The following is a 55,216-nucleotide window of genomic DNA, read 5'->3' on the forward strand; positions in this document are numbered from 1 at the left end:
CCCACTCGTGCTCGCTGCTGTACTTCCGGTCGTCGGGAACTTCGAAGCTCATTGTTACTCACTCAGGAATGGCGTGTCCGCGATCTTTGCTTTTTTCGACTGGCCCCGGACCGTCACGCCGACGACCGTGCCGGCGTCGGCGTACTCGGTCGGGACGTAGCCCAGCGCGATGGGCTCGTTCAGCGTCGGGCTCATCGTGCCGCTGGTCACCTCGCCGATGACCTCGCCGTCGGCGTCGGTCACCTCGTAGCCGTGGCGCGGGACGCCGCGGTCCACCAGCTTGATGCCGACGAACTCCTCGTCGACCCCCTCGGCGTCGACGCCTTCGAGCGCGTCCCGGCCGACGAACTCGGTGTCGAGCTTCACGGTCCAGCCGACGCCCGCCTCGTAGGGGTTGCGGGGGTTCTCCTCGGCGTCGAAGTCCTGGCCCGACAGCAGGAACCCCATCTCCGTGCGGAGGGTGTCGCGCGCGCCGAGGCCGCAGGGCTGGCAGTCGAACAGGTCCCAGACCGCCCGGGCCCGGTCGACGGGGACGATCAGTTCGAAGCCGTCCTCGCCGGTGTACCCGGTCCGCGCGGTCCAGCAGTCGGCGCCCGCGAACTCCGCGTACGCCCCCTCGAACTTCGCGAGGTCGGTCACGTCGTCGTCGGTCGCCGCGTCCACGAGGGCCGGCGCGTCGGGGCCCTGGACCGCGTACATCGCGTACTCCTCGGTGGCGTTCTCGACGTCGGCGTCGAGGTCCCACTCGTCGCGGTGGTCGATCCACCGCCGGTACATCTGGTCGTCGTGGCCCGCGTTGGGGACGAAGAGGAACTCGGCGTCCCGGCCCTCGGGGAGCCGGTAGACCACGGTGTCGTCCAGAATCGTGCCCGCCTCGTCGACGATCATCGAGTAGTGGGAGTCCCCGCGGCCGAGCTCGGTCACGTCGTTGGTCGTGAGCCGCTGCAGCAGGTCGGCGGCGTCGGGCCCGCCGACCTCGATCTGGCCCATGTGGGACACGTCGAAGACGCCCGCCTCCTCCCGGACCGCGGCGTGCTCGGCCTTGATGGAGTCGAACTCGACGGGCATGTCCCACCCGCCGAACTCGGTGAACGTCGCTCCCGCGGCGGCGTGGACGTCGCGCAGTGGCGGCTTCCGAAGGCTCATGCGAGGTGAGTTAGACGCCCGGCACGTAATGTCTTTGTCTTCCGGATACCCATTCGGTCCGTTCGGCGCCTCACGCCGGTTCGACGACGATCTGGCCGTCCCGGAGCTTGTACACCAGCCGGTCGCCCTCCTCGACCTCGACGCCGTCCTCGGCGAACTCCTCGCGGACCGCCTTGATCAGGCTGATTCGCCACCGCTGGGTCACCGTCGTCGTGCCGAGTATCTTCTCCTCGGAGTCGTCGGAGCTCATCTACGGTCGTCTTGACTATCGGTGTTCTTAGGGACTCTTAGCTATTTCGACTATATCGACTAGAGCGCTCGTTTCCGGCAGTGTTTCAGGAATACGGCCGATTCGGTGACGATACGATGGCTCGATAGTCCGGAACCGGGGAATCACCTGCTTCTGTCCCGGCTAACTCGGAGAACTGCGGCCAGCGCACAGCTAATTTTCACACCCTCCACCGACACAGTTAACAAGGAGGGCTACGAGTGACTAAATAGTCGATAATGACGGAGGCGACTGAGTGGACGACGGACCGGCTCCGGTCGCGGCTCGAGGGAACCGGCGCGCAGGCGGCGCTGGTCGCCGCGGCGCGTCCGCCGCCGCGGCCGCCCGACGTCGTGACGGTCGCGCCGGGCGTCGTCGCGGTGTCGGGGCCCGCGGAGCGACGCGCGCCGCTGTACGTGACCGCCGGCCCGACGAGCGAGCGGTCCGTCCAGCGGTACCGAGTCCCGGACGCCGGCGTCGCGGCGGACCGCGTCGCCGAACTGCTGGTCGCCGACGACCGCCGTGCGGTGTGGCTCCGCGGCCGCGACCAGCTCCGCTCGTGGTGGAGCGAGGCGGTCACCGACCTGCTCGAACGCCGCCTCGCGGCCGCCGTCCGTCGGGCGGACGCGCGGCTGGTCGTCTGGACTCACGAGGTTCCGACCCGCGACACCGACGAGTCGGCCTCCGGAGACGGTGCGGCGGTCGGGGACCGCTACGACGTCGTGCTCGCCCCGTGACGCGCCAGCAGGTCCGCGGCCGCGACGCCGACGTCGGTGCTGTCGCAGGCCGGGCACTGGACCGCCAGCGAGCACTCGCCCGTCGGCGGGCGGACGTCGGCGGCGTCGGCGTCTTCGGCGTCGGCGTCTTCGGCGGACGGCGAGTCGTCGGGGTCGCCCGCGGACGCCGCACCGCGGCGGGGTCCCGACGAAACGTCGGAGTCCCGGTCGGCGTCCGGGGCGGACACCGCGAGCGCGAACTGGACGAGCAGGACGAACGTACCGGTGTGACCGCAGTTGTGGCAGTGAGTCATGGGTGTCGGACCGGCAGGTGCGTTCGGCGCGCCGGTCGGCCCGAACTGGTGCGGAATCGCATTTGAACCTTCGCAGCGATCGGTCGACCCCCGGGAGCGATGGCTCGGGCCGGTCGTGTCCGCGGAGCCCGGCGCAGCGGGAGGTCCCGCCCTCAGTCGTCGTCGGCCTGCCGGGGCTCGAGCGGGGTCTCCAGCCCGTAGTCCGCGGCGCGCGACCGCCAGAACTCCTCGTAGCCCTCCTCGCCCGCCCGGTCGGTGACCGTGCTCTCGCCCGACTGCACCCGGTCGAGCTTGAGGTCGATCTCCTCGATCAGCCGGCGGCCCACGTCGTCGCTGACGGTGCCGTTGCGCATCGCGTCCATCAGGGCGCTCTTCTCCTGCTTGAGCACGCGGCGCTCGCCGACGAGCAGCTCCTCCCGGCGGAGCGCGGGGTTGCTCTCCAGGAGCTGGGAGATGGCCTCGTTCAGGTCGCGCTTCTCGCGCTCGTACTCCCCGCGGAAGTCGTCGTACACCGCCCCGGAGAGGTCGCCGGCGGCGTGGAGCCGCTCGGCCGATTCGAGCGCGGCGTCGACCGCGCGGGCCCGCCCGACCAGCAGTTCGTACAGCTCCTCGGCCTCCGACCGGGTCACGATGTCGAGGGAGTTCATCACCCGGCCCATCGTGAGCCCCTGGACCACGAGGCTGAACGCCGCGACGCCGAACACCATCGCCCGGAGCTCGTCGCGGAGCGGGAAGTTCGGCGGCAGCCCGAGCACCAGCGCGATGGGGATCGAGCCGTGGAGCCCGCCCCACACCATGATGTGCTGGTAGTCGACCGGGACGGGCCGAGTGACGAACTGGTTGACCAGGTTCGTCAGGGGGTAGACCACCGCCGCGCGCGCGAGGACGACCAGCGGGACGGCCAGCAGGATGAGCCTGCCGTGGGCCAGCATCTGGTTGATGGGCGTCTTCGCGCCGATGAGCAGGAAGATGAGCGTGTTGACCAGGAACGCCGCGGTCTCCCACGTGTTGAACACCGAGATCTTGGTCTGGGCGCTCATCGCGCGCTCGGCGCCCCGGTTACCGATGAGCAGCCCCGCGGTGACGGTCGCGATGACACCGCTGAAGTAGAAGCCGCCGACCGCGTCGCTCAGGGTGTGTTCGGCGAGCAGGAAGCTGCCGTACGCCAGCACCAGCGTCAGCACGATCTCGGTCATGTGCTCGTCGAGGCGGTACATGACCTGGTACACCGCGAGGCCGGCCACCAGGCCCACGACCGCGCCGCCGACGCTGGCGACCAGGACGTCGGTCGAGGCCGAGACGATGACGTCGGGCGTCACGAGCTGGGCGAGGTCGGTGCCGGCCTCGGTCGACCGCAGGACGAGGGTGTACAGCGTCGTGAAGATGACGACGCCCACGCCGTCGTTGACGAGGCTCTCGCCCTCGACCAGCACCGAGAGCCGCTCGGGGGCGCCGAGTTCCTCGAACAGCGCCAGCACCGAGACGGGGTCGGTGGGCAGGATCATCGCCGCGAACAGCAGCGCGACGAGCAGCGGGAAGCCGAAGGCGTAGTGGCCGACGACGCCCAGCAGGAGGATGGCCGCTATCAGCCCCGCGACCGCGAGGGTGAGGATGTGCGAGAAGTTCGTCCGGAAGTGCTCGAGGTCGGTGGTCGCCGCCCCCTCGAACAGCAGCGGCGGGAGGAAGACCAGCAGGATGAGGTCGTGGGACAGTTCGATGTCGATGGCGACGCCGAGGACCGAGACGGCGAGCCCCGCGAGCAGCAGCGCGATCGTGTAGGGGAACCGGCCGATCTTCGCGACGAAGACGCCGACGCCCGCCGCGATGACGAACACCGACAGCAGGTCGATGAGCTCCGCGGCGATGCCAGTCTCTGCGACCATGCCCGGAGGTAAGTCGCCGGCGTCATTAAACGTCCGTGGCCCTCCGGGCGACCGGACCGGCGCGGGTCCGAAAAGCGGGGTCCGAGCGAGGTCCGCGGTCGATTACTGGTACTCGGTGATGGTCAGGTCGTAGCTGCCCGACCCGCTGTAGGAGTCGACGTCGATCTGCAGCGCCGTCGACGTGTCGGGGCTGTCGATGGTGATGGACTCCTGGCTGTCCGTGCTGATCGACCGGTAGTCGTAGTTGCTCGGGGACGCCGCGGTCGTCGTGCCCTCGTTGACGTAGAGGTCGAAGTCCGCGTCGCTCGGCCCGTCGAGCTCCACCACGACCTGGCTCGGCGAGCTGTACTCCCACGACCACGAGTAGTCGTCGTAGTCGGCCGAGCCGGACAGCGAGTCGCTGACGGTCTGGGAGGTCGAGCCGCCGTCACCGCCGCCTCCGCCGCTGCCGGGCTGGGTGGTGACCGCGTTGTAGGCGTTGACCTGGCCCGCGCCCTGCTTGTCCGACGAGAGCCCGATGTCCTTCGCGGTGCTCTTGAGGTGGCTCCGCAGCTCCGAGTTGGTGAGGTCCCACTTCGCGAGCGTCAGGCCGGCCACGCCCGAGGTGACCGGCGTCGCCATCGAGGTGCCCGACAGCTTCTCGTAGGAGCCGCGGGCCTCGGTCGTGGTCGAGAGCACGTCGACGCCGGGCGCGCAGAGCTCGACGCTGCTGCCGTACTGGGAGAACGACGCGAGCTGCTCGTCGCTGTCCACCGCCGAGACCGCGACGCACTCGCTGTAGGCCGCGGGGTACGAGACGCCGCTCGTGCCGTCGTTGCCGGCGGCCGCGATCACGAGCGCGCCGTTGTCGGTCGCGTACGAGACCGCGTTCTTCATCGTGGAGGTGTACCCGCCGCCGCCGAGGCTCAGGTTGATGACGTCCGCGCCCCGGTCGGCCGCCCACTCGACGGCGTCGGCGATGTCGGACGTCGACCCGCTGCCGCTCTCGTCGAGCGCCCGGCCGTTGATGAGCGTGGAGTTGCCCTGGCCCGCGACGCCGGTGCCGTTGTCGACCACGGCCGCCGCACATCCCGAGACGTGGGTCGCGTGGTACTCGTCGCTGGGCGCGTCCGGGGCGGGGTCGGAGTCGTCGTCCGCGAAGTCCTTCCCGGGGTCAGAGGCGTAGTTGGCCCGGAGGTCGGGGTGGTCGTACTGGGCGCCGGTGTCGACCACGGCGATGGTGACCCCGCTGTCGCCGAACGTGGTGTCCCACGCCCGGTCGGACTCGACCTGCTGGGGCGCGTACTGGTCGCCGAACCTGGGGTCGTTCGGGGTTGCGAACGCGGTGTGGGTCGCGTTCGGCTCGGCGTACTTGATGCCGTCGCGCTGGGTGATGGCGTCGATGAAGTTCTGCTTGGCCTTCTCGGGGGCCCGGCTCGGGAACTCCACCGCGGCGTACCGGAGGTTGTCGTTGGTGTGGACGACCTCCGCGTTGCCGGGCAGGTGGCCGGCGACCGTCGCCTCGACGTCGCCGTGGCCCGCGGAGACGCCCACGAGGATCTCGTCCTTCTTCGGGCCCGGCTCGCGGCCGGGAGTCGCGGCCGCGACGCCGCCGACCGCCGCGGCGGCGCCGACCGCACCCGTCGCCTTGAGGAAGTCGCGTCGACCGAATCGGTTGGGGGTTTCGTCTGACATGCTGCGTCGTGATACAAACGACCGTAGTTATTTATTCTTTTTCCATACTGAAATAAACTGTTTATTTAGTTTAATTAGCTACTCAATTAGTGGTGTGGCGAGCGGGCCGGGCGAACCGCCGGGCGAGGGCCGGCTCTGCGCCGGCGGGAACGACCGGCCGGGGCGGACCGCCACCGCTATGGTCCGAGGTCGGCTACCGGCGGGTATGCAACCGCTGCGCTCGCTCCTCGACGGGGCGACGACGGTCGCGCTGTTCGTGGACGGGCCCAACGTGCTGCGCGAGGAGTTCGACGTGGACCTCGACGACGTCCGGGCGGCGGCCGAGGAGCTCGGCCAGCTCTCGGTGGCGCGGCTCTACCTCGACGAGCACGCCACGCCCGGGCTCATCCAGGCCGCCGAGGCCAGGGGCTTCGAGGTGACGGTCACCAGCGGCGACGTGGACGTGAAGCTCGCGGTCGACGCGACCGAGTTCGCGCTGACCGAGGGGCTCGACGTGCTGGCGGTCGCCTCGCGGGACACCGACTTCAAGCCCGTGCTGGAGAAGGCGGCCCGGAACGGCGTCCGGACCGTCGCCATCGCGCCGGGCGAGCACGGCCGGTCGGACGCGCTCCGGAACGCGGCCCACGACACCGTGGTCCTGGAGGAGTGAGCGTGTCGGACGGAGAAGGGACGAACTGGCCCTCGATTCGTCCGGGCTACTCGCCGGGACCGCCGGCGTCGCCCAGCGTCGCCACCGCGACCCGGTGGTCGTCCCCGTCGAGCCGCAGGACCACCGAGTCCGCGATGGCGTCGGCGACCGCCTCGCGCCACGCCTCGACCGCCGCGACGTGGCGCTCGCGGTGGCGCTCGACCGTGAACTCGGCGTCGGGGTCCGCGCGGAGCGCGTCCTCGGTGTCGTCCGGGGTCGGGTAGGCGGGCACCGCGCCCTCGTCGACGAACCGCGCCGGCGGGACGTGGACCGCGCCGGTCTCGGGGTCGCGGTCGTCGCCCTCGCGGGCCGCCGCGCCCGGCCCCGGGTCGTGGAGCCTGGCCCGCATCCGGCCCGAGAACGGCGGAGTCGCCCGCAGGACGGGCCGGCGGTCGCTCCGCCGCCGGGCCTCGTAGGCGGTCACCACGTCGCCGGTCGTGACCGCGAGCGACCGGACGTCCCGGGGGTCGGTGCTCATGTGGTGGCGTGCGGGCCGGAGCCACTTGGCGTTCGCGCTCCGGCGCCGCGCTACGGAGCCGAGCCGCGCCGGAGCACGGACCGATTCACAGCCGTTTTCTCCCCGCACACCCAACGGACGGCCATGAGCGAGGACCTCGGCACGCCGGTGCTCGACGACCACCTCCACCTCGACCCCGACCACGGCCGGGGCATCGAGGCGGTCAAGGACTTCGCCCGGAGCGGCGGCACCCACCTGCTCGTGGTCAACAAGCCCTCGTGGCTGCTCGGGGTCGAACCCGAGACCGGCGAGGAGTTCCGCCCCGTCTTCGAGACCACCATCGACGTCGTCTCGCGCGCCGACGAGGTACTGGACGGCCGGGCGTGGCCCGTGCTCGGGGTCCACCCCGGTCTGGTCTCGAAGCTGGTCGACGACCGCGGGTACGCCCCCGAGGAGGCCCGCGACCTGATGCAGGCGGGGCTCGACCTCGCGGCCGAGTACGTCGACGCGGGCGAGGTGGTCGCGCTCAAGACCGGCCGGCCCCACTACGACACCACTGACGCGGTGTGGGAGGCGTCGAACGCGGTGCTGCGCCACGGGCTGGCGCTGGGCGCCGAACGCGGTTGTGCGGTCCAGCTCCACACCGAGGCCAGCGAGGACCTGACCGAGATCGCCGAGTGGGCCGAGGACGCCGGGCTCGACCCCCTGAAGGTGGTCAAGCACTACGCCGCCGGAGAGCTGGCCGGGCCGACCCCGAGCGTGATGAGCGAGAAGGACCGGCTGGAGCGGGCGGCCGAGCGCGGCGAGCCGTTCCTGATGGAGACCGACTTCGTCGACGACCCCGACCGGCCCGGCGCGGTGATGGGCCCCAAGACGGTGCCGCGACGTGTCAGGTGGATGCGGGAGGAGGGGTACGACGACGCGGTCCGGACCGCCCACGTGGAGACGCCGAAGCGGGTGTACGGCCTCGATACGGAAGAAACGTGGGACCGGTAGCGCAGCCCAAGCAGAAAGGCATATGAAGCGGGCAACACTCGGAAAGGATATGAGCGCGCCTCCGGAGGAATTCTACTCCGACGAACGCTGGCAGAACTGGCTCGACCGCATCCGGGAGGAGGAGATCGACCCGGAGGACGAGGACTCGGCCCGACTGCTCCTCAACCTCCAGGACGACGTCGCCATCGCCGTCGCCAAGATCGTCACCGCCTACGACGACGGGCAGGTCGAGGAGGAGGAGGCGCTCGAGGAGCTCGCCGACATCCGCGAGGTCGTGCTCGACGAGGTCGAGTTCGACAACGACGAGAAGGCGATGCTCATCGACGGCGTCCAGACCAGCCTGGTCTGCGTCTTCTACGCGGCCGAGCAGTACGTCGCCGACGGACCCGCCGAGGAGGGCAGCGTCGAGGAGTACGTCGTGGAGGCCGGCCGGGCCGAGGAGGGCGAGGACCTCGACTCGGCGCTCGGCCTGGTCGCGGCGGCCGGGACGCGCATCATCGACGGCGAGGAGCTCGACATGACGGTCACCGAGGACATCGAGTACGGCCTCGTCACCGAGTGGGTCAACGGGCTCGACAGCCTCCAGAGCGCCATGAGCGACCCCGAGGTCGTCGAAGAGGAAGACGAGGCCGACGAGTAGCCGCTCGCAGCGCTATTTTTATCTGTCCGCCCTGAAAGGAAGCGGGTAGTGCGACTGCGAACCGACGACCGCGGCGTGACGGTCCAGGTCGGGACGGTGCTGCTGTTCGCGGTGGTGGTCGTCCTGCTGTCGACCTACCAGGCCTCGGTCGTCCCCCAGCAGAACGAGCAGGTGGAGTTCGACCACAACCAGCGGGTCCAGGGCCAGCTCCAGGACCTCCGGGACGAGCTCCTCCGGACCGCCGCCACGGGCAGCGGCGGGTCGTCGTCGGTCGCGCTCGGGACCCGGTACCCCGTCCGGGCCGTCTTCGTCAACCCGGCGCCGCCGTCGGGGACGCTGTCGACCACGTCGGCGGCGGACATCGTCGTGAAGAACGCGAAGGCGACCGGCGAGACCGGTGACTACTGGACCGGCGACGACAGAACCTTCGCGACGAAGGGCCTGACCTACGAGCCGAACTACCACGTCTACCAGAACCCGCCGACGACCGTCTACCGGAACAGCGTGCTCTACAACCGGTTCGAGAACGGTGCGCGGCTGACCGTCGCGGGTCAACAAGTAGTCGAGGGTGACAGCATCACGTTGGTCACGCTTGACGGCAGCCTCTCGAAGTCGAGCAGCGGAACCGCGAGTGTGAACGTCGAGGCGGTCAGCACCGCCACCCGGACGATCACCGTCCGGAACGAGAATCCCGGCGAGTCGGTGACGGTGGTCGTTCCGACCGTGCTGAGCGCCGGCAAGTGGGAGCAACTGCTCGCGGACGAACTCGACCCGGACTCGAACGACCCCGAACGGTACGTCTCCGCGGTGGAGAACGCCGGGGCGGGCGCCGTCAGAATCGCGTTCGAGCCCGGCACCTACGAGTTGCGACTGGCCAAGGTCGGAGTCGGAACGGGTGTTCCCGACGTCGACGCACACTACGTCACCGACGTGCGAGGGGACGGGACCAGCGTTCCGACAGGCGGCACCCAGAAGGTCGTGGTGGAGGTGCGGGACCGGTACAACAATCCCGTCGCGGGCGCGACGGTGGAGCCGATCGGCGTCTCGGCAGGGTCGGTGTCGCCCGCAGCGGTCGAGACGGACTCCGACGGGCGAGCGACGTTCGTCTACCACGCCCCCGCTGACGCGGGCACGGAGACGGTGACCCTCGCCATCAGTGACAGTCCGGTCCCCCGAGAGAAGGCCACGGTCGAGATCGACATCGAGGGAGGCGCAGACGGCGGTGGGACCGACGATCGGGACGACGGCGCTTACTGGACGCGCTGGGAGAACGAGACCATCCGCGCCCAGCCCGGCATGACCTGCTACGCGAACGACACCTGTCGGTACGACCTCGCGTACGGCAACTCGGTAACGCTGACCGCGAACACGACCCCGGTCGCGGACGGCGCGACGGTCGCGTTCAGCGTGAACGACACGGACACGGGGCAGTTCGCCGTCGACCGGGCGAGGACCGCAAGCGACGGGCGCGTCGAAGTGGACCTCGACCAACTCAGCCCCGGAAACGTCACGGTCTACGCCTCTAGCGGCGGGACCGGGGACAGGTTGGCGATCGAGACGTACGACTCCGGCGGAGGTCCGTCGAACACCCTCGCGTACAACGACGACGGAGAGGCCGTCGATTCACCGGAGGACAGCGACAGCACCGAGTCCTCGCTCACGTTCAGCGTCAGCAACGAGTACGATCAGGACGTGACGATAACTGACGTCACGGTCGATCCGCAGAACGGCTTTATTAACCGACTGAGCGACCCGTCGACCGACGAAGGCAAGTGGCACAGCGAACTGTACGTCGAGGCCGACGTCCGGAACGGCGGAACCGACATCCCGGGCGGAACCGACCTCCCGACGACTATCGACGTCGACGCGGACGGCCACTCCGGCGCCAGCGTCGAACCGGTGGCGTCGAGCAACTCGGACGCCACGATATACCTCTACAAGTTCCGGAGGGAGAACGGTGGCGGCGTCAGCGACGTGGCCATGAACGACAGGAGGGTCGAAATCACCCTCCGGTACGAACTCGCCGACGGCACCACCGATTCGGTGACGTTCACCGTCGATCCGTCGTGACGCCACAGTTCGACGTTCGTCGAATCCCTTATCGACAAAATCTTATAGCCGGTCGCCGGAGCTAGGGACATGACAGCCGTCGGTATCGACGCAGTCGAAATCTGGACGGGGAAACTGAAGCTCGACCTCCCGGGGACGTTCGCGCCGGAGAAGGGCGAGGACCCCGAGAAGTACACCAAGGGGCTGGGGCTGCACGCGAGTTCGTTCCCGGACGCCCACGAGGACATCGTGACGATGGGCGCCAACGCCGCCAAGCGCCTGATGGACCGCAAGGGGCTGACCCCCGACGACATCGGCCGCATCGACGTGGCGACCGAGTCGGCGTTCGACAACTCCAAGCCGGTGTCGACGTACATCGCGGGCTGCCTCGAGCAGGTGTACGACGGCGACTTCCACCACGCCAACAAGGGCGAGCGCAAGTTCGCCTGCATCGCCGGCACGCAGAGCCTCGACGACGCCTACAACTGGATCAAGGCCGGGCGCAACCGCGGTCGGGCGGCGCTCGTGGTGGCGACCGACACCGCGCTCTACGAGCGGGGCGACCCCGGCGAGGCGACCCAGGGCGCGGGCGCGGTGGCGATGCTCATCGACGAGGACCCCGACCTCGTGGAGCTGTCGACCGACCAGGGGTACGGCAGCGCCGACGAGACCGACTTCCTCAAGCCCAACCAGCAGTTCCCGAGCGTCGACGGCAAGCGCTCGATGCAGGTGTACCTCGCCCGGATGCGCGAGGCGCTGGAGGACTACGAGTCGGTCGCCGGGGCCTCCCACCCCGAGGACTTCGCGTACATCCCGTTCCACACGCCGTTCCCCGGCATGGTCCGGCGGGCCGCGCTGCTGGCCTACCGCCACATGATCCGGGACACGCCCATCGAGGAGGAGCTGGCCGAGGAGATCGGCTTCCAGCCCCGCGAGGAGGAGTACGACGACCGCGAGGCCTACGAGGAGGCCATCCGCGACCACATGGACGACCTGAAGGCGACCGAGGCGTACCGCGAGTGGTACGCCGACACGGTCGAGCCGACCCTCTCGATCTCCCGGGAGGTCGGCAACTGGTACACCGGGTCGGTCCACATCGCCCGCGCCGCCGCGCTCAAGGGGGCCGCAGAGGAGGGCCTCGACCTCGCGGGCGAGAAGCTCGGCGTCGGCTCGTACGGCTCGGGCGCCCAGGCCGAGGTCCACGCCGAGACGGTCGCCGACGGCTGGCGCGAGGAGATCGAGCAGCTCACCATCGACGAGCAGAACGAGCGGCGCTACGACCTCTCGTTCGCGGAGTACGAGGACGTCCACGACCGCCACAACCACGACAAGACCGTCGAGATGGAGGAGTTCACGGTCCCCGACGGCGAGTTCGTGTTCACCGGCCGCGGCCGGATGAACGAGCGGCTCTACGACTACGTCGAGTAGCGGGTTCGGGCGTTCCCGTTTCGGTTCTGCGTCGATTCCCGGTTCTTCTGCCTCCTTGCTGTTTATTCCTGTCAGAGATGAGTTCGTCGGTGTCGGCGGACAGAGGACTGTCGCGAGAGCTAGCGACTCCCGTCACCGATGAATTACCGCACCGCGACAGCCTCACGCCTCCCCAGCCTCGGCGGCCGCATCGACGCGCCCGCCTCCCTCGCACGCTTGGCGGACCACGAGGGTCCGCCGTGGGAGCTTCGCTCCCACGAGCCTGCACTCGTTCTGCTCGTACAGACGCCAGCGCGCGCCGGAGCACAGAGACCACGTCTCCCCTCCCTCCAGTTCTCCCCGATACTGCGGTCCAAGCCGGCCGAGTCCTTATAAACGAGCGCCCCCGAGTACCGGGGCATGAGCGACGTTGGCACGGAGGGCGCGAGCGAGCCGACCGGCGGCGGAGGCCCGGCCGAACTCGAATCCCAGAAGGCGGTCGAGTCTGAGCCTGACGAGACGAGAGCCGCCGACTCCGGAACCGAGACCGAGGCGCCCGACCCGGAGGTCGAGTCCGCCGCGCCCAGCGACGCCTTCGAGGCGCTGGGCAACGAGGTCCGGATGGCGGTCCTGCGGGCGCTCGTCGACCCCGAGAGGGACGACGAAGGCGGCGAGGGCGGCGCCGTGCGGACCATGACCTTCTCGGAGCTGTTCGAGGCGAGCCCGGCCGACACCACCGCGGGGTTCGCCTACCACCTCCGGCAGCTCACCGGGCTCTTCCTGGAGAAGACCGGCGAGGAGGGCGACGAGTACGGGCTGACCTACGCCGGTCGCCGGGTCGCCCGCGCCATCGCCGCCGGGACCTACACCGACCGGGTGTCGTTCGGCCCGGTGCCGACCGGCGACGCCTGTCCGCTCTGCGCGTCCGGGGACCTCGCGGCGGTCTGCGAGGCCAACTACGTCACGGTCGCCTGCGGGGACTGCGACCGCGCGGTCCTGACCCTGCCGTTCCCGCCCGGCGCGCGCCGGGACCGCGACCCCGAGCGCCTGCTGGCGGCCTTCGACCGCCACCACCGCCACCGGCTCTCGGTGATGTCCGACGGGCACTGCCCCGAGTGCGCCGCCACGATGGACGCCGCGCTGGCGTCGCCGCCCGACTCGGTGACCGAGCGCCTGCCCGACAGCGAGGCCCGGCGGGCGCAGGTCCGCCTCGACTGCGCGCAGTGCGGCTGTCGCCTCCACGCGCCGGTGACCCTCGCGGTGCTCGAACACCCGGCCGTCGTGGCGTTCTTCCACGACCGCGGGCTGAACGTCCGGGACCGCCCGATCTGGAACGTCGGCCCGGAGTGGGCCGAGACCGTCGTCTCCGACGATCCGTGGTGCGTCCGGGTGAGCGTCGAACTCGACGACGAGGTGCTGGAGCTGTTCGTCGCCGCGGACTGCTCGGTCGCCGCGACGCGGCGGCGGTCCGTCGAGGAGGTCCGGCAGGCGTCGTAGCTGTCGATCGAGGACACCTTTTCCGCGTTAGAGCGCCGAGCGACGCCGCCGCGAGATGGAACAGACCGTCGCGGCCGTCACTAATAAACCAATTATCGCAATATAAAATTCCGGCGAGGCCGTTCACGGACTGCGTAGTGCAGTCTCCGTTCGCGGGCGTGTCCGGCGGTCTAACTGAGCTCACGACGCTCGTGACCGGGCGATACGGGTGACCTGTCGACGTGTCGAACCCGAGAACGCCGGTACTCCGACGCGCGACGGCCTGTCGGGCGTTCGACGCTGGAGAAGGGAGTGGGACGGGCCGACCGAAGCCCGGGGCTCGGACTACTCGTCGGTTCCGGGCGACTCCTCGTCCGATTCGAGGAACCCGTGGTACGGGCAGACGTGCTCGTCCCGGATGATCTGCTCGTCGACGATGTCGAGTCCGAGCTCGTCGAGCTCCTCGGCGATCCGGTTGAGCTCGTCGTGGCTCCGGCCGATGGCGTTCACGTACACGTTTCGCTTGCCGGTCATGATCTCGCGGACGGCCGTGACGCCGTGTACCTCCCGGGCCCGGTCCGCGAGCTCGTCCCGCTCGGTGACCGGTGCGGTGCAGATGATCTTGGTGTAGAGGGGATAGCCCGCCAGGTCGTAGTCGATGTCGAGGTGGTAGCCCCGGATGATGCCCTCCTCCTCGAGTTTGTTGATCCGCGTTCGGACGGTGCTCGGCGACAGGTCCAGCTTCTCCGCGATGTCGTTCGAGGACGTCCCCCGGGCGTCCTGCTGGAGGTAGTAGAGGATGGACTTGTCGACCGAGTCGAGTACGCCGTCTCTCATCTGGCGAGCGGTTCGGCGCCCGGTGTAATATGGCTCCTGATTTCGCCACGGCCCGGCGGACCGGCTGGCTCCGTGCCTGATCTCCCCCGGGCGTGACGGCACGGGCCACCGGGACCGTCGGGCGACCCTGCAAGTCGGAGAGAGACGGCAGGCCGTCGTCCCCGGACAGGAACCGGACGTTCAGAAGACGAAAACGCGTTAGAAGTCCCTAATTTTGACGATACGTCATTAGAAACCACTAGTTTATGGTGTTCCGTCGGTTACGTCGGAGTACACGCCCGCACCGGGCACCACTCACCATGTCCACGATCATCGACGGAATCTCGACTGCGAAGCAGAACCGTCCCGCGAAGGAGGAATCGCTCCATGCGGAGGCCCAACCCCACGTCTACGCCCTCAGTGGCGACCGGCCGGGAGCGCCGAGAGCCCGGCGTCCCCGGTCGACCGGCGATTCGCTCGGTTTCGCAGGCGAAACGCAGGTGCCGGCGGTCGACGCGGAGGCGCCCGCATGAAGGAACTGGAACGGGACCTCGGACTCCCGTCGGTCCTCGCCATCAGCATCGGCGCGATGGTCGGCAGCGGCATCTTCATCCTGCCCGCCCTCGCGCTCGAGATCGCCGGCCCCGCCGTCATCGTGGCGTACCTGATCGCCGGGCTGCTCGTGGTGCCGGCAGCGCTCTCGAAGTCCGAGATGGCGACCGCCATGCCGGAGGCCGGCGGGACGTACATCTACATCGAGCGCGGGATGGGGCCGCTGCTCGGCACCGTCGCCGGCGTCGGGACGTGGTTCTCGCTGTCGTTCAAGGGCGCGCTCGCGCTCGTCGGCGGCGTCCCCTACCTGCTGCTCCTGTTCGACCTCCCGCTGAAGCCGGTCGCGCTGGGGCTCGCTGCAGTGCTCATCCTGGTGAACCTCGTCGGGGCGAAGCAGACCGGGCGACTCCAGCTCGCCATCGTCGTCGTCATGCTGGCGGCGCTGGGCTGGTTCGCGGCCGGGAGCGCGCCCGGCGTCCGGTCGGCCAACTACGTCGGCTTCTTCGACGCGGGTATCGGCGGGCTCCTGGCCGCGACCGGGCTGGTGTTCGTCTCGTACGCCGGCGTCACGAAGGTCGCCAGCGTCGCCGAGGAGGTCGAGGACCCCGGTCGGAACATCCCCCTCGGCATCCTGGGATCGCTGGCGTTCACGACCGCGCTGTACGTGGCGATCGTCGCGGTGCTGGTCGGGATAACCGACCCCGGGAGCGTCGCCGGCTCGCTGACGCCGGTGGCCGTCGCGGCCGAGGTGACGCTCGGCCAGGCCGGCGTCGTCGCCGTCATCGCCGCGGCGCTCCTCGCGCTCGTCTCGACGGCCAACGCCGGCATCCTCTCCTCGTCGCGCTACCCCTTCGCGATGAGCCGGGACAGGCTGGCCCCGCCGTCGCTCTCGGCGATCAGCGATCGGTTCGGCACGCCCGCGGCCTCGATCACGCTCACGGGCGCGGTGCTGCTGGTGCTCATCGCGTTCGTCCCGATCCTCGAGATCGCGAAGCTCGCCAGCGCCTTCCAGATCATGGTGTTCGCGCTGATCAACGTGGCCGTCGTCGCCTTCCGAGAGGGGGACGCGGCGTACGACCCCGAGTTCACCTCGCCGCTGTACCCCTGGGTGCAGGTGTTCGGCGTCGTCACCGGGGCGGTGCTCCTCACCCAGATGGGGACCGTGGCGCTCGCGGGCACCGCCCTCATCACGGTCGGCAGCGTCGCCTGGTACCTCCTCTACGTCCGCCCGCGCGTCAGCCGGGAGGGCGCAGCGACCGACGCCATCCGGCGCCGGGTCGGCCGGAACGCGCTCACGGACGTCGAGTCCGCCATGGCCGAGGACACCCGCGAGGTCCTCGTCGCGCTCACGAAGAACGTCGACGAGGACCGCGAGCGCTCGCTCGTGGCGATGGCCGCCGACCTCGTCCGCGAAGACGACGGTCGCGTGGTCGCCGTCCGGTTCGAGGAGATCCCCGACCAGGCGCCGCTCACCGAGGACGCGACCGTCCAGTCGGCGTCCGACATCTCGTTCGAGACCCGGACGGAGGCGCTCTCGGCGGAGCTCGGCGTCGAGGTCGAGGCCGACGAGATCGTCAGCCACGACACGAAGCACGCCGTCGTCAACTTCGCCGAGCACCGCGGCGTGGACGCCGTCGTCGCCGAGCACGAACCCCTCCGGCTCCGGTCGCGGCTCCTCGGCGACCCGATCGACTGGATCGTCCGGCACGCGCCGTGCGACGTGCTCCTGGTGGACAACCTCGGCTACGACCGGCCGGAGCGCATCGTCCTCTCCGCGGACAGCGGCCCGTATCCGCCCGCGGCGGTGACCGTCGCCGAGACGATCGCCGCGGCGAACGACGGCGCGGTCTCGCTCTGGCACCCCGGGGACCGGCGGGGGACCGACCGACGCCGGGACGCGATGGACGCGTACCACGCCGAGCTGTCAGAACTGCTCTCGGTCCCGGCCCGCAGCGAGTCGGTCCGGACCGATGGCGGACGGCAGTCCCGTCCCGACCTGCTGGTGCGCCGGGGCGCCGACGGCGGGCTCCGGCACGCGCTGTTCGACGACCGGCCGGTGGTCCCGAGCCCCGGCTGCACGACGGTCACGGTCTACCCCCACGAGTCGCGCCGGCCGTCGTTCGCGCGCCGGCTCCTCGAACGGGCGACGTTCTGACGGGAGCGGCGGTAGCCCCGCGGCGGTCCTGCGGCGGTCCTGCGGCGGCGGTCTCGCAGCGGCGGTCCCGCGGCACGTCGTCTCTCTCCTGCGTCGGGTCTCCCGCGAGTCGCCCTATCGCGGATGGTCCATCTCGGGCTTCAGGACGCCTGCGGATTCCCTTCCTCGTCCAGGAGGCCGAGCGCGTCGAGCGCGCTCCGGCGCTCGTCGGTCGGAAGAACCCGGTAGCCCTCGCCGACCGCGACCGTCGCGACCGCCACGTCCGCGGGCGAGAACGACGCGTCGTCGGGGGCCGCCAGCGCCGCCAGCGCGAGGTCGACGCCGGCGTCGAGGTCGGCGTCCGCGGCGTACTCGGCTTCGAGGAACTCCCGGATGTCGGCGCTGTCGCGGCCGACCGCGGCGGCGCGCCACGCCGAGGGCGTCCCCGAGGGATCGGTCTCGTAGAGCGCGGGCTCGCCGTCGGTGACCCCGCCGACGAGCAGCGCGGTCCCGAACGGCCGGGCGCCGCCGGACTGCGTGTACTCCTGGACGCGGTCGGCGACCGCCTTCGCGAGCGGCTCGACGCCCATCGGCTCGTCGTAGGTCAGCCGGTCGCGCTGGGCGGTCTCGCGGGCGAACTCCACGAGCTTCCGGGCGTCGGCCGCGTTGCCGGCCGAGGCGACCCCGAGGTGGTGGTCGACCTGGTGGAGCTTCTCGACGCTCTCGGGGTCCATCAGCGGCGAGCGCACCCGGCGGCGGGCCGCGAGGACGACGCCGGCGTCGGTCCGGACCCCGACGCTGGCGCTGCCGCGCTCGACCGCCTCGCGGGCGTACTCGACCTGGTAGAGCCGGCCGTCGGGCGAGAAGATGCTGGTGCCGCGGTCGTACGCCTGCTGGTCACCCTGCATCAGGCGCCCTCCTCGGAGTCGGTGGCGGTGTCCGGACGAGTCGACGCCTCGTCGTAGAGTTCGGCGGGGTCGTCGTAGGCGTCGATGGTCACCCCGTCCGCGGTGACGACCGCCGCGGTGACGCCGTTGCCCGAGGCGGTGTCGCGCTCGATGGCGCTCTCGACCGCCCGGGCCGCGGCGGCGGTCGCTCCGTCCACGTCGAGGCCGGGCCGGAACTCGCCTTCGAGGACGCCCAGGGCGAACTGCGTCCCGCTGCCCTTCGCGGCGTACGGGGCCTCCATGACCGCGCCGCCGCCGTCGAGGTCGTAGACGTGGGGACCCGCGTCGTCCACGCCGCCGAGGACCGGCCGGACCAGCCGGTACGGGCCGTTCCGGAGCAGGTTGCCCGCGAAGGTGGCGAAGGCGCCGACGCTCGGCGGGTCGCCCCGCCGGAGCGCGTACTGGTCGGCGTGCGACCGGAGCCGCCGGGTGTAGTCCTGGATGCCGCCGACCGCGCCGGAGAGCGCGACCGCGGCGGTCGGGTGGACCCGCTCGACCTTCTGGGTGTCCTTGCTCGTGACGAACCGACCGCCGGCGCTGGCGCGCCTGTCGGCCATCACGACGACCGCGTCCGCGGCCGTGACGGCGACGGTGGTCGTCCCGGTCTTCGTGAGCTCCGGGTCTGCGTCGGCCGACGAACGGGGGTCCCCGCTCGCGCCGACCGTCGGTCGGGGGTTGACGTCTTGCATCGGACTCCGGTAGGGGCCGGTCCCCGAAAAATATTAGCTAAAATATATTTTAGCCGGGCGCGTGGACCGAACGTCTGACGCCGACCCGCGGTTGCCGGACCGGCCGAGAGACGACAGTGGCGACGGCGTTCAGGGGAAGTCCCGGAGCTCCCGGAGCACGTCGTCCATCGGCTCGTCGGTGATGGCCAGCGAGAACCCCTCGAGCCGGGCCATCTTGGGCGCGTGCTCCCAGAGGTCATCGCGGTCGAGCCCGTGGAGGACCACCGCGTTCGGCGTGGGGTTGACCACGCGCATCGCGACCAGCGCCGACTCCCCGCGGGTGACGTTGGTGAACATCAGCGCGCGGCTGGTGCTCTGGCCGTAGAGCCGGTAGAACTCCTCGCTGGAGAGCCGGGTGATGGCCTGGATGCTGTCGATGACGGTGTGGCCGGTGACGTGGTCCTGGTCGCCGGACGCCAGCTCGGTCGCGCCGACCGCGTCGTAGAACCGGTCGAGGTGGACCGTGGTGGGGTACTCCCGGAGGTCGTTGACGATGTCGCTCTCGAAGCCGGCCGAGAGCACCCGGGCGTACTGGCGGATGCGGTCGCCGCCCCGGCGCTCGTCGATGTCGAGCAGCGCGGTCACGACCCGAGCCACGACGCCGATGCCCGGGCTCGCCCGGCGGCCGCTCTCGTAGTCGCTCACGACCGACGACGAGACGTCGAGCTGGTCGGCCAGGTCGGTCTGGGAGACGCCGAAGTCGGTCCGCCACTTCCGGAGGGTCGCGCCGGGGTCGTCGCTGAGCGTTATCTCGCCCGCGATGCGCTCGGCGAGGTCCTCGCGGGGGTCGGTTGGCTCTGTCATGGTCCGGAGTGCGCCGGTCGAGAGGAAAAACGTGTCGAAGTTCGGGTTCGACGCGCGACGAACGCACCGGGACACTGATAGTGGGGCGCGTTCACGGCTATCACGATGCCATCGACGGTCGTTCACGTCGCGCTCGCCGGCCTCATCGGGACGGCCCTGCTCGCCGAACACTTCGACGGGAAGGCGGTGGCGGTGGTGATGGCGGCCGTCGCGCTCGTGGACTTCGACGTGTTCCTTGGGTTCTGGATCGAGGGCGCCCACCGCGCGGCGTTCCACACGCTGCTGCTGCCCGCGCTCGGCGGCGCCCTGCTCTGGGCAGACCTCCGGGGCCGCGGACTGCCGCGGGTGCAGTCCCGGCTCGGCTCAGGGGCGGAGTCGCCCGCGCTCGCGCTGGTGAGCGACCGGTCGCTCGTGCGCGCGCGGTGGGGCGCCCGCGGGGTCCGGGTCGCGTGGGTCGCCCTCGTCGCGGTCGCGTTCGCGGGCATCGGCCTCGACGCGTTCTTCAACGGCGCGAACCTGCTCTACCCGGTCCACGACCGGTTCTACACCTTCTCGGGCAAGATCTTCTACTCGACGAAGGACGGGTTCGTCCAGACGCTCGTCCGCGTCGACCTCCAGTCGCTGGCCGACGCCGTCCTCCCGAGCGACCCCGCGCCGGGCGGGGCCGAGGCGGGCGGTTCGGGCGCAGGCGGCGGGTCCGGCGGAGCGGGCGGGTCGGGAGGCGGTTCCGGCGGCGGCTCGAAGCCCGTCCGCACCACGGAGAACACCCACTACAGCACCGGTATCGACCCGGAGAAGGGCGCCGAAGAGGGGTCGGTCGAGCGGCTGTTCCCGATCGCGTACAGCGGCGAGCGCGCCCTGCTCGCACTGACCGGCTACACCGTCGTCGGGCTCCGGGTCTGGATGGAGCGCCGCCGGGCGTGAGCCGACCGCCCGGTCCCGGGTCGGGGCGGGCGTCCGCCCCGCGGTCCGGCCGAGCCCCGCCCGGACTCGCAACCGCTAACACTCCCGTGGGCCAAGTCCCGGCCATGACCGACGACGTCACGATCCGACCGTACGACCCCGACCGGGACCCCCGCGACCTCTGGGAACTCAAGCGCGGCTTCGAGCTCGGCTTGGGGTCGGGCACCGGGGGCGACGAGAAGCGGGCGGTCTACGAGGAGAAGCTCACGGAGGCGTACGGCGAGCGGTACCTCGACTGGGTGTTCTGGTGCGCGAAGCACGACGACCGGTGCGTGACCGTGGCCGAGATCGAGACCTCGGGCGACGAGGAGTCCGCCGGCGAGGAAGAGTCCACGGACGGGGAGGAGTCCGCCGACCAGCCGGCGCTCGCGGGCTACGTCTTCGTCCTCCCCCAGCAGCTGGCGATGATCTGGGACGCCGCGGTGCTCAACGAGCTCTACGTCCGGCCCGAGTACCGCGGCACCGGCGTCGCCGACGACCTGATGGACGCCGCGGTCGCGGTCGCCGCGGAGCAGGACCTCCCGCTCGACCGCCTCGTGCTCGACGTCGACCGGGAGAACGACCGCGCGCGGGCCTTCTACGAGCGCCACGGCTTCGAGCACTGGGGCGAGATGGTGGCCCGGAAGCTGGAGTAGACCGGTCGCGGAACGGGCCTACTCCTCGGTCTCCTCGATCGGGTTCCCGCACTCGGCGCACAGATTCGACTGCCACGAGACGGTCTTGACGACCTCGCGTCGCTCCCCGCAGTGGTCGCACCACGCCTCCATCGAGAGGGAGGTCGGCGCCGGGCTCCTTAGTGGGGAACGAACGTTCCGCACGGTTCGACGTTCAAGCCGACAATCGGACGCGGTAATCGACCGCCAGCGTCGAGTAATCCACCGACCGCGGCGCGTAATCGCCGGTCGGCGACTCGTAAACGGTTCGGCTCCGGGAGTCGTCGTCCGGTTTCGCCAGCTAAGGCGGCGTTGGAATCGGGGCGACGACACCGAGAACCGGCGCGGCGACCGTAAGGGAGGAATTCAGTTCCGGAACGGCGACGAACGGTCCGGAACGCGAACCGACCGGACGGATCACTCGACCAGCGCCGCGGCCGCGCCGCCGACCGCGCCGAGCGCCACCGGGTAGACCGCGCCGGCGAGCAGAATCGCGGTCACCGGGTCGGCCGAGACGGTCGCCTGCGTGTCGCCGATGGCGTGGGTCGCGGCGAACGCGGCGGCCGCCGACAGCGGGAGGTAGCCGACGACCAGCGTCGCCCCCGCCGCGGCGCCCGCGGTCGGGCCGCCGGAGCGACCCCGCGCCGCGAGGAAACCGGCGGCGAGCAGCACGAGCACGGGGAGCGCGAGCAGGGCGACCGACCCGCCCTCGCCGGTCGCGAAGTTCGCGGTCCGGGTCCCGCCCGCGACGGTCGGGACGCGCGTGGCGACGAAGTGGGCGTTTAGGAACAGCCAGGTCACGCCCTTCCAGGCCGGGACGGCGTCGCCGCCCAGCAACTGGGAGACCACGCCGACGCCCCGCAGCGCCTCCGCGACCGCCTCGGCCTTCCACACGTACGCGACCAGGTAACCGAGCAGCCACGCCGCGACGCCCGTGACGGCGCCCCGGGCGAGCGCCCCGCGACCGATTCGGGAGTCGCTCGCGAGTGCTGGTTCGTCTGCCGTGGACATGGTCGGGGGCACCGACCGGCGCGTCGAGTATCTTTTGGCCCGCGGCGGTCGCGGAGCGAACCGACAAGGGGTCGAGCGAGCGCCTCGTTCGCGGGATTCAAGGCGCGGGAGGTGGAAAATCCGACGGATGATTCTGCGCGACGTTCGCGTCGTCGACGGGAACGGCGAGCGCTTCGAGGAGGCGTCGCTCCGGTTCGACCCCGACAGCGGTCGCGTCGAGGCGGTCGGGGACGTCGACCCGCGCGAGGGGGAACCGGCGTACGACTGCCCGGGCAGGACCGTCGTGCCGGGGCTGGTCGACGCCCACGTCCACTTCTCGCTGTCGGGCGAGGCCAGCGTCGACGACGCGGTGGCGATGAGCGACGCCGAACTCGTGTTGACCGAGGCCAGGAACGCCCGCGAGACCCTCGAAGCCGGCGTCACGGGGGTCCGGGCGATGGGCGCGCGGGACCTCGACGTGGTGCTGGCCGAGCGGGTGGCCCGGGGCGACCTGCCCGGCCCCCGGATGGTCGCCAACTGCCGGTCGATCACCATCACCGGCGGGCACGGCCACCACCTCGGCCGGGAGGTCGACGGGCCGACCGAGTGCCGGAAGGCGGTGCGCGAGCAGGTCAAGCGCGGCGCCCGGTTCATCAAGTTCATGGCGACCGGCGGGGTCACGACGCCCGGCACCGACCCCGACAAGCCCGCGTTCACCCAGGAGGAGATGGACGCGCTGGTCGACGAGGCCCACCGCCGGGGCGTCCACGTCGCGACCCACGCCCACGGCTCGGAGGGCGCCCGGGCCGCGATACGGGCCGGCGTCGACACCGTCGAGCACGGCACCTTCCTCGACGAGGCGACCATCGACCTGCTGGTGGCCGAGGACGTCTCGCTGGTGCCGACGCTGTCGGCGCCCTACCGCATCGTCCGGAACGCCGACCACGTCTCCGACGAGGCGGTGCAGAAGACCAACGACGTCTACGAGCGCCACATCGAGTCGTTCGGCGCCGCGGTCGAGGCTGGCGTCGACATCGTGGGCGGGACCGACGCCGGCACGCCGTTCAACTACCACGGCGCGAACGCGACCGAACTGTCGTTCATGGTCGAGTACGGGATGGATCCCTGCGACGCGCTGGTCGCGATGACCGGCCGGGCGGCCGAGGTCATCGGCCTCGAGGACGCCGGCGTGCTCGAACCCGGCGCCTACGCCGACTTCCTGATGCTCGACGAGGACCCGCTGGAGGACATCGGCGCGGTCCGCGACCCCGAGACCGTCGTCAAGGGCGGCGAGGTGGTCGCCGGGACGGCGCTCGACCGGCTCGCGGAAGGCGAATAGCGGCGACCCCGGCCGGGTCAGTGCGCGAACAGCAGAATCCGGTCGGTCTCCCGGACGACGCAGAACCGGCCCTCGGGCGGATTGAAGCTGTTGTACCGCTTCTCGGAGACGAACAGGTCGGAGAACGGCTCCTCGCAGGCCGGGCAGTCGAGGTCCTCGCGGTTCTCCCAGTGCCGGGTGTCGCCGGTGTCCCTGTGGAGCTTCAGGGCGTGGCGGTGGTCGTGGACGTCGAATCGTTCGCCGGACATGGCCGGGGCTTCTCGGCCGGCCTATTTCGTCGCTTCGCTCCACTGCTCGCGGGTGACGGTGTAGCGGTGGACGTCCACCGGTCCGTCGGGGCTGACGCCCCCGTTCCGCAGCAGCCCCTCGCGCTGGCCGCCGTGGGCCGCGACGTACTTCTCGATGGCCCGGCGGGAGTTCTCGTTGCCGTCCTGGTGGGTGACCGCGACGACCTCCAGGTCGAGGCGGTCGAACGCGACGTCCATCAGGGCCGCCGCGCGCTCGCCCGAGTAGCCCCGGCCCCAGAACGGCTTGCGGAGCCAGGTCCCGAGGGTACCGGTCCGGCGGTCCCAGTCGGGGTGGAGGCCGGCCGCGCCCGCGATTTCGCCGCCACGGGAATCACCGTCTGCACCCTCCACCGCTCCGCCCTCCTCGTCCTTCGTGCGGACGACGTAGCTCGCGTCCTCGCCCGCCTCCCACGCCTCCGCCCGGGATTCGAGGAACTCCAGGGTCTCCTTCGGGGTCGCGTGGGGCTCCCACGTCAGGTACTCGGTGATCTCCTCGATGTGGGGATTGTGACGCGAGGCGTGCCGGTAGAACGCCAGCACGTCGACGTACTCCGGCGTGAGCGGTTCGAGGACGAGCCGGTCGGTCTCGACGCGCTCGGGGAACAGGCCGCGGTCGCTCATCGGGCGGCCTCCGCGTCGCGCTCCGGCGACATGCTCGAAGCGTCGGAGGCCCGGACCAAAAGCGTTGTCCGGGCGTGCGACCGGTTCGCAGGGGATCACAGCGCGTCGATCGTCCAGCGGCCGAGCGTGGCCGCGAGCGCGACCAGCCCCTCCGGTCGCGTGAGCCGACCTCTGGTGGCCAGCAGCGCCACGACGAACGCCGACAGCGCGACCAGCCAGACCGCCGCGTCGAACGCGACCGGCGACACCGACAGCGGGCGGACCACCGCGGCGGTTCCCAGGATGCCGAGCACGTTGAAGACGTTGCTGCCGAGCAGGTTCCCCGCCGCGATGTCGCTGTTGCCCCGGCGGGCCGCGACGACGGAGGCCGCGATCTCCGGCGTGGAGGTGCCGACCGCCACCACCGTCTCGCCGATCGCCCACTCGGAGACGCCCGCGAGCCGCGCGAGGTCGGTCGCCGACGAGACGAGGAAGTGCGCGCCGACGAGGATCACCGCCAGTCCGCCGACCGCGAGCGCGGCCGACCGGAGCGTGGACCGCTCGACACCGCCGTCGGCGGTCGCCGCGCCCGGCGAGGGGCCGACCGCCACGGGCGTCGAGCTTTTGCCGGCGTCGCCCGCAGCGTCGTCCGGGCGCTCCTTTGCAGCGTCGCCCGGACTGCCGCGGGCGAGCAGCCACCCGACGTACCCGGCGAGCAGGGCGACAAGCACCGCCCCTTCGGTCCGGGCGACGACGCCGTCGCGGACGACCGCGGCAGCCAGCACCGCCACCGCGACCACGACCGCCCCGTCCCGGCGGACCATCGCGCGCGAGGCCGGGACCGGGTTGAGGAGGCCGACGAGCGCCAGCACCACGCCGACGTTGAAGAGGTTCGACCCGACGACGTTGGCCACGGCGACGTCGCCCGCGCCGACGAGCGCCGCGTCGACCGACGTCGCGAGCTCGGGCGTCGAGGTCCCGAACCCGACGACGGTGAGCCCCACCACCAGCTCCGACAGCCCGGCCCGGCGGGCGATGCGCGCGGCGTTCTCGACGAGGAGCTTCGCCCCGACCCAGAGCGCGCCGACGCTCCCGGCGACCAGGGCGAGGTCGACCGCGACGGCGCTCGCGTCAGCCATGTCAGTCGCCTGCGGTCGCTCTCATTTCTCGGCTTCGGTCTCGGGCGGATCGGTCGTCTCGACGCGCTCGCGGAGCCAGTCGGTCGCGGCGGCGACCGCCTCCGGGTCGGTCCCGGTCACCTTCAGCCGGCCGGGCGTCGACCCCACGCCGGGGTAGCTCCCGACCGCGGCGTCGAACCGCTCGCGGACCGCGTCGAGCCGGTCGCCGAGCGCGCCCTCTGGCTCGGGCGTGTAGAGGGTCTCGGAGACGACGTCGCCGCCGAAGTCCCCGGCCACCAGCTCGAACATCGCCTTCATCTCGTCGGGGATGCCGGGCAGGACGTAGACGTTTTCGACGACGCAGCCGGGCGCCCACCCCGCGTCGGTGGTCAGCGGTCGGCAGCCCTCGGGGAGGGTCGCCGCGGCGTCGAGGTCGAGGTCGATGTCGTAGTCCGCTGCGAGTTCGGGGTTCTCCTCGCGGAACTCCCGGGCCCTCTCCGCGAGGCGGTCGCGCTGGTCGGGGAACACCGCGAGCTCCAGGCCGAGCCCGTCGGCGACCCCCTCCATCGTCACGTCGTCGGGCGTCCCGCCGATACCGCCGGTCGCGATCACCGCGTCGAACCGGTCGGCCCACTCCCCGACGTAGTCGGCGATGACCGCCCGGTCGTCGGGCACGGTCAGGATGCGCCTGACGCTGCCGCCCCGCTCGTCGATGCGGTCGGCCAGCCACGAGGCGTTGGTGTTCACGGTGTCGCCCGCCAGGATCTCGTCCCCGACCGACAGGACGGCGATGTCCATGGTCGGTCTCTGGCCCGTGACGGACTTATCGGTGTCGGCGCGTCGGGGCCCGGGGGCGTCGGTGTCGGCGCCGACCGCCGTCAGCCGTCGCGTCGCACTCACGACCACTCCGCGACCGGCTCTCCGGTCCCCGCCCGGCGCACGTACTCGGTCTGCATCTCCCGGACGGCCTCGTCGAACGGGTCGCCCGCGTCGAGGCGGTCTGCGACCCGGGCCAGCTTCCACCGGCTCGGCGTCGTCCGCTCGGTCCAGCGGGCCTCGAGCGGCCCGAGGAACTCGTCGACGGTGTCCGACGAGACGCCCCGGTCCCGGAGGCCGCGGCGGGCGAACTCGAACAGCTCCCCGTAGATGCGCGTCCGGTCCGAGGTCCGGTCGCCGTCGGCGGTGACCCACGCGAGGTCGGCGTCGAGCCCGTTCTCGACCGCCGCGTAGAAGCTCCGCTCGGCGGCGTCCCGGTCGAGGGTCGCGAGCGGGTGGTCGGCCGCGCACAGGCCGTGGACGAGTCCGGCGACCAGGCACTGGAACCCGACGTTCTCCGCGACCGTGGGCTGGGTCGGCAGCGGGCGGTACTCGATGCGGACCGACCACTGGTCGCCGCCGTCGACCGGCTGACCGCCGATGACGGCCCGGAGCCAGCGCCAGTAGGTCCCGCGCTTGTGGTCGAGCTCCCAGTACCGGTCGGCGAACGTCTCGCGGTCGCCGTCGGCGAGCCACTCCCGGAGGAAGGGCGCGCACGTCGGGTCGGCGACCAGCCTGCCGACGCAGTCCTCGACGCTCCGGATGTCGTGGGGGAAGCGGACCTTCTCCCACGCCGGGTTGATGGACTGCTCGAACGCCGGGATCCGGAGCTCGTGGTACGTCTCGTCGAGGAGGCGGTCCGGCTCGTCGGCGTCGTACAGGTCCGGCGGTAACAGCGGCGAGTTCGTCGCCAGCGCGAGCACCGGACCGAGCGTCCGGAGGGCGGTGTTGTAGTAGTCGGGGAACTCGGCGACGTCCGGAACCTGGACGTGGGGCTGGATCGAACTGGCGAGCGACTCGAACAGTATCGAGGGGAACTCGCGGTCCGCGCCCGGGACCGAGAAGGTGAGCGTCCCCCCGGTTCGGGACAGGACGTCGTTGTCGATCGCGGAGTATCGCGCCGAGGCCGTCATGTTCTCGGCGAGGGTCACCCCGTCGCACTCGCGCACGTCGGACAGGTAGTCGCGGCTCCCTCCCGGCGGCGGAATCGTCCACATGGCGTCCAGGACGATCTCCGTCCCCTCCCGCCCGGCGGTCCGCCGCGCGTTCCGGACGTCCTCGCGGAGCTGGGCCGCCTGTGCCGCGATCCCCTCGTCGTCGAACGACGTCGGGTCGGTGTGGAACTCGACGTTCTGTCGCCCGAGCTCCCGCTCGCAGCGCCCCTCGAACACGGCGTCCGGAACCCGGGCGAGCCGGCCGTCCCCGTCGACGGCGTAGGCCTCGAGCTCCAGTCCGAGGGCGAAGTCGGGGTTGTCGAACCGCCCCGCGCCGAGCGCGTCGGCGACCCGGTCGGCCTGCTCGTCGACGCGGCGGTCGAACTCCTCGCGCGTGTCGTCCCGGAGCGACCGTTCGACGAGGTCGGTGGGCCCCACCATCAACCGGACACACCGCGTCCAGACGCATAGAAGTAGGGTTCGAACAGCTGTTCCCGGGCCACGCTCCGCCGACGCGGCGCGTCGGTCGGCGTCTCGGAGGACGCGGTAGATGGACGTAGTTCGTCGGAGTCTTAGATGGGTGACCTCGTAAATGTGGGGAACTTTCTTGGTTTTGCCCACCGGACTAGAACGCATGTCCGACGCGACGCTCGACGACCGCGGGCGGCTGACGTTGCCGAAGGAGCTACGGGAGCGATACGGCGACCACTACCGCATCGTGGAACTCCACGACGGCATCAAGCTGATTCCCGTCGCGGACGACTCGCTGGACGCGCTCAGGGACGAGTTCAGGGACGTCGAGAAGACGAGCGGGGAGCTGCGCGAGGAGGCCCGCGAGGCGGCGCTGGACGAGGCCGGTCGATAGATGTACGTCGAGACCGACTTCCTGCTCGCGTTAATCAAGGACGAGGACTGGCTCGGCGGGGCCGCCGAAACAGTGTACCGCGACCACGAGGACGAACTGTGGACCTCGCGGTTCGCCCTGGTCGAATTGCTACTCGTCGCCTACCGAGAGGACCGAAACACCGAGCGAGTCGTCGCGAACGCCGCCAACCTCGTCGAGGTTCGAGGAGACGCGGACACGGTCGTCGCGGCGGCGACGTACGTTGAGGACCACGACTTCACGCCGTTCGACGCGCTCCACCTCGTCGAATCCGACGGGGACACCATCGTCTCTAGCGACGAGACGTACGAGTCGTTCGCGCCCCGCCTCGACCTGACGACCGCGGACAGAGAGTAGCGCTCCGCAACCACTAAACGCCGCTCGCACCTACCTCCGGCCAATGACCGACTGGACCGAGAAGTACCGGCCCTCCTCGCTCTCGGAGATCCGCGGGAACAACAAGGCCCGCGACAAGCTGAGGGAGTGGGCCGAGACGTGGGAGGACCACCGCGACGCCGTCATCGTCCACGGCAGCCCCGGCGTCGGCAAGACCTCCGCGGCCCACGCGCTGGCCAACGACATGGACTGGCCGACCATCGAACTGAACGCCAGCGACACCCGGACCGCCGACGTGGTCGAGCGGCTCGCCGGCGGGGCCGCCCAGAACCGGGCGCTGACCGGCGGCGCCGGCGGCCGACAGCTCGTCATCATGGACGAGGCCGACAACCTCCACGGCAACGTCGACCGGGGCGGCTCGAAGGCGATCACCGAGGTGGTGAAGGACGCCGGCCAGCCGATGATCCTCATCGCCAACGAGTTCTACGACATGTCGAACACGCTCCGGAACGCCTGCGAGACCATCGAGTTCCGGGACGTCTCGGCGCGGTCCATCGTGCCCGCGCTCCGCCACATCTGCAACGAGGAGGGCGTCGAGTACGAGAAGGAGGCCCTGGAGGCCATCGCCGAGAAGAACGCCGGCGACCTCCGGTCGGCGGTCAACGACCTCCAGGCCATCGCCGAGACCAGCGAGACGCTCACCGCCGCCGACGTCGACGTCACCGGCGAGCGCGACCGGACCAGCGGCATCTTCGACTTCCTCGACGTGCTCTTCAAGGAGGAGGACGCCCGCGGCGCGCTCCAGGAGTCCTACGACGTCGACGAGACGCCCGACGACCTGCTCAACTGGGTCGAGGACAACGTCCCGAAGGACTACGAGGGCGAGGAGCTGGCGATCGCCTACGAGTTCCTCGCGAACGCCGACAAGTGGCTCGGCCGGGTCCGGGCAACCCAGGACTACTCGATGTGGCGGTACGCCACCGACAACATCGCGGCCGGGGTCGCGGCCGCCCGCGACGGCGACAAGGGCGGCTGGACCCGGTACGGCCCGCCGAGCTACTGGCGGAAGCTCGGCAGCTCGAAGGCCAACCGGGCCAAGCGCGACTACGTGGCCCGGAAGATGGCCGAGGCCGAGGGCGTGAGCATGTCCACCGCCCGGCGCGAGATGCTGCCGTTCCTCGCGGCGATGACCCACCACTGCAAGGACCGCGAGCTCACCGTCGCGATGGCCGCGAAGTACGACCTCGACGAGGAGCACGTCTCGTTCGTCACCGGGTCGGGCAAGGACACCAACAAGGTCCAGAACGTCGTCGAGGAGGCCCAGCGGCTCCGGGAGGAGGCGGCCGTGGAGCACTCCGGGGGCGCGTTCGCGGGAAGTCACGGCGCGGACCGAGACGGAGCCGGCGGAGCCGACTCCGACGGGGACGCCGAGGCGGCAGCGTCCGCGGGGACAGAGGCCGACGCGGAGGCCGACGCCGGCGGCGACGACGGCGACGACAGCCAGGCCGGACTCGCCGACTTCAGCTGAGGCCCGACCGGGTATCGCGGGCCGCCGACCGACCGCTCACCGCGGCGGCCACACCATGATCTCGCCGTCGCTGCGGACCGTGACGTCGTGGCCCTCGTACTGGAACGTGATCGAGGTCTCGGTCTCGCGGTCGCGCATGGACGCGACGAACTCGTGGAGCGCGTCGGGGTCCATGTACTCGTAGAGGGGCGCGAGCTCGGTCACCGACTCGCCGGTGGCCCGCGAGATGGCGCAGGTGATCGCCGAGTCCAGCGTCTCGGTGCCGGACCAGTCGGCCTGCATGCGCAAGGGTGTCTCGCTGTCGTACTCGACCGCGTCGACCGTGTGCGTTTCCGTCTTCGACATGGTATCTCGCCACTTCCACCCATGGCGGACAGGTGCTTGAAGCCCCCAAACGCTGAAAGCCGATTGCCGGGCCTGGGTCCGGGTTGGCGCCGAGTTAACCCGGATTAAGCGACCCAACCCGCGACTACTCGGAGTAACGTCGCCCTACCGCCGAGAAACGAGCCGTGGAAGCCCCGCGAGCGCGGTAAGCTCCCCCAAAACGACGCAACCCCTTTTTCCTTGCGCCACGCACGTACGCGACGAATGGGGGCGCGACAGTTCGCAGCGTCGCTCGCCGCGGCCCTCTGTCTCGCGGCCGCGGTCGGCGCGGCGGTCGGCGGGGCGTCCGGCGCCGCCGACCGCGGAGCGACCGCAGACGCGACGCAGGCCCGCTTGCAGCAGGTGACGCCCGACACGGTGGTCCTCGACGTCCGGGTGTTCGAGAACGGCACCGCGGCGTGGCAGGTCGTCTACCGCACGCGGCTCGACGACCCGGACACGACCGCGGCGTTCCGGAGCTACAAGGCCGACATCGAGCGCAACTCGACGAAGTACAGCCGGCAGTTCGTCGGCCGGATGAACACCACCATCCGGAGCGCCGAGAACGCCACCGGCCGGGAGATGCGGGGGACCAACTACTCGGTCCGGGCCGAGATCCGGGAGTTCCCCCAGCGGTACGGCGTGGTCGTCTACTCGTTCCGGTGGCACGGGTTCGCCGCGGTGTCGGGCGACCGGCTCCGCATCGGCGACTCGCTGTCCGGACTCATCCTCAACGAGAAGACCCGGCTACTGGTGAAGTGGCCCGAGGGGTACGAGGCCACGGAGATCCGGCCCAAGCCCGAAACCGGCTACGAGAAGCGCGAGCACGCGGTCATCTGGAACGGTCCCATCACGTTCGCGGGCAACGAGCCCCAGATCGTGCTCGACGCGCCCGGCGCCGGCGGGTTCGACGTCCCGTGGGTGCCGCTCGCCGCGGCGGCGGGGACGCTCGCGGTTCTCGCGGCGCTGCTCGGCGGCGGGGCGTGGCTCTACCGCAGGCGGTCCGAGTCCGACGGCGACACCGGCGGCGACGAGCCGCCCGAGGACCTGCTGAGCAACGAGGAGCGGGTGCTCCGGCTGCTCGAGCGCCGGGGCGGTCGGGTCAAGCAGAAGGCGGTCGTCGACGAACTGGGCTGGACCGAGGCCAAGACCAGCCAGGTGGTCGGCAGCCTCCGGGAGGAGGGCAAAATAGAGAGTTTCCGGCTCGGTAGGGAGAACGTACTCGCGCTCGCCCGGGAACGGCAGCAGTCCTGAACCGCCCTTAATTCGGCTAAATCCGGGTTCAGTAACGGCGGCTTATTGGCCCTGGCGTCCGTGGAAACGACGTGATGAAACCGAGCGTGGTCCTGCTGGCGAGTCTCGTCGCCGTAGTCGGCGCGACGGGCGTCGTCGCGGCGGACGGCGGACAGGGAGCGGCCGTCGGACGGGAGTCGGTCGTCGAACGGGAGTCGCCGGTCCAGCACGGGAGCCAGTCGTGGCCGGGCGGCGACGGGCAGACCAACGAGAGCAACGGGACGAGCGTGTCGCCGGGCCAGCAGCTCGCGGGCGCGGTCGGGGCGCAGGGCGCGTCGCTCGGCGGGGAGCTCTGGAACCGGACGCTCGCCGACCGGCTTTCGAACGCGACCACGCCGGGCGAGCGCGCCGCGGTCGTCGCCGACGAGAACGAGACGCTGACCGAGTACATCGAGCGGCTGGCGGGCGTCCGGGCGAATCTCACCGAGGAGTGGGCCGACGGCGACATCTCCGAGGGGCAGTACCGCACCTCGCTGGCGGCGTTCGTCGTCCGGGCCCGGACCGCCGAGCTCCGGGCCAACCAGACCGCCCGGGCGGCCGCGAACCTGTCGGCGTCCGTCCGCGAGCGCTACGGCATCAACGCGACCCACGTCCGGCACCTGGCCGACCGCGCCCGCGCGCTCTACCAGTTCGACGGGCCCATCGGCAGCCAGGTCGCGAACGAGACGCTGGCCACTCAGCGCGCGCTGGTCGCCGGCAACGGGACCGTGCTGGCCGGGGCGAACCGGACGGCGGGGTGGCCGACGGAGACGGCCGACCCGTAGCGGGTCGCCCCGGGCCGGCGCGCGAGACCGCCCCGACTCAGTACGGGACGACCTCGAAACCCTCGGGGAGGACGAACCCGAGCACGAGGAAGAGCAGGCCCGCGAGGGTCGCGGTGATGACCGCGTAGGGGATCTGGGTCCGGACGTGGACGAGGTGGTCGCTCCCGCTGGTCGAGGACGCGAGCACCGTGGTGTCCGAGATAGGCGAGGAGTGGTCGCCGAAGATGCCGCCGCTGAACACCGCCCCGAGCACCAGCGGGAGGTTCGCGCCGGTCGTGAACGCCACCGGGATGGCGATGGGGAACATGATGCCGTAGGTCGACCACGAGCTCCCGTCGGCGAAGCTGATGCCCGCGGTCGCGAGGAACAGCAGCAGCGGGATCAGCCCGGCCGGGACGCCCCGGAACCAGTCGGTGACGAAGTCCGAGATGCCGAGCACGGTGACGCTGTTCTGGATGGAGGAGGCCAGCGTCAGGATGAGCGCCGCCAGGAAGATGCCCTTGAACCCCCGGACCATCGCGTCGGTGGCGTCGTCGTTGCTCGGGATGTCGCCCCGCAGGCGGTAGAGCACCGCCGCGACCACGAGCGCGGCGGTCGCCGCCAGGCCGAGCCTGACGCCGCCGATGTTGAACGCCCACGGGCCGGTGGGAGGCACCAGCAGCTCGTAGCCCCCGAGCGCGAACAGGCGGTTCGAGGCCTCGCCGGGGACGTACAGCACCGGGCTGCCGCGCCAGAACATCGCGCCCAGCCCGACCAGGATCATGGTGGCGACCGGGACGGCGAAGTTGCGCCAGTCGGGGTCGGCGGTCGGCGACACCTCGTACTCGTCGATCTCCTCGGAGATCATGGGGTCCTGGTCGGGACCGACCACGCCGCCGCCCGACCGGGCGCGCTCCTCCTCGCGGGCCATGCCGAAGATGTTGGGGAATACCTGCCAGGCGACCAGCGCGGCGATGACCAGCGCGATCCACGAGTAGAAGCCGAAGAAGAGGCTGTTGAAGAACAGCGGCCAGATCTCGGCCGTGACCGCCTGGGGACCGTCGCTGCCGGCCCGGACGAAGGTGTTCAACGTCTGCGGGAGCACGTTCTGGCTCGCGGCGGCCTCGAGCCCGCCGCCGATGAAACCGATGAGCGCCGCGCCCCACGTCGAGTAGAAGGCGAGTCTGGCCGCCGGGCTCCCGGCCGAGTCGACGTAGTAGGCCAGCTTCGCCCGCGAGACGTCGTACTTGTCGGTCAGCGGGCGCATCATCGAGCCGACCACGAGGCAGTTGAAGTAGTCGTCGATGTGGACCGCCACGCCGGCAATGTAAGCGGCCTTCTCGGCGTCCGCCGGGGAGTCGGCCCACTCCGCGAGGGCCTCCAGCACGCCCTGGATCGCGCCGGCCCGGATCATCAGCCCGATCATCCCGCCGATGGCGAAGATCGCGAGCAGGACGTTCTCGACGTACCAGGCGTCGCTGAACAGCGGCGCGGTCGCCACCAGCGTCGGGATCAGCTTGAGTCCGAACAGCGCCCCGAGCGCGTTGCCGAGTGGCGTCCCCACGAAGTCCGGGGGCACCCCGACCGCGTCGGCGCCCGGTCGGAGGGCGCCGTATATCGGCCCGGCGCTCGCCACGCCGACGAACAGCCCGATGAGCGCGTCGCGCGTCGTCCACGCCAGCGTGATCGCCAGGATGGCCGGAACGAGCGACCAGACGCCGGCGTCGATGCTTTCGAGAGCCATCTACCCCGACAGTGGCGGGTTGCGGGGGAAAGGAGTTTCGACCGAGAGAAACCTTCTCGGACCCGAATTTCAGGGAATCCAACGGGTGGAATCGGGACGTCCGACGGGCGCCGGTCGAGGCTACAGCACCCGGCCGAGGAACTGCTGGGCCCGCTCGGTGCTCGGACTGTCGAAGAACTCGGCCGGCGGCCCCGTCTCGACGATCCGGCCGTCCGACATCAGTACCACCCGGTCGCCCACCTCGCGGGCGAACCCCATCTCGTGGGTGACGACGAGCATCGTCATCCCCTCGTCGGCCAGTCCGCGCATCACCTCGAGCACCTCGCCGACGAGCTCGGGGTCGAGCGCCGAGGTGACCTCGTCGAACAGCATCACCTCGGGGTCCATCGCGAGCGCGCGGGCGATGGCGACCCGCTGCTTCTGGCCGCCCGACAGCTCCGCGGGGTACGAGTCCATCTGGTCGCCCAGCCCGACCTCCTCGAGCAGGTTCTCGCCGTTCTGACGGGCCTCGGCCTTCGAGAGGCCCCGGACCCGGACGGGCGCGAGCGTCACGTTCTCCAGGGCGGTCTTGTGCGGGAAGAGGTTGAAGTGCTGGAACACCATCCCGACCTTCTGGCGGAGCCGGTTGACGTCCACGTCGGGCGCGGTGATGGCCTCGCCCGCGATGCGGACCTCGCCGTCCTGGATCTCCTCGAGCCGGTTGACGCAGCGCAGCAGCGTCGACTTCCCGCTCCCGCTCGGGCCGACGATGACCACGACCTCCCGGTTCTCGACCGCGAGGTCGACGTCCTTGAGGACGTGGGCGCTGCCGAAGTACTTGTCCACCCCGTCGAACTCGACCATCGGTACGTCGGTGGCGGCGTCGGTTCTCGCTCCGAGCGTGTCCGTCGTGTCACTCATCAGTGGTCACCCCAGTTGAGCCAGTCGCGCGGTTCGTCGTCTTCGTCGTCGCCGGACCCCCACTCCGCGCGGGCCTCGAAGTACCGCACGGTCCGCATGAGCGGGAGCGTGATGATGAGATAGGAGATGGACACCAGCACGATGGGGGTCCAGGCGTCGAACTGGTTGGAGTTGATGTTCCGGAACACGCTGATGATCTCCGGGATGGCGATCACCGTCAGCAGCGACGTGTCCTTGACGAGGATGACGAGGTCGTTGCCGATGGCCGCCAGCGCGTTGCGCGACGCCTGGGGCAGGATGACCTCGCGCATCGCGTCGACGTACGACATCCCGAGCGACCGGGCGGCCTCCATCTGGCCGTCGGGCACCGCGTTGATGCCGCCCTTGACGGCCTCACCGGTGTAGGCGGCGTGGTTCAGCGTCAGCCCGATGATGGCCGCCGCGAAGCTCCAGTTGGTGACCGGGAACGGGCCCCACGACGCCGGCCAGAGCTGCGGGATGCCGAGGTAGATGATGAACAGTTGGAACAGCAGCGGCGTCCCCCGGAAGAACTCGACGTAGGCGGTGGCGATCGACTGCGTGAGCGAGGTGCGCGACACCCGCCCGAGCCCGACGAACACCCCGCCGATCAGCGCGAGCACGCTGGAGATCAGCACGATCTGGATGACCAGCAGCGTCGCGTCCACGAACCGCGGCCACACCGCCATCAGGAGCTCGTAGTCGACGAACTCCAGCAGGATGTAGCCGATGAACGCGAAGATCGCCACCGTGAACGTCACCGCGACCGCCAGCCCCGCCAGCTTCACCCGTCGGTCGGTGAGGACCCCGTCCTCAGTCGGTTGTTCTACGGTCGTTTCGTCTTGGTATGTTCCAGCCATTGCGAACCAATGTTTGTCAAGGAGAGACCGATAGCCAAAAATCGCTCGTTCGTCCGGCGCTACTCGAAGTACTCGGCGTAGATCTCGTCGTACCGACCGCTCTCCTTGATGGCGGCCAGCGCCTCGTTGACCTGCTTGCGGAACTGGTCGTCGTCCTGGCGGAACGCGATGCCGTACTCCTCGACCGTCAGCGTCAGGTAGTCCGGGGCGTTCTTGCCCTGCTCGGCCGCCTCGCCCTCGCCCTCCAGGAAGACCACGCTGTCACGCTCGGAGACGTACTGGGCGTTGACTGTGTTGTCGTTGATGACCGCGACCGCCTGGTTGTTCAGCAGCGCGTTGAACGCGCCGGTGATCTGGTCGTAGCTGTCGATGGTGAGGTCGCCGTCGAACTGCTTCTTGAGGTCCTCGGCCGCGGACTGGCCGGTGGTGCCCTTCTGGACCGCGACCGTCTTGCCCTTGAGGTCCTCGAGCTTGGAGATGCCGCCGTTCTTCCGGATGGCGACGGTCTGGTACGCCGTGAAGTAGGGGTCGGAGAAGTCGACCTTCTTGTCGCGCTGGTCGTTGATCGTCATCGCGGACATGATGATCCGGAAGTTGCCGTTGTTGAGGCTCGGGATGATGGTGTCGAAGCTGGTCTTCTTGAACTCGTGTTCGAGCCCCATCTCCTCGCCGAACACCGCCCGGGCGATGTCCACGTCGAACCCGGTGAGCTCGCCGCTCGTGGTCCGGTACTCGAACGGCTTGTACGGGATGTCCGAGCCGATGACGAGCGGTTCCTCGACGTCGTACTGGCTCGTCGTCTCCGCGGCCGTCGTCTCGTCGGACGCGTCCGCGGTCGTGGTCCCGTCGGACGACTCGGTCGTGGTCTCGCCGCCCCCGCTGCCGCCGCCGAGGCAGCCCGCGAGCGTCAGTCCGCCGGCGACGGTGCCGGTTCCCTTGACGAACGTGCGTCGTTTCATACCTGTCCACAGCTCACTTTACACATATGAAGGTGTCCCTTTCGTTCCGTACATTCACGGAAAAGCGTCCGGAATCGAAGCCCGAACGTGGCAGTCAGACCACAATAGTCCGATGGACCTGCAAAAATTGCGTCGGCCTCAGCTGTCGGTCGCGTTCCCGGTCGTGGTCTCGCCGCCGGTCGCCGTCCCGTTCATCGCCGTCGTCCCCGGCGCGGGCCGTGCGCGCGCGAGGATACTCGCCGGCGGATTCCCGGGGAAGAACTCCCTGTAGATCTCCTCGTACCGGCCGCTCCCGATGACCGCGTTGAGCGCCTCGTTGACGCGCTTGCGGAACTGGTCGTCGTCCTGGCGGAACGCGATGCCGTACTCCTCGACCGTCAGCGTCAGGTAGTCCGGCGCGTTCTTGCCGCGCTCGGCCGCCACCCCTTCGCCCTTGAGCAGGACGATGTTCTCCTGCTCCTGGGTGTACTGGGCGTTGACCGCGTTGTCGTTGATGACCGCGACCGCCTGGTTCCGGAGCAGCGCCTGGAACGCGCCCGGAATCTGGTCGTAGCTGTCGATGGTGAGGTTCCCGTTGAACTGCTTCTTGAGTTCCTCGGCCGCCGCCTCGCCGGTGGTGCCCTTCTGGACCGCGACCGTCTTGCCCTTGAGGTCCTCGAGGCTCTGGATGTCGCTCCCCTTCAGGATGGCCACCGTCTGGTAGGCCACGAAGTACGGGTCGGAGAAGTCGACCTTCTGGTCGCGCTGCTCGTTGATGGTCATCGCCGACATGATGATCCGGAAGTTGCCGTTGTTGAGGCTCGGGATGATGGTGTCGAACCCGGTGTCCACGAACTCGTACTGCATCCCCATCTCCTCGACGAAGATGGCCTCCGCTATCGCCGGGTCGAACCCCGTCAGTGTTCCGTCCTGCGTCCGGTACTCGAACGGCTTGTACGGGATGTCCGAGCCGATCCGGACGGTCTGCTGGTCCTGCGCCCCGGAGACGCCCCCGAGCGCGAGACCGCCGACGATTCCTGCGCTCCCCTTGACAAACGACCGCCTGTCGATGTCCATGTGTTTTCCCCCGAACTCACGACTACGCGATACCACATAACCGTTGGGACGAAACGCCCAAATTCGGAGGATAGAGGCGCTAAAATCAGCGTCAGTCCGGGGTCGGACGGCTCGCGGTCGCGGCTCAGTCGCTCGGGTAGCCCGCGGCCGACTCGGTCGAGCGGGCGTCGGGCGTCCCTTCGGCCTCGTAGGACCACAGCGTCGTCGCCAGCAGCGCCCCGAAGATGATCAGCGCGGCGGCGTGGTGGGCGACCTGGACCAGCGGCGTGTAGACGAAGACGGTCGCGCCGCCGAGCACCATCTGGAGCGGCGTGACCGCGAGGGCGAGCGTCGCGGCGCCCCGGATGCGCTTCTCGCCGGTGTACTTCCACGCCCCAGCCGCGGTCCCGAGGATGAAGAAGCCGGTGATCATCGCGATCAGGCGGTGGAACCACTCGACGAAGCTCGGGAACGACTGCGGGATCAGGCCGCCGTCGCAGAACGGCCACTGGGCCGAGCAGGACAGCCCGGCGCCCATCGCCGCGGTGTAGACGCCCAGCAGGATGAGCGCGAACGTCAGACCGGTCGTGGCGGCCGCGAGGTGGCGGAACCGGACCATCAGCGCGCACCTCCCGACGCGAGTCGGAGCGTGTGGTGTTGCACGGTTGGAACTCCCCTTATCGGACGTTTCGGCCGGTCGTACTTAGGTCTGTTCGACTGCGCCCGGGCCGGAGAGACGTGACGTGTCATCGAGCGTGTGCCCGACAGAGAACCGGCGTGGCGCGACGCCGCCACGGACGAGCGGGAGTCGACGGGGCGACCGTCAAGAATCTCCGAACCCGCGTCCTTGAAGGCGGTCGGTACCCATCCACCGGGCATGACCAAGCAGGAGCGCCTCGACGCCTACCTCGCGGAGCACGACCTCGAAGCCGTCTGGTTCGCCCGGCCGAACTCCTTCGCGTGGCTCACCGGCGGGAGCAACGTGGTCGACCGCGAGGGCGACGTCGGCGAGGCCGCGGTGGGATACGACGGCGACGGCCTCGAAGTCGTGACGAACAACATCGAGGCCGACCGCCTCCGCGAGGAGGAGCTTCCCGACGATACTCCGGTCACCGAGTACGACTGGTACGCGGAGTCGCTGGGCGAGGCCGTCGCCGACCACAGCCCCGAGCCGGCCGCCGCGGACTTCGACGCGCCCGGGCTGTCGTCGGTCGACGCCTCGCCGCTGCGCCAGCCCCTCACCGACGAGGACGTCGAGAAGTACCGCGACCTGGGCCGGCAGACCGCCGAGGCGCTCGAAGCCGTCTGCCGGGAGCTCCGGCCCGGGGACAACGAGGCGGAGGTCGCCTCCGCGCTCCGGGTCGCGCTCTCGGCGCGGGGCATCGAGACACCGGTGGCGCTGGTCGGGGGCGCCGAGCGCGCCCGGAAGTACCGCCACTACACGCCGACCGACGCCGAGCTCGGCGAGTACGCGCTGGTGTCGGTCACCGCCGAGCGCGACGGCCTCCACGCCAGCGCGACCCGCACCGTGGCCTTCGAGTCCGAGATGGCCGACGCGGACCTGAACGAACTCGGCGAGCGCCACCACGCCGCCCGCATCGTGGAGGTGACCGCACTGGGCGCCACGAAGGCCATCGCGGGGCTCTCGGGCGACCCGAGCAGCGTCTTCCAGGCGGTCCAGGCCGCCTACGAGCACCTGGGCCACCCCGACGAGTGGGAGCGCCACCACCAGGGCGGCGCGGCCGGCTACGCGGGCCGGGAGTGGATCGCGACCCCCGAGATGGCCGAGTCGGCAGCGGTCACGACGCCGATGGCCTACGCGTGGAACCCGACGGTGCAGGGGGCGAAGAGCGAGGACACGGTGCTGGTAACCGAAGACGGCTTCGAGGTGCTGACCGACACCGGGCGGTGGCCGACCAGCCCGGTCGACGCCTACGACTACGACGCCATCATCGAGCGGCCCGACGTGCTGGTACAGGAGGAAGAAGGCGGAGTAGACGACCGGGCGTGAGACGCGGTTGATTTCGACAGCTGACGAAAGCAAATTCGACGCGTTCGAGTAGCTTTTTGTGCCCGGGCGCGGTTGGCCCGACCATGGGAATCGACGAGGACTCACTCGACTACCACCGGTCGGAGCCGCCGGGGAAGATCGAGATCTCCACGACGAAGCCGACGAACACCCAGCGCGACCTCAGCCTGGCGTACTCGCCCGGCGTGGCCGCGCCGTGCCGCGCCATCGACGAGAACCCCGACGACGCCTACCAGTACACCGCGAAAGGGAACCTGGTCGGCGTCGTCTCGAACGGGTCGGCGGTGCTGGGCCTGGGCGACATCGGCGCCCAGGCGTCCAAGCCCGTGATGGAGGGCAAGGGCGTGCTGTTCAAGCGCTTCGCCGACATCGACGTGTTCGACATCGAGCTCGACCAGGAGAGCGCCGAGGACATCATCCGGACGACCAAGGCGATGGAGCCGACGTTCGGCGGAATCAACCTCGAGGACATCAAGGCGCCCGAGTGCTTCGAGATCGAGGAGACGCTCCGCGAGGAGATGGACATCCCGGTGTTCCACGACGACCAGCACGGCACCGCCATCATCTCCGGGGCGGCGCTGCTCAACGCCGTCGACATCAACGGCAAGGACCTCGAGGACCTCGAGATCGTCTTCTCCGGGGCCGGCGCGTCGGCCATCGCGACCGCCCGGTTCTACGTCTCGCTGGGCGCCCGCAAGGAGAACATCATCATGTGCGACTCCTCGGGCATCATCACCGAGAACCGGGCCGAGCACGGCGACGTCAACGAGTACAAGGCGCAGTTCGCCCGCGACATCCCCGAGGGCGACCTCGAGGACGCGATGGAGGGCGCCGACGTGCTCGTCGGCCTGTCGGTCGCGGGCATCGTCTCCCAGGAGATGGTCCGGTCGATGGCCGACGATCCGATCATCTTCGCGATGGCGAACCCCGACCCCGAGATCCCCTACGAGGAGGCCAAGGACGCCCGCGACGACACGGTCATCATGGCGACCGGCCGGTCGGACTACCCCAACATGGTCAACAACGTGCTGGGGTTCCCGTTCATCTTCCGGGGGGCGCTCGACGTCCGCGCGACCGAGATCAACGAGGAGATGAAGATCGCGGCCGCCGAGGCGCTGGCCGATCTCGCCAAGCAGGACGTGCCCGACGCCGTGGTGAAGGCCTACGGCGACCAGCCGCTCCAGTTCGGGCCGGAGTACATCATCCCCAAGCCGCTGGACCCCCGCGTGCTCTTCCAGGTCGCGCCGGCCGTGGCCGAGGCCGCGATGGAGAGCGGCGTCGCCCGGAGCGAGCTCGACACCGACGAGTACGTCGAGACCCTCGAAGCGCGGCTCGGCAAGTCCCGCGAGATGATGCGGGTCGTCCTCAACAAGGCCAAGTCCGACCCCAAGCGGGTCGCGCTGGCCGAGGGCGACGACGAGAAGATGATCCGGGCGGCCTACCAGATGCAGGAGGAGGGCATCGCCAACCCGGTGCTCATCGGCGACGCCGAGAGCATCGAGGCGACCGCCGCCGACCTCGGGCTCGACTTCGACCCCGAGATCGCCGACCCCGCGGACGCCGACCACGACGAGTACGCCCGCCGGCTCTACCAGCTCCGGCGGCGCAAGGGGATCACCGAGAGCGAGGCCGAGGACCTGGTCCGGAAGGACAGCAACTACTTCGCGAGCGTGATGGTCGAGCGGGGCGACGCCGACGCGATGCTGACCGGGCTGACCCACCACTACCCCTCGGCGCTCCGGCCGCCGCTGCAGGTCGTCGGGACGGCCGAGGACGCCGACTACGCCGCGGGCGTCTACATGCTCACGTTCAAGAACCGGGTCGTCTTCTGCGCCGACGCCACGGTCAACCAGGACCCCGACGAGGACGTGCTGGCCGAGATCACCCGCCACACCGCCGAGCTCGCCCGGCGGTTCAACGTCGAGCCCCGCGCGGCGATGCTGTCGTACTCGAACTTCGGCAGCGTCGACAACGAGGGCACCCGCAAGCCGCGCCAGGCGGCCGAGCGGCTGCGCGCGGATCCCGAGGTCGACTTCCCGGTCGACGGCGAGATGCAGGCCGACACCGCGGTGGTCGAGGACATCCTGAACGGCACCTACGAGTTCTCGGAGCTCGAGGAGCCCGCGAACGTGCTCATCTTCCCGAACCTCGAAGCCGGCAACATCGGCTACAAGCTGCTCCAGCGGCTCGGCGGCGCCGACGCCATCGGCCCGATGTTGGTCGGCATGGACAAGCCGGTCCACGTCATCCAGCGCGGCGACGAGGTCAAGGACATCGTGAACCTCGCGGGCGTGGCGGTCGTCGACGCCCAGCAGGACGAGTAAGTTCTGCGAACCGCCTTCTCGGACGACATTCGGTCTGAGACCGCTTGGTCTGCCCTAAGCCACGTATTCCGCCACCTGCAGCACCGCACCGAGGAAGGCGAGGAGCGCGGCCAGGATCAGGCCGAAGACCGCGTAGGCCGGGACGGCGAACTCCGAAGAATCGCTCGTGAGGACCTCGTAGAGCGCGATGAGTAGCATCGCGGTCGCGCCGAGTGCCATCAGTCCGACCGGCAGCGAGAGCCCACCGGTCGCGGCCGAGACGAACGCGTCGAGCCCGACCGCCGCACCCAGGAGTGCGTACGACCCGTGATAGACGTAGCGTCGGTCCACGGTCGACAGTCACGTCAACCGAACAAAAAGTATGCGCTCGGCGGACGCAGATTCGACCGCCGGAACGGCCCGGTCGGGGACGGTCACGCCCCGTCAGTGGGCGTGGGCGTCGAGGTGGGTGTCGCGGTCGCCGTCGCCGGGAGCGAGTTCGACCGTGGCGTGGTCGACTCCGAGGTCGGCGAGCGCCTCGTGGACTCGGCGGGTCACCGCCTCGGCCTCCGCCATGCGCTCGGCGTCGGTCTCGACGCGGGCGGTCGCGACCGTGATCCGGCTGCAGACCTGCCAGGCGTGGAAGTCGTCGACCGCCGCGACGCCGTCGACCGCCAGCAGTCGCTCCCGGACCGCCTCGGCGTCGACGGGCGTCCGGTGGAAGAAGATGGCGCCGCTGCCCCGGAGCACCCGCACGGCCGACCACGTCACGACGACCGCGATGAGCGCTGCGGTGATGGGGTCGACGACGCGGAGGCCGGTGAGCTCGACCACGATAGTCGAGACGATGACCGCGACCGAGCCGCCGGCGTCGCCGAGGAGGTGGTAGAACGCGCCCCGCTCGTTGAGGCTCATCTCGCCGCCCTGGAGGACGTACACCGACCCGACGTTGACGAGCAGACCGCCGGTCGCGATGGCGAGCGTCGGGCCGACGCCGATGGCCACCGGGTCGAGGAAGCGCTGGTACGACTCCCACAGGATGAACCCGACCATGGGGAGCAGCAGCAGGCCGTTGAGGAACGCCGCGAGCGGTTCGAGCCGGTGGAGACCGTACGACCAGTCGTCTCCCCCGCCGTAGTTGTCGGCGACGTAGGCCGCCGCGAACGCCAGCACGTACGCCAGCGCGTCGAACAGCATGTGGAAGGCGTCGCCGAGCAGCGCGACCGAGCCGAACAGGAGACCCCCGGCGAGCTCGGCGAGGAAGCCCAGCAGGTTGATGGCCGAGACGAGCGCCAGCTTCCGGCTGCTCGTCGACGACGCGCCGTGGTCGTGGCCACCGCCGCGATCGTGGTCACCGCCGCGGTCACGCTCCTCCTCGCTGTCAGGACCGCGGCTCCGGTCGTCGTGCGGTCTGTCGTGACCGTGACCCGACTCGCGTTCGCCCATCTCGCTTCGGACTTACCACGCCCGACTTATGAAAATGGCTGCCATAGAACGGTCATTCTTCAATAGACCCTAGTAGTCTTTCGACGTCCAATTATTAAATTGGCGAGCGACTCGTCTACTGCGCCGACGTCTCCCGGACGGTCCGTCGCGACCGGGGACCAAGGCAGTAGCTTCAACAGGGCCGCCGGCGACCAACGCACATGGAACACACCGCAGAGCGCGTCGTCCTGGCGCGCCTCCCGTCGGGCGTCGAGATCGCGACGACGGTCCACACCTACGACGGCGCGGCCGACGGCCCGACCGTCTACGTCCAGGCCGCCCAGCACGGCCGGGAGATAAACGGCACCGAGGCGCTGCGGCGGGTCCACGACCGCCTGCTCGACGCCGACCTCGCGGGGCGGGTCGTCGCCGTCCCGGTGGCCGACCCGCTGACGTTCGACCGGGTGTCGTACACGACGCCCGAGCAACTGGACAGCGTGAACCCGAACATGAACCGGGTCTGGCCGGGCGACCTCGACGGCACCCTCCACGAGCGGATGGCCGCGACCCTCTGGGAACACGTCGCCGACGCCGACGCGGTGCTGGACCTCCACACCGGGAGCGCCGACATGCTGACCCACGTCGTGTTCATGGAGGGCCACGCGGAGTCGCGGGCGCTGGCCGAGGCGTTCGGCACCGACCTGCTGCTCTCGGAGGAGGCCGGCGAGGACGCCGACCCCGAGTGGGCCGCCCGCGACTTCGGCGGGAAGCTCCGGGTCGCGGCCACCCGCGAGGGCATCCCCACCATCACGCCGGAGCTGGCCCACAACAAGCGACTCGCCGAGGACGCGATCGAGGCCGGCGTGACGGGCACCCTGAACGCGCTCCGGCACCTCGGCCTGCTCGACGGCGAGCCGGAGCCGAACGGCGTCCGGTCGAGCGGCGGGCCCGCGCTGGCCCGCAACCACCTCGGCCGGGTCTCGGCGGTCGACTCGGGGCTGTTCCGGGCCGACCCCGACCGCGAGGTCGGTGAACGGGTCGAGGCCGGCGAGCGGGTCGGCACGCTCTACGACCCGACGACCTACGAGGTGCGCCAGGTCGTCGAGACCGACCGGGCGGGCGTGCTCTACTCGCTGACCCGGGAGGCGACCGTGACCGCGGGCGAGAAGCTGCTGAGCGTCGCGCTCCCGCGCGAGGAGTGACGGGAGACGCCGCGGAGCGACAGGAAGCGTCGCGTGGAGACGGGGCCGGCGGGAGCAACGGGAGACTGGCGGAGGGAACGAGCGACCGGTGGAAAGAGGACGAACGGCCAGAGGAGAGAGAACGACAGACCGGCGGAGTGGGGCCGGGCGAGTCCGTGAGTTCGGCTCGGTTATCGGCGCGCCGTGACGTACAGCAGCGGCGCGACGACCAGCAGTGCGAGGCCGAGGAACTTGTAGTGCAGCGGCGCGAGGCTCGAGGGGACCACGACGAACAGCACCCCGAACGCGATGGCGTTCAGCGACAGTATCTTCCTGGAGCCGAGCGGAATGACCGCCAGCACCGACAGGACGAACAGCAGCAGGAGCGCCTGCCCGACGTTGTACTGGAGCAGGAAGTCGTCGATGAGCGGCATTGGCACGAACCCTTGCATCCTTACCCGAAAGTCGCCCCGAAATACCCTTTAAAGTTCCGCTATGCCGCCGGCGCCGCCGAGTCGGCGGCTCGTCGCGAGCGCGGCGTCACCCGTGTCGCGGGTCCCGGTGGCCGCGGCGCGTCCCGGCGGCGAGGCTCGCCCCGGACGGCAGCGCGGGGGCTCACGGAGCGCGAGTCGCTCGTCAGCCGGCGGTCCCGGTCAGGTCGAGCGGCCGCACCCAGACGTACCAGACCACCAGCACCGCGGTCAGGTAGCCGCTGACCCAGACCGCGGTCCCGAGCGCGGCGTAGCCGGCCGCGGTCAGCGCGTACTTGAGCAGCCCCGGCACGACGACGCCCAGCGCCAGCGCCAGCCCGAGGCGGACCTTCTCGCCGGCGCCCATCAGCGACCACCCGAGTTCCGTAGCGTCATGCCCGACGGTAGGCACTCCCGACAGGTCAACTCCTCGGTTCGACGCGCGGGCGGCCACAGCTGCCCCGGATTGGGTGCACGGCGGGGACTGCGAGCAGCGGTACGGGTTCCGCGGTCGAGCAGGGAATGCCGAAGTGGAGGACGGAAAGGCGGGGGACGGGTGAGGCGATCTGGCAACGATTTTCGACTGACTGGTTGTGGCGTGCGGGGCGAGATGACAGGTGCCTTCGTGTGATGCGGCGCGACGGGCGTCGCACGCCACGTTCGGGTCGACCCACCCGAGTGCCAAAAGGCTCGCTAATTGCACACTATAGCTCTCTGTACTGATACACCTCGCTCCCGACGTCGACGTATCGGTCCGCCCGCGACGCCCCTCGCCGAGTACCGACCCCACCGGTTCAGCGACGGACACCGGCCGCGCGACCACAGTTTCTTAGTGGGCCCCTGCGAACGCCGACCATGCGACGCCTCGCGACCGCGGCGCTGCTCGCACTGGCGCTCGCGGCGGCGCTGGGCGGCGCGGGTCCGAGCGCGACCGCCGACGAGTCGACGAGTCCGACGCTGGTCGAGGTCGGCGACGCCCGGCTCTGGCCGTACGTCGGCCCCGACCCGTCGTTCGAGCGCCGGGCGAGCGCCATCAACGTGGTCGTGCGGGACGACCCCGCGAGCGTCCGGCGGTACCTCGCCGGGCGGGGCGAGTGGAACCGGAGCGACGACGAGTCGGTCGCCGACGCGCAGAACCAGTCCGCGGTGGTGGCCGACGAGCGCGTCCCGTGGCGCGACGCGCCGGGCGCCCACCGGTACGTCTACGTCGCCGACCGGGGCTGGACCGCCGAGCGCTACCAGCTCCACCGGGGCACCTACTTCGGTTCCCGCGACCACCTCCGGGCGTACGGCGTCCGGGACGGCGACTGGACCGCCATCCAGGCCCACGCCGAGCACTGGGACTGGTTCACCATCACCCACACCGTCGACAGCGTCGAGGACGCCCAGCGCCGGGTCGAGGCGCCGTTCCTCGGCGACCCCGCGTTCGACGTCCGGCGGGTGTACCACGCCAACGGCGACACCTACGACGCCGACGGCTGGACCACGGTGGTCGCGCTGGCGCTGGCGCCGCTGCTGGCCCGGCGCCGACTCCGGAGTGCGATCGGCCGACTCCGCAGGCTCGCCACCCGACGCAACCGCCGCCGGGTCGCGCTCGCTGCGGGGCTGGCGGCGCTCCCGCTGGCGGTCCGGTTCGGCGGGATCCTCTCCGAGCGACACCTCCCGTGGCTGTCGCACGACGCAGTGGTGGCGCTGTGGTACCCGGTGCTGGTCGGGGGCACCCCGTTGGCGGCCGTCGCGCTGGGCCGGCGGGTCCGCCCGGCGCCGGCCGGGGCGCTCGCCGCGGTCGGGTTCGGCGCCGGCGTCGTGCTCGACTACGCCTCCCTCGGGGTGAGCGTCCTGCCGATTCCGGTCGCGACCCACCGCTCGGTCGCGGTGATCGCGGTCGGCCTGCTCGCCGCCGGTGCTGGCGCGAGGCGTGACCGGGACGACGGTACGGGGTCGGGGAGCGGGCACGGCGGCGAGTGGACGACGGCCTTCTGGGCCGGCGCGGCGCTGTGGCTCCTGGTCGTGCTCGCCGGCCACCTGGTCTGACCGGCGGTTCGTCGCCGGTCTCCGGGGCGTCAGTGTCGCTCGTGTCTCTCACAGCAGCGACTCGACGTCCGCCACCGAGTCGACGACGTGGTCGGGCGAGACGTCCGCGGCCTCCGCGTCGGTCCGGGTCGCGATGCCCGAGAGCGCGAGCGCGGTGGTCATGCCGGCGCGCTCGCCGAGCGCGAGGTCGGTGTCCAGCCGGTCGCCCACGATCAGGATCTCCGCCCCGCGACCCGAGACCCGCGACTCGACCGCCGCGGCGGCGGTCCGGCCCGGCTTCCCGAGCATCGCGTCGGGGTCGCGGTCCGCGGCCTCCGCGACCGCGGCCACGATGGCGCCCGACCCCGGCACCGGCCGGTCGGCCGCGGGGATGGTTCGGTCGGGGTCGGTCGCCACGAAGGCCGCGCCGTCGAGCGCCCACAGCGCCTCGCGGAGCCGGTCGTAGGTGAACTCGCGGTCGACCGAGACGACGACCACCGCGGCCGCGTCGGGCTCGCCGACCAGCGGGACCCCGCGAGCGGTCAGCATCTCGCGCAGGCCGGGCTCGCCGACGAGGAAGGTCGGGGCGTCCGGGTGCTGGCTCGCGACGTAGTCGGCGGTCAGCGAACCCGAAGTCACCACGTCGTCGGGCCCGACCGCGAAGCCGAGGCCCGCGAGCCAGTCTGCGTAGTCGGCCGGCGACCGGGTCGGGTTGTTCGACAGCAGCAGCACGTCGAGGCCCCGCTCGCGGAGCCGATCGACCGCCGCGACCGCACCCGGAATCGGCTCGTCGCCGCGGACCAGGGTGCCGTCGACGTCGAGGACGACGCTCTCGATTGGCATGGCCTGGGGTTCGCGGCCGAGGCTCAAGGGTCTGTCCGCTCCCGGAGCGTCGCCTCGGCCTCCCGCATGAACGTCTCCTGGGCGCTCCGGACGTCCTCGCCCTCGCCGGGCCGGATCTGCTCGTAGCTCCCGTCGGCCCGCATCTCCCACCGCTGGCGGTTGTCGGTCAGCAGCGTCGCCAGCACCCAGTCGAGCCGCTCCCGGAGCCGCGGGTCTTCGATGGGCGCGACGGCCTCGACCCGGTTGTCGAGGTTCCGGGTCATCCAGTCGGCCGACCCGACGTAGTAGCCCGGGTCGTCGTTGGCGAACGAGTAGATGCGGGAGTGCTCGAGGAACCGGCCGACCACGCTGTACACGTCGACGTTCTCGCTCACACCGTCGAGGCCGGGCCGGAGCCGGCAGATGTCCCGCACGACGAGGTCGATATCGACGCCCGCCATCGACGCCTCGTACAGCTCGGCGACGATCTCGGGGTCCTCCAGCCGGTTCATCTTCGCGACGATGCGGGCGTCCTCGCCCCGGCGGGCGCACTCGGCCTCGTTGCGGATCAGGTCGACGAACCGCTCGCGCATGTTGCCGGGCGCGACCAGCAGCTCGCGGTACTGCTCGTGGAGCGAGTGGCCGGTGAAGTAGTTGAACAGCTTCACGAGGTCCTGGCCCACGTCGCGGTCGGCGGTGAACAGCCCGAGGTCCTCGTACCGCTCGGCGGTCCCGGAGTGGTAGTTGCCGGTGCCGACGTGGGAGTACAGCTCGACGCCGTCCTCCTCGTCGCGGACCACCAGCGAGGTCTTGGTGTGGGTCTTGTAGCCGATGGTGCCGTAGGCGACGTGGATGCCCTCCGACTCGAGCCGCTTGGCCCACTCGAGGTTGTTCTCCTCGTCGAACCGGGCCTTGAGCTCGACCATCACCGCGACCTGCTTGCCGTTCCTGGCGGCCTCGATGAGCGTCTCGACCACCTTCGAGTCGCTGGCCGTCCGGTAGATGGCGGCCTTGATGGCCAGCACGTCCGGGTCGCGGGCCGCCGCCTCGAGGAACCGCTGGACCGTCCCGGTGAACGAGTGGTACGGGTGGTGGACCAGCACGTCGTCCGCGCGGATCTCCGCGAAGACGTCCGTGTCGTCTGCGCTCGCGTCGGCGAACCGCGGGTGGGGCTTCGGCGACCAGCCGTCGAGCTTCAGGTCGGGGCGGTCGAGCTCCAGCAGCGAGTCGAAGTCCCGGAGCGCCAGCGGGCCGCGGCGCTCGAACACCTCGCGGTCGTCGACGCCGAGCTGGTCGGTCAGTATCTCGCGGACGTGCGGGTGAGCGTCGTCCTCGAGCTCCAGCCGGACCACGGTGGCGAACCGCCGCTCCTCGAGCACCTCCTCGATCATCTCGATGAGGTCCTCGGCGACCTCCTCGTCGCGGCCGACCTCGGCATTGCGGGTCACCCGGAACGTCGAGTAGTCGACGACCTCGACGTTCGGGAACAGCAGGTCGAGGTTGTCGGCGATCACGTCCTCCAGCAGGACGAACCGGTCCCCGCCGGCGTCGGCGTCCGTCGCTCCGTCTGAGCTCGGGAGGGCGTCGCCGTCCGGCCTCGCGCTCTCGGGTCCGTCGCCGTCCGGACCGACCCGGACGAGCCGCGGCTGGTTCCGCGGGACCTTCACCCGCGAGAAGGTGAGGTCGTCGTCGGGGTCCGCGCGGGTCAGCACCGCCAGCGAGAGGCTCAGGTTCGAGATGTGGGGGAACGGGTGGGCGGGGTCGAACGTCAGCGGCGTCAGCGTCGGCAGCACCGAGCTCTCGAAGTACTCCCGGAGCTCGCGGCGCTCGCCGTCGGTGAGGTCGTCGTAGTCGAGGATGCCGATCCCGGCGTCGGCCAGCGCGGGCCGGAGCGTCTCGCGGTAGCAGGCGGTCTGGCGCTCGAACATCGGTCGGGCGGTCTCGAGCACATCGGTCCACTGCTCGCGGGGAGTCCGACCGTCGGGCGTGCGTTCGTCGACGCCCGCCGCCATCTGCTGTTTCAGCCCGCCGACCCGCTTGCGGAAGAACTCGTCGACGTTGGTCGTGAAGATGGCGAGGAACCGCACCCGCTCGAGCAGCGGGTTGCGCTCGTCGGCGGCCTCCGCGAGCACGCGCTTCTGGAACTCGAGCTCGCTGAGCTCCCGGTTGAGGTAGTACTGCGGGTCGTCGCGGTCGAACCCGTCGCGGCCGGTCGCGGCGCCCGCCTCCGCTCCGGTGCCGGACCGATCTTCGGTGTCGGGCCGCTCCTCGCTTTCGGGGGGGTTCTCGGCGTCGGGCCGCTCCGCTCCGGACGGGGGCCGGTCGTCTGTCATCTACTCGAACACCGATTCCCCGCCGTCGGGGCGCACGATCTTGTCGTCGCTCCGGGGGAGGTACGTCTCCTCGGCCGGTACCGAGACGAACTCCCCGCCGCGCCAGTCGTAGGCGGTCAGCGCGCCGCCGTGGACGCACCCCGTGTCGAGGGCGACCGCCGCGTCGGTCGCCACCGGTCCCTCGTGGACGGTGTGGCCCGAGAGGACCGTCGGCGGACCGTCGTAGTCGTCGTACCAGAGCGGCCCCTCGTACTCGTCGGCGGCGCGGGGCGCCCGCATGGTGAGCAGGTCGGTCGCCTCGTGGTCGGCGAGGTCCCGGCGGGGGTCGACGCCGCCGTGGACGACCAGCGCGCCGTCCCAGGAGATGGCGACCGGGAGCGACCGCACGAAGCCGGCGTTGCGCGCCGAGAGGTCGAGGCCCGTCTCCCCCCGGAGCACCTTGGCCTCGTTGTTCCCGCGGACGCTCCGCAGGTTGGGTCGGTCGCGGACGAGGTCCAGGACGCCCTCGGTGTCGGGTCCCTTGCGGACCAGGTCGCCGACGAACACCACGAGGTCGTCGTCCCCGACCGCGAGGCGGTCGAGCAGCGCCTCGAGTTCGGCCAGACAGCCGTGCACGTCGCCGACGACGAAGATGTCGTTCCACGCGTCGGCGTCGACCCGCTCGTGGTCAGGTTCGACGCGCTCGCCGAACGTCGGTCGCGATTCGGTGTCGCGCGCCCCTTCGGGTGCGGTTGCCATGTCCACGTTCTGGTACGGGAGTCGGCGAGTCGGTACTAAACGGGTGCTATGAGCGATATATAGCGGTACCGAACAGGTCGTACCGGCGAGGCGACCGCCGAGTCCGGTCGGCGGTGCTCCGCAGGGCGAGCGCGGCCGGCTCGGCGGTCGAGCCCCGACGCTCGCAAGTGGGCTGTCCCGGCTGTTAGACGTCATCCCGGCGGCTCGCGAGCGGCGCGCCGGAGGGCCGAAGCGGATCCAGTTTGGGGGCAGTGGTGACGGGGTGCCGGCCCGGGAGGACAGCGCGGGTGGTAGGGTGACAAGAGCGGGCGGCTGTCTCCGTCCGAGTCCAGCCGCGGGTCGTCTATAGTTCTTCTGCTAACCAATTCTGGTAGGATGGGACGGTTGGTTCGCGGGGGCCCAGTCGTCGGTCGCTGGCGGACCCGTGGTCGTCCCGCTCGCCGATTTCAGAAGGGAAGGCGGCGCACGAGCGAGGGGAGGCGACTGCGGAGGCGGACGCCCAGCGGTCCCCTCAGATCGCCGATCCGCGCCATCTCCTCGTCCGTGAGCGAGAACTCGAAGACGGCGAGGTTCTGCTGGAGGTGGTCGGGGCTGCTGGCCTTCGGGATCGCGACGACGCCGTCCTGCTGGACCAGCCACCGGAGCGCGACCTGCGCGGCGGTCTTCCCGTAGCGCTCGCCGATGCGTCCGAGCAGCTCGTCCGAGAGGACGTCGCCGCGGGCCAGCGGACTGTACGCCGTCAGCGCGACGTCGTTGGCCGCGCAGTAGCGCCGGAGGTCGGACTGGTCCCTGTACGGGTGGTAGAGGACCTGGTCGGCGATCAGCGGGACGTCCGCGGTCCGTCTGGCCGCGTCGAGCTGCGACCGGGTGAAGTTACTGACGCCGACGTGCGCGACCGACCCCTCGCGACGGAGTTCGGCCATCGCGTCGAGCGTCTCCGCGACCGGCACGCGCGGGTGCGGCCAGTGGACCAACAGCAGGTCGACGTACTCGACGTCCAGCCTGTCGAGACTCCCTCGGACCGAGGACAGCACGTCCTCGTACTCGAGGTTCGAGCGCCACACCTTCGTCGTCAGGAACACCTCCTCGCGGTCGACGTCGGCACGGGCGATGCCCTCGCCGACGGCCCGCTCGTTGTCGTACTGCTGGGCCGTGTCGACGTGGCGGTAGCCCAGTTCCAGGGCCGTCCGGACCGTCTCGACGCAGCGCTCTCCGGTGTTCTGCCACGTCCCGAGACCGAGCTTCGGCATTCGCCACCCGTCGCCGTCGACGTACTCCATGTCTCTGCCGAACAGTAACGTAGCTGAGTGATAAAGGATGGCATCCGGGACTCAGGTCGTTTGGGTCGCCGGTGACGAGCACCGAACACCCGTCGCTGGAGAACGTTGAAGCCGAAAGTTAGGTGGCTGGGGAGTTGCGGCCCCAGTTTCCGCCCGGCCAGAGACCGGGTGGAAAGGAGGTGGGCCAACGCGGATTTGAACCGCGAACCTCCCGGTTATCAGCCGAGCGCTCAACCTGATTGAGCTATTGGCCCAGGTGAGCGCATTCAGTGGTTGCGGCCATGCATGTTTAAGCGTTTCCTTTCGATGTCAGTTCGGCACGCCGTCACGGAGTTTTCCCGGGAACGACGCCGGTTCCCGGGCTACTTCTCCTCGTCGTCCTCGAACTCGATGTCGTAGGAGTCGTCGTCCATCCGGTAGGTGTCGTCCGACCCGCCGGACTGGCCGGCGTTTCCGCCCGCACCGGTGCCGCCGACGCCCGCACCGCCCGCGCCGACGTCCTCGGCGTTGGGGAACCCGAAGGTGTAGACGTTGCCGGTGGCGAACCCGCCGGTCTTCTTCTCGACGTAGGGCTTGACGACCCACTTCTGGACCGCCTCGCGCACGAGGATGCGCGTGGGCGGGAACGCCAGCAGGAACCCGACGGCGTCGGTGACCAGCCCGGGCGTCAGCAGGAACGCGCCCGCGGCGATGAGCAGCGCGCCGTCTGTCAGTTCGTCGGCCGGGACCTCGCCCTCCGCGAGGGCCCCCTGGAGGCGCCGGACGGTGTGGCGGCCCTCGGCCCGGACGAACAGCGTCCCGACCAGCGCGGTCAGGACGACCAGCGCGACGGTGAGGGCCGCGCCGAGCTCCGCCGCCACGAAGACGAGGAACAGCGCGTCGAGCAGCGGGATGAGCAGGAGTCCGATCAGTACGCGTTTGAGCATCGGTTCGTTCTTGTCTCGGAGTAGACGTTCGCGCCCTAAAACCCTTTAGGTGGCCGGTCTCTCCGGACTTCCGTATCCTTTTCATCGCGGCCGGGCTCTCTCCGGGCATGCGACTCCTGCTGGTCCACGCCGACCGCTTCGCGTTCGAGGCCGCCGCGGGGGCCGGCGACGGACCCGCCGAGAACGAGGACGTGCCACGCGAGGCGCAGACGGAGGACTGCGTCGCGGCCTTCGTCACCGTCGAGCGCGGCGACGCGGCCGACCCGGACGCGGTGGTCGCGAACGCCGCCGCCGAACTCCGAGACGCGACCGACCGACTCAACGCCCGGAAGTTGGCTCTCTACCCCACCGTCCATCTGAGCGACGCACCCGCGTCCGCCGATACCGCCGCGACCGTCCTCCGCGACCTCGCTTCGGAACTCGACGCCGACCGGGCGGTCCTGCGCGCGCCCCTGAGCTCCCACACCGCCTTCGAGATTGCCGCCAAGGGCCATCCGTTCTCGACCCGCTCGCGGCGCGTCACCCCCGAGAGCGCCGCCGACGGGGCGACAGGCGACCGCCCGCCGAGCGAGTGGCGACTGGCGTTCCCGGGCGGCGACGCGGTGACACTTCCGGAATCCGACTCCCTGAACGCCCTCGACGACGGGTACGCCGACCGCGTGAGCGACGATCTGCGCGCACTCGTCGCCCGGGAAATCGGGGGCGAGTCGGTCGACCGGGACCGGCGTGAAACCGCCGACAGCGACGGCAGACCGGCCCGCGAGGCCCTCGTGCGCGAACAGAGACTGGCCGCCGACGTCCAACCGGCGGACGACGGACGCGACGGGACGGGCGCGCTCCGGTGGTTACCGCGCGGAACGCTGGTCCGGGACGCCCTGACCGAGTACGCGACCGACCTCGCGCTCGACCGCGGCGCGATGCCGGTCGAGACCGCTACGACCGGTTCCCCGGACGCCCGACAACCGGGAGAGCGCGCCGAGTCGGTCGACGGGCACCGCAACCGCGACAGGTCCTCCGCCTCCGGACCGTCGCCGCCGTGCGCGGCCTGCGCCGACCACTTCGCGCTCGTGCGCGGCGCCGACCTCGACACCTCGGAGCTTCCGGTCGCCCTCTACGAACTGTCGACCGACGCCGACCCGTCGCTGCCGGACGCTCGGCGGACCGGGAGCGACGGTGACGCGACGCACCCGACGCACCGTCCGAAACCGACCGTGCCCGTCGTGCACACCGCGACCGCGGACCTGGCGCAGGCCAAGGAGGAGCTCGCAACGCAGGTCGACACCGCGCTCCGGGCCGGCGAGGACCTCGGGCTGACCTGCACACCGGTGATCCGGACGACGCGGGCGTTCCACGACGAGAACGAGGCCTGGGTGGAATCGCTGGTCGACGACCTCGGCGCGCCCGCCCTGGTCGAACTCC

54 protein-coding genes and 1 tRNA gene (2 of these 55 cut by a window edge) are annotated in these 55,216 nt (G+C 70.6%); 21 read left to right on the plus strand and 34 right to left on the minus strand.

Annotated features, from left to right (window positions below; all coding sequences use genetic code 11):
* From gcvH to ACQUQF_RS02240, 3 genes are all read right to left on the minus strand, one after another.
* A protein-coding gene (gene gcvH / locus ACQUQF_RS02230; protein WP_435175292.1) for a glycine cleavage system protein GcvH crosses the window boundary here: on the minus strand, nt 1–52 show its 5' end (the start). 332 nt of this gene lie to the left of the window's left edge; only the first 52 of its 384 coding nucleotides appear in the window; it begins with the start codon at nt 50–52; its stop codon lies beyond the left edge, outside the window.
* Nucleotides 53–54: 2 nt separating this feature from the next.
* Complete coding sequence (gene gcvT / locus ACQUQF_RS02235) at nt 55–1,146, minus strand: glycine cleavage system aminomethyltransferase GcvT (protein WP_435175294.1); 1,092 nt, start codon at nt 1,144–1,146, stop codon at nt 55–57.
* A gap of 70 nt (nt 1,147–1,216) precedes the next feature.
* On the minus strand, nt 1,217–1,396 hold the full coding sequence (locus tag ACQUQF_RS02240) for a hypothetical protein (protein ID WP_435175296.1): 180 nt from the start codon (nt 1,394–1,396) through the stop codon (nt 1,217–1,219).
* A 257-nt stretch (nt 1,397–1,653) separates the two neighbouring features.
* Between ACQUQF_RS02240 and ACQUQF_RS02245 the strand changes: the two genes are divergently transcribed.
* Nucleotides 1,654–2,151 (plus strand): hypothetical protein, encoded by a 498-nt coding sequence (locus ACQUQF_RS02245; protein ID WP_435175298.1) that lies wholly within the window; start codon nt 1,654–1,656, stop codon nt 2,149–2,151.
* Here the strand turns inward: ACQUQF_RS02245 and ACQUQF_RS02250 are convergent.
* The 3 genes from ACQUQF_RS02250 to ACQUQF_RS02260 form a co-directional block, all read right to left on the minus strand.
* Nucleotides 2,127–2,444: a hypothetical protein gene (locus ACQUQF_RS02250; RefSeq protein ID WP_435175299.1), complete on the minus strand. Its 318-nt coding sequence runs from the start codon at nt 2,442–2,444 to the stop codon at nt 2,127–2,129. The genes ACQUQF_RS02245 and ACQUQF_RS02250 overlap by 25 nt on opposite strands.
* Before the next feature lie 152 nt (nt 2,445–2,596).
* Nucleotides 2,597–4,327 (minus strand): cation:proton antiporter, encoded by a 1,731-nt coding sequence (locus ACQUQF_RS02255; RefSeq protein ID WP_435175301.1) that lies wholly within the window; start codon nt 4,325–4,327, stop codon nt 2,597–2,599.
* 102 nt (nt 4,328–4,429) lie between these two features.
* On the minus strand, nt 4,430–6,001 hold the full coding sequence (locus ACQUQF_RS02260) for a S8 family serine peptidase (protein WP_435175303.1): 1,572 nt from the start codon (nt 5,999–6,001) through the stop codon (nt 4,430–4,432).
* A gap of 205 nt (nt 6,002–6,206) precedes the next feature.
* Here ACQUQF_RS02260 and ACQUQF_RS02265 point away from each other — a divergent pair, with 205 nt between their 5' ends.
* Nucleotides 6,207–6,650: an NYN domain-containing protein gene (locus ACQUQF_RS02265; RefSeq protein ID WP_435175305.1), complete on the plus strand. Its 444-nt coding sequence runs from the start codon at nt 6,207–6,209 to the stop codon at nt 6,648–6,650.
* 46 nt (nt 6,651–6,696) lie between these two features.
* Here the strand turns inward: ACQUQF_RS02265 and ACQUQF_RS02270 are convergent, their stop codons facing one another.
* Nucleotides 6,697–7,167, minus strand: coding sequence for a hypothetical protein (locus ACQUQF_RS02270; protein WP_435175307.1), 471 nt, complete (start codon nt 7,165–7,167; stop codon nt 6,697–6,699).
* Nucleotides 7,168–7,290: 123 nt separating this feature from the next.
* Here ACQUQF_RS02270 and ACQUQF_RS02275 point away from each other — a divergent pair, with 123 nt between their 5' ends.
* The 5 genes from ACQUQF_RS02275 (at nt 7,291) to ACQUQF_RS02295 (ending at nt 13,735) form a co-directional block, all read left to right on the plus strand.
* Entirely contained in the window at nt 7,291–8,142 is an 852-nt protein-coding gene (locus ACQUQF_RS02275; RefSeq protein ID WP_435175309.1) for a TatD family hydrolase, read from the plus strand.
* Between the two features lie 49 nt (nt 8,143–8,191).
* Nucleotides 8,192–8,782 (plus strand): DUF2150 family protein, encoded by a 591-nt coding sequence (locus tag ACQUQF_RS02280; RefSeq protein ID WP_435175311.1) that lies wholly within the window; start codon nt 8,192–8,194, stop codon nt 8,780–8,782.
* Between the two features lie 48 nt (nt 8,783–8,830).
* Nucleotides 8,831–10,852, plus strand: coding sequence for an Ig-like domain-containing protein (locus tag ACQUQF_RS02285; protein WP_435175313.1), 2,022 nt, complete (start codon nt 8,831–8,833; stop codon nt 10,850–10,852).
* Between the two features lie 69 nt (nt 10,853–10,921).
* Nucleotides 10,922–12,259: a hydroxymethylglutaryl-CoA synthase gene (gene hmgB / locus ACQUQF_RS02290; protein WP_435175315.1), complete on the plus strand. Its 1,338-nt coding sequence runs from the start codon at nt 10,922–10,924 to the stop codon at nt 12,257–12,259.
* Between the two features lie 399 nt (nt 12,260–12,658).
* Entirely contained in the window at nt 12,659–13,735 is a 1,077-nt protein-coding gene (locus ACQUQF_RS02295; RefSeq protein ID WP_435175317.1) for a DUF7351 domain-containing protein, read from the plus strand.
* A 324-nt stretch (nt 13,736–14,059) separates the two neighbouring features.
* On the opposite strand, the gene ACQUQF_RS02300 is transcribed toward ACQUQF_RS02295, so the two are convergent.
* Complete coding sequence (locus ACQUQF_RS02300; protein ID WP_435175319.1) at nt 14,060–14,551, minus strand: Lrp/AsnC family transcriptional regulator; 492 nt, start codon at nt 14,549–14,551, stop codon at nt 14,060–14,062.
* A gap of 508 nt (nt 14,552–15,059) precedes the next feature.
* Here ACQUQF_RS02300 and ACQUQF_RS02305 point away from each other — a divergent pair.
* Nucleotides 15,060–17,237, plus strand: a complete 2,178-nt coding sequence (locus ACQUQF_RS02305; RefSeq protein ID WP_435175321.1) for an amino acid permease — start codon at nt 15,060–15,062, stop codon at nt 17,235–17,237.
* A 140-nt stretch (nt 17,238–17,377) separates the two neighbouring features.
* Here ACQUQF_RS02305 and psmA read toward each other — a convergent pair whose 3' ends face one another.
* The 3 genes from psmA to ACQUQF_RS02320 all read right to left on the minus strand — a co-directional run bounded on the left by psmA (nt 17,378) and on the right by ACQUQF_RS02320 (nt 19,695).
* Entirely contained in the window at nt 17,378–18,124 is a 747-nt protein-coding gene (psmA, locus tag ACQUQF_RS02310; protein WP_435175322.1) for an archaeal proteasome endopeptidase complex subunit alpha, read from the minus strand.
* Entirely contained in the window at nt 18,124–18,852 is a 729-nt protein-coding gene (locus ACQUQF_RS02315) for a proteasome subunit beta (RefSeq protein WP_435175324.1), read from the minus strand. Before ACQUQF_RS02315 ends, psmA begins: the two co-directional genes overlap by 1 nt.
* Nucleotides 18,853–18,981: 129 nt before the next feature.
* Nucleotides 18,982–19,695 (minus strand): helix-turn-helix domain-containing protein, encoded by a 714-nt coding sequence (locus tag ACQUQF_RS02320; RefSeq protein ID WP_435175326.1) that lies wholly within the window; start codon nt 19,693–19,695, stop codon nt 18,982–18,984.
* 105 nt (nt 19,696–19,800) lie between these two features.
* On the opposite strand from ACQUQF_RS02320, the gene ACQUQF_RS02325 reads away from it, so the two are divergent.
* Complete coding sequence (locus tag ACQUQF_RS02325) at nt 19,801–20,619, plus strand: metal-dependent hydrolase (protein ID WP_435175328.1); 819 nt, start codon at nt 19,801–19,803, stop codon at nt 20,617–20,619.
* Between the two features lie 104 nt (nt 20,620–20,723).
* A complete protein-coding gene (locus ACQUQF_RS02330) occupies nt 20,724–21,293 on the plus strand; it encodes a GNAT family N-acetyltransferase (RefSeq protein ID WP_435175330.1) in 570 nt (189 codons plus the stop codon).
* A gap of 435 nt (nt 21,294–21,728) precedes the next feature.
* On the opposite strand, the gene ACQUQF_RS02335 is transcribed toward ACQUQF_RS02330, so the two are convergent.
* Nucleotides 21,729–22,322 (minus strand): transporter, encoded by a 594-nt coding sequence (locus ACQUQF_RS02335; RefSeq protein ID WP_435175331.1) that lies wholly within the window; start codon nt 22,320–22,322, stop codon nt 21,729–21,731.
* 127 nt (nt 22,323–22,449) lie between these two features.
* Here ACQUQF_RS02335 and ACQUQF_RS02340 point away from each other — a divergent pair, with 127 nt between their 5' ends.
* Nucleotides 22,450–23,640, plus strand: coding sequence for an amidohydrolase family protein (locus tag ACQUQF_RS02340; RefSeq protein ID WP_435175333.1), 1,191 nt, complete (start codon nt 22,450–22,452; stop codon nt 23,638–23,640).
* 17 nt (nt 23,641–23,657) lie between these two features.
* On the opposite strand, the gene ACQUQF_RS02345 is transcribed toward ACQUQF_RS02340, so the two are convergent.
* The 5 genes from ACQUQF_RS02345 to ACQUQF_RS02365 form a co-directional block, all read right to left on the minus strand.
* Complete coding sequence (locus ACQUQF_RS02345; protein ID WP_435175334.1) at nt 23,658–23,888, minus strand: DUF7385 family protein; 231 nt, start codon at nt 23,886–23,888, stop codon at nt 23,658–23,660.
* A 21-nt stretch (nt 23,889–23,909) separates the two neighbouring features.
* Nucleotides 23,910–24,533, minus strand: coding sequence for a GNAT family N-acetyltransferase (locus ACQUQF_RS02350; RefSeq protein ID WP_435177585.1), 624 nt, complete (start codon nt 24,531–24,533; stop codon nt 23,910–23,912).
* 110 nt (nt 24,534–24,643) lie between these two features.
* Nucleotides 24,644–25,666, minus strand: a complete 1,023-nt coding sequence (locus ACQUQF_RS02355; protein ID WP_435175336.1) for a sodium:calcium antiporter — start codon at nt 25,664–25,666, stop codon at nt 24,644–24,646.
* Between the two features lie 21 nt (nt 25,667–25,687).
* Nucleotides 25,688–26,443, minus strand: coding sequence for a competence/damage-inducible protein A (locus ACQUQF_RS02360; RefSeq protein ID WP_435175338.1), 756 nt, complete (start codon nt 26,441–26,443; stop codon nt 25,688–25,690).
* A gap of 98 nt (nt 26,444–26,541) precedes the next feature.
* Complete coding sequence (locus tag ACQUQF_RS02365) at nt 26,542–28,056, minus strand: hypothetical protein (protein WP_435175340.1); 1,515 nt, start codon at nt 28,054–28,056, stop codon at nt 26,542–26,544.
* Nucleotides 28,057–28,249: 193 nt separating this feature from the next.
* On the opposite strand from ACQUQF_RS02365, the gene ACQUQF_RS02370 reads away from it, so the two are divergent.
* Genes ACQUQF_RS02370 through ACQUQF_RS02380 form a run of 3 tightly spaced genes read left to right on the plus strand, consistent with a single transcriptional unit; the run spans nt 28,250 to nt 30,362 of the window.
* Nucleotides 28,250–28,480: an AbrB/MazE/SpoVT family DNA-binding domain-containing protein gene (locus tag ACQUQF_RS02370; RefSeq protein WP_435175341.1), complete on the plus strand. Its 231-nt coding sequence runs from the start codon at nt 28,250–28,252 to the stop codon at nt 28,478–28,480.
* Nucleotides 28,481–28,855, plus strand: coding sequence for a PIN domain-containing protein (locus ACQUQF_RS02375; protein ID WP_435175343.1), 375 nt, complete (start codon nt 28,481–28,483; stop codon nt 28,853–28,855).
* A gap of 43 nt (nt 28,856–28,898) precedes the next feature.
* Entirely contained in the window at nt 28,899–30,362 is a 1,464-nt protein-coding gene (locus ACQUQF_RS02380; protein ID WP_435175345.1) for a replication factor C large subunit, read from the plus strand.
* 36 nt (nt 30,363–30,398) lie between these two features.
* On the opposite strand, the gene ACQUQF_RS02385 is transcribed toward ACQUQF_RS02380, so the two are convergent.
* Nucleotides 30,399–30,707, minus strand: a complete 309-nt coding sequence (locus ACQUQF_RS02385) for a HalOD1 output domain-containing protein (RefSeq protein ID WP_435175346.1) — start codon at nt 30,705–30,707, stop codon at nt 30,399–30,401.
* 243 nt (nt 30,708–30,950) lie between these two features.
* On the opposite strand from ACQUQF_RS02385, the gene ACQUQF_RS02390 reads away from it, so the two are divergent.
* Both ACQUQF_RS02390 and ACQUQF_RS02395 read left to right on the plus strand, forming a co-directional pair.
* Nucleotides 30,951–31,979, plus strand: coding sequence for a helix-turn-helix transcriptional regulator (locus tag ACQUQF_RS02390; protein ID WP_435175348.1), 1,029 nt, complete (start codon nt 30,951–30,953; stop codon nt 31,977–31,979).
* Between the two features lie 74 nt (nt 31,980–32,053).
* Entirely contained in the window at nt 32,054–32,782 is a 729-nt protein-coding gene (locus tag ACQUQF_RS02395) for a DUF7096 domain-containing protein (RefSeq protein ID WP_435175350.1), read from the plus strand.
* Between the two features lie 37 nt (nt 32,783–32,819).
* On the opposite strand, the gene ACQUQF_RS02400 is transcribed toward ACQUQF_RS02395, so the two are convergent.
* The 6 genes from ACQUQF_RS02400 to ACQUQF_RS02425 form a co-directional block, all read right to left on the minus strand.
* A complete protein-coding gene (locus tag ACQUQF_RS02400; protein ID WP_435175352.1) occupies nt 32,820–34,505 on the minus strand; it encodes a Na+/H+ antiporter NhaC family protein in 1,686 nt (561 codons plus the stop codon).
* A gap of 120 nt (nt 34,506–34,625) precedes the next feature.
* Nucleotides 34,626–35,405, minus strand: coding sequence for an amino acid ABC transporter ATP-binding protein (locus ACQUQF_RS02405; protein WP_435175354.1), 780 nt, complete (start codon nt 35,403–35,405; stop codon nt 34,626–34,628).
* Nucleotides 35,405–36,283, minus strand: a complete 879-nt coding sequence (locus ACQUQF_RS02410) for an amino acid ABC transporter permease (protein ID WP_435175356.1) — start codon at nt 36,281–36,283, stop codon at nt 35,405–35,407. The genes ACQUQF_RS02405 and ACQUQF_RS02410 overlap by 1 nt, the downstream gene beginning before the upstream one ends.
* A gap of 59 nt (nt 36,284–36,342) precedes the next feature.
* On the minus strand, nt 36,343–37,242 hold the full coding sequence (locus ACQUQF_RS02415) for a transporter substrate-binding domain-containing protein (protein WP_435175358.1): 900 nt from the start codon (nt 37,240–37,242) through the stop codon (nt 36,343–36,345).
* 138 nt (nt 37,243–37,380) lie between these two features.
* Nucleotides 37,381–38,292, minus strand: coding sequence for a transporter substrate-binding domain-containing protein (locus tag ACQUQF_RS02420; RefSeq protein ID WP_435177587.1), 912 nt, complete (start codon nt 38,290–38,292; stop codon nt 37,381–37,383).
* Between the two features lie 130 nt (nt 38,293–38,422).
* Complete coding sequence (locus ACQUQF_RS02425; protein WP_435175360.1) at nt 38,423–38,896, minus strand: COX15/CtaA family protein; 474 nt, start codon at nt 38,894–38,896, stop codon at nt 38,423–38,425.
* Nucleotides 38,897–39,154: 258 nt separating this feature from the next.
* On the opposite strand from ACQUQF_RS02425, the gene ACQUQF_RS02430 reads away from it, so the two are divergent.
* Together ACQUQF_RS02430 and ACQUQF_RS02435 are read left to right on the plus strand one after the other, a co-directional pair.
* Entirely contained in the window at nt 39,155–40,288 is a 1,134-nt protein-coding gene (locus ACQUQF_RS02430; protein WP_435175362.1) for a M24 family metallopeptidase, read from the plus strand.
* Nucleotides 40,289–40,371: 83 nt separating this feature from the next.
* The gene (locus ACQUQF_RS02435) at nt 40,372–42,630 is read left to right on the plus strand and encodes an NADP-dependent malic enzyme (protein WP_435175364.1); all 2,259 of its coding nucleotides are present in this window, start codon (nt 40,372–40,374) and stop codon (nt 42,628–42,630) included.
* Nucleotides 42,631–42,684: 54 nt separating this feature from the next.
* On the opposite strand, the gene ACQUQF_RS02440 is transcribed toward ACQUQF_RS02435, so the two are convergent.
* Nucleotides 42,685–42,960, minus strand: coding sequence for a hypothetical protein (locus ACQUQF_RS02440; RefSeq protein ID WP_435175365.1), 276 nt, complete (start codon nt 42,958–42,960; stop codon nt 42,685–42,687).
* Nucleotides 42,961–43,053: 93 nt separating this feature from the next.
* Complete coding sequence (locus tag ACQUQF_RS02445) at nt 43,054–44,055, minus strand: cation diffusion facilitator family transporter (RefSeq protein WP_435175367.1); 1,002 nt, start codon at nt 44,053–44,055, stop codon at nt 43,054–43,056.
* 200 nt (nt 44,056–44,255) lie between these two features.
* Between ACQUQF_RS02445 and ACQUQF_RS02450 the strand changes: the two genes are divergently transcribed.
* Nucleotides 44,256–45,236, plus strand: a complete 981-nt coding sequence (locus ACQUQF_RS02450) for a succinylglutamate desuccinylase/aspartoacylase family protein (protein ID WP_435175369.1) — start codon at nt 44,256–44,258, stop codon at nt 45,234–45,236.
* 170 nt (nt 45,237–45,406) lie between these two features.
* On the opposite strand, the gene ACQUQF_RS02455 is transcribed toward ACQUQF_RS02450, so the two are convergent.
* Nucleotides 45,407–45,667 carry a hypothetical protein gene (locus ACQUQF_RS02455; protein WP_435175371.1) on the minus strand — a complete coding sequence of 87 codons (261 nt, stop codon included), beginning with the start codon at nt 45,665–45,667 and terminating at the stop codon, nt 45,407–45,409.
* 184 nt (nt 45,668–45,851) lie between these two features.
* Nucleotides 45,852–46,097 (minus strand): hypothetical protein, encoded by a 246-nt coding sequence (locus ACQUQF_RS02460; protein WP_435175373.1) that lies wholly within the window; start codon nt 46,095–46,097, stop codon nt 45,852–45,854.
* Nucleotides 46,098–46,540: 443 nt separating this feature from the next.
* Between ACQUQF_RS02460 and ACQUQF_RS02465 the strand changes: the two genes are divergently transcribed.
* Entirely contained in the window at nt 46,541–47,719 is a 1,179-nt protein-coding gene (locus ACQUQF_RS02465) for a hypothetical protein (protein WP_435175375.1), read from the plus strand.
* Nucleotides 47,720–47,767: 48 nt separating this feature from the next.
* On the opposite strand, the gene ACQUQF_RS02470 is transcribed toward ACQUQF_RS02465, so the two are convergent.
* The 6 genes from ACQUQF_RS02470 to ACQUQF_RS02495 form a co-directional block, all read right to left on the minus strand.
* Nucleotides 47,768–48,541: an HAD-IIA family hydrolase gene (locus tag ACQUQF_RS02470; protein WP_435175377.1), complete on the minus strand. Its 774-nt coding sequence runs from the start codon at nt 48,539–48,541 to the stop codon at nt 47,768–47,770.
* Between the two features lie 23 nt (nt 48,542–48,564).
* On the minus strand, nt 48,565–50,853 hold the full coding sequence (ppk1, locus tag ACQUQF_RS02475) for a polyphosphate kinase 1 (protein WP_435175379.1): 2,289 nt from the start codon (nt 50,851–50,853) through the stop codon (nt 48,565–48,567).
* Nucleotides 50,854–51,591 carry a metallophosphoesterase gene (locus ACQUQF_RS02480; RefSeq protein WP_435175381.1) on the minus strand — a complete coding sequence of 246 codons (738 nt, stop codon included), beginning with the start codon at nt 51,589–51,591 and terminating at the stop codon, nt 50,854–50,856.
* A gap of 446 nt (nt 51,592–52,037) precedes the next feature.
* Complete coding sequence (locus ACQUQF_RS02485) at nt 52,038–52,871, minus strand: aldo/keto reductase (RefSeq protein ID WP_435175383.1); 834 nt, start codon at nt 52,869–52,871, stop codon at nt 52,038–52,040.
* Nucleotides 52,872–53,051: 180 nt separating this feature from the next.
* Nucleotides 53,052–53,125 (minus strand) — tRNA-Ile (locus ACQUQF_RS02490).
* 108 nt (nt 53,126–53,233) lie between these two features.
* Nucleotides 53,234–53,797 (minus strand): FxsA family protein, encoded by a 564-nt coding sequence (locus ACQUQF_RS02495; RefSeq protein WP_435175385.1) that lies wholly within the window; start codon nt 53,795–53,797, stop codon nt 53,234–53,236.
* Between the two features lie 107 nt (nt 53,798–53,904).
* Between ACQUQF_RS02495 and ACQUQF_RS02500 the strand changes: the two genes are divergently transcribed.
* Nucleotides 53,905–55,216 carry the 5' portion of a threonyl-tRNA synthetase editing domain-containing protein gene (locus ACQUQF_RS02500; RefSeq protein ID WP_435175387.1) on the plus strand. The gene runs 620 nt beyond the window's last position, so only the first 1,312 of its 1,932 coding nucleotides appear in the window; its start codon is at nt 53,905–53,907; its stop codon lies beyond the right edge, outside the window.

It is taken from the genome of Halorussus sp. AFM4 (assembly GCF_051194995.1).
Classification (GTDB): domain Archaea; phylum Halobacteriota; class Halobacteria; order Halobacteriales; family Haladaptataceae; genus Halorussus.

Excerpts from the sequence above, each read along its gene's own strand:
- ACQUQF_RS02360 (WP_435175338.1), bottom strand. The coding sequence starts at position 26,443 with ATGGACATCGCCGTCCTGTCGGTCGGGGACGAGATCCTGGCGGGCGAC.
- ACQUQF_RS02325 (WP_435175328.1), top strand. The coding sequence starts at position 19,801 with ATGCCATCGACGGTCGTTCACGTCGCGCTCGCCGGCCTCATCGGGACG.
- ACQUQF_RS02410 (WP_435175356.1), bottom strand. The coding sequence starts at position 36,283 with ATGGCTGGAACATACCAAGACGAAACGACCGTAGAACAACCGACTGAG.
- ACQUQF_RS02245 (WP_435175298.1), top strand. The coding sequence starts at position 1,654 with ATGACGGAGGCGACTGAGTGGACGACGGACCGGCTCCGGTCGCGGCTC.
- ACQUQF_RS02340 (WP_435175333.1), top strand. The coding sequence starts at position 22,450 with ATGATTCTGCGCGACGTTCGCGTCGTCGACGGGAACGGCGAGCGCTTC.
- ACQUQF_RS02405 (WP_435175354.1), bottom strand. The coding sequence starts at position 35,405 with ATGAGTGACACGACGGACACGCTCGGAGCGAGAACCGACGCCGCCACC.
- ACQUQF_RS02275 (WP_435175309.1), top strand. The coding sequence starts at position 7,291 with ATGAGCGAGGACCTCGGCACGCCGGTGCTCGACGACCACCTCCACCTC.
- ACQUQF_RS02465 (WP_435175375.1), top strand. The coding sequence starts at position 46,541 with ATGCGACGCCTCGCGACCGCGGCGCTGCTCGCACTGGCGCTCGCGGCG.
- ACQUQF_RS02330 (WP_435175330.1), top strand. The coding sequence starts at position 20,724 with ATGACCGACGACGTCACGATCCGACCGTACGACCCCGACCGGGACCCC.
- ACQUQF_RS02315 (WP_435175324.1), bottom strand. The coding sequence starts at position 18,852 with ATGCAAGACGTCAACCCCCGACCGACGGTCGGCGCGAGCGGGGACCCC.
- ACQUQF_RS02395 (WP_435175350.1), top strand. The coding sequence starts at position 32,054 with ATGAAACCGAGCGTGGTCCTGCTGGCGAGTCTCGTCGCCGTAGTCGGC.
- ACQUQF_RS02380 (WP_435175345.1), top strand. The coding sequence starts at position 28,899 with ATGACCGACTGGACCGAGAAGTACCGGCCCTCCTCGCTCTCGGAGATC.
- ACQUQF_RS02425 (WP_435175360.1), bottom strand. The coding sequence starts at position 38,896 with ATGGTCCGGTTCCGCCACCTCGCGGCCGCCACGACCGGTCTGACGTTC.
- ACQUQF_RS02305 (WP_435175321.1), top strand. The coding sequence starts at position 15,060 with ATGAAGGAACTGGAACGGGACCTCGGACTCCCGTCGGTCCTCGCCATC.
- gcvT (WP_435175294.1), bottom strand. The coding sequence starts at position 1,146 with ATGAGCCTTCGGAAGCCGCCACTGCGCGACGTCCACGCCGCCGCGGGA.
- ACQUQF_RS02335 (WP_435175331.1), bottom strand. The coding sequence starts at position 22,322 with ATGTCCACGGCAGACGAACCAGCACTCGCGAGCGACTCCCGAATCGGT.
- ACQUQF_RS02390 (WP_435175348.1), top strand. The coding sequence starts at position 30,951 with ATGGGGGCGCGACAGTTCGCAGCGTCGCTCGCCGCGGCCCTCTGTCTC.
- ACQUQF_RS02345 (WP_435175334.1), bottom strand. The coding sequence starts at position 23,888 with ATGTCCGGCGAACGATTCGACGTCCACGACCACCGCCACGCCCTGAAG.
- ACQUQF_RS02320 (WP_435175326.1), bottom strand. The coding sequence starts at position 19,695 with ATGACAGAGCCAACCGACCCCCGCGAGGACCTCGCCGAGCGCATCGCG.
- ACQUQF_RS02295 (WP_435175317.1), top strand. The coding sequence starts at position 12,659 with ATGAGCGACGTTGGCACGGAGGGCGCGAGCGAGCCGACCGGCGGCGGA.
- ACQUQF_RS02370 (WP_435175341.1), top strand. The coding sequence starts at position 28,250 with ATGTCCGACGCGACGCTCGACGACCGCGGGCGGCTGACGTTGCCGAAG.
- ACQUQF_RS02280 (WP_435175311.1), top strand. The coding sequence starts at position 8,192 with ATGAGCGCGCCTCCGGAGGAATTCTACTCCGACGAACGCTGGCAGAAC.
- ACQUQF_RS02495 (WP_435175385.1), bottom strand. The coding sequence starts at position 53,797 with ATGCTCAAACGCGTACTGATCGGACTCCTGCTCATCCCGCTGCTCGAC.
- ppk1 (WP_435175379.1), bottom strand. The coding sequence starts at position 50,853 with ATGACAGACGACCGGCCCCCGTCCGGAGCGGAGCGGCCCGACGCCGAG.
- ACQUQF_RS02355 (WP_435175336.1), bottom strand. The coding sequence starts at position 25,666 with ATGGCTGACGCGAGCGCCGTCGCGGTCGACCTCGCCCTGGTCGCCGGG.
- ACQUQF_RS02485 (WP_435175383.1), bottom strand. The coding sequence starts at position 52,871 with ATGGAGTACGTCGACGGCGACGGGTGGCGAATGCCGAAGCTCGGTCTC.
- ACQUQF_RS02455 (WP_435175371.1), bottom strand. The coding sequence starts at position 45,667 with ATGCAAGGGTTCGTGCCAATGCCGCTCATCGACGACTTCCTGCTCCAG.
- ACQUQF_RS02435 (WP_435175364.1), top strand. The coding sequence starts at position 40,372 with ATGGGAATCGACGAGGACTCACTCGACTACCACCGGTCGGAGCCGCCG.
- ACQUQF_RS02445 (WP_435175367.1), bottom strand. The coding sequence starts at position 44,055 with ATGGGCGAACGCGAGTCGGGTCACGGTCACGACAGACCGCACGACGAC.
- ACQUQF_RS02265 (WP_435175305.1), top strand. The coding sequence starts at position 6,207 with ATGCAACCGCTGCGCTCGCTCCTCGACGGGGCGACGACGGTCGCGCTG.
- ACQUQF_RS02480 (WP_435175381.1), bottom strand. The coding sequence starts at position 51,591 with ATGGCAACCGCACCCGAAGGGGCGCGCGACACCGAATCGCGACCGACG.
- ACQUQF_RS02470 (WP_435175377.1), bottom strand. The coding sequence starts at position 48,541 with ATGCCAATCGAGAGCGTCGTCCTCGACGTCGACGGCACCCTGGTCCGC.
- ACQUQF_RS02385 (WP_435175346.1), bottom strand. The coding sequence starts at position 30,707 with ATGTCGAAGACGGAAACGCACACGGTCGACGCGGTCGAGTACGACAGC.
- ACQUQF_RS02365 (WP_435175340.1), bottom strand. The coding sequence starts at position 28,056 with ATGGTGGGGCCCACCGACCTCGTCGAACGGTCGCTCCGGGACGACACG.
- ACQUQF_RS02300 (WP_435175319.1), bottom strand. The coding sequence starts at position 14,551 with ATGAGAGACGGCGTACTCGACTCGGTCGACAAGTCCATCCTCTACTAC.
- ACQUQF_RS02450 (WP_435175369.1), top strand. The coding sequence starts at position 44,256 with ATGGAACACACCGCAGAGCGCGTCGTCCTGGCGCGCCTCCCGTCGGGC.
- ACQUQF_RS02415 (WP_435175358.1), bottom strand. The coding sequence starts at position 37,242 with ATGAAACGACGCACGTTCGTCAAGGGAACCGGCACCGTCGCCGGCGGA.
- ACQUQF_RS02255 (WP_435175301.1), bottom strand. The coding sequence starts at position 4,327 with ATGGTCGCAGAGACTGGCATCGCCGCGGAGCTCATCGACCTGCTGTCG.
- ACQUQF_RS02260 (WP_435175303.1), bottom strand. The coding sequence starts at position 6,001 with ATGTCAGACGAAACCCCCAACCGATTCGGTCGACGCGACTTCCTCAAG.
- ACQUQF_RS02400 (WP_435175352.1), bottom strand. The coding sequence starts at position 34,505 with ATGGCTCTCGAAAGCATCGACGCCGGCGTCTGGTCGCTCGTTCCGGCC.
- hmgB (WP_435175315.1), top strand. The coding sequence starts at position 10,922 with ATGACAGCCGTCGGTATCGACGCAGTCGAAATCTGGACGGGGAAACTG.
- ACQUQF_RS02250 (WP_435175299.1), bottom strand. The coding sequence starts at position 2,444 with ATGACTCACTGCCACAACTGCGGTCACACCGGTACGTTCGTCCTGCTC.
- ACQUQF_RS02270 (WP_435175307.1), bottom strand. The coding sequence starts at position 7,167 with ATGAGCACCGACCCCCGGGACGTCCGGTCGCTCGCGGTCACGACCGGC.
- psmA (WP_435175322.1), bottom strand. The coding sequence starts at position 18,124 with ATGCAGGGTGACCAGCAGGCGTACGACCGCGGCACCAGCATCTTCTCG.
- ACQUQF_RS02375 (WP_435175343.1), top strand. The coding sequence starts at position 28,481 with ATGTACGTCGAGACCGACTTCCTGCTCGCGTTAATCAAGGACGAGGAC.
- ACQUQF_RS02240 (WP_435175296.1), bottom strand. The coding sequence starts at position 1,396 with ATGAGCTCCGACGACTCCGAGGAGAAGATACTCGGCACGACGACGGTG.
- ACQUQF_RS02430 (WP_435175362.1), top strand. The coding sequence starts at position 39,155 with ATGACCAAGCAGGAGCGCCTCGACGCCTACCTCGCGGAGCACGACCTC.